This is a genomic window from Xanthomonas sp. A1809 (assembly GCF_017746015.1).
Classification (GTDB): domain Bacteria; phylum Pseudomonadota; class Gammaproteobacteria; order Xanthomonadales; family Xanthomonadaceae; genus Xanthomonas; species Xanthomonas euvesicatoria.
The window spans coordinates 1-56,100 of sequence record NZ_JAGHWZ010000003.1 but is presented as its reverse complement, the minus strand read 5'-3'; the positions used below and the strand labels follow the sequence as shown (position 1 = coordinate 56,100).

60 protein-coding genes and 1 pseudogene (1 of these 61 only partly in view) are annotated in these 56,100 nt (G+C 63.5%); 15 read left to right on the top strand and 46 right to left on the bottom strand.

The window, feature by feature from the left end:
* The 5 genes from J7396_RS01355 to J7396_RS01335 form a co-directional block, all read right to left on the bottom strand.
* Nucleotides 1-28: the start of an SPOR domain-containing protein gene (locus J7396_RS01355; RefSeq protein WP_011346570.1), read on the bottom strand. Its footprint begins 1,040 nt before the window's first position; only the first 28 of its 1,068 coding nucleotides appear in the window; the start codon lies at nt 26-28; its stop codon lies off the left edge, out of view.
* A 67-nt stretch (nt 29-95) separates the two neighbouring features.
* Nucleotides 96-1,394, bottom strand: coding sequence for a bifunctional tetrahydrofolate synthase/dihydrofolate synthase (gene folC, locus J7396_RS01350; protein WP_209260844.1), 1,299 nt, complete (start codon nt 1,392-1,394; stop codon nt 96-98).
* 327 nt (nt 1,395-1,721) lie between these two features.
* Entirely contained in the window at nt 1,722-2,366 is a 645-nt protein-coding gene (locus J7396_RS01345; RefSeq protein WP_008571633.1) for a histidine phosphatase family protein, read from the bottom strand.
* A gap of 90 nt (nt 2,367-2,456) precedes the next feature.
* Complete coding sequence (locus J7396_RS01340; RefSeq protein WP_209260999.1) at nt 2,457-4,541, bottom strand: S46 family peptidase; 2,085 nt, start codon at nt 4,539-4,541, stop codon at nt 2,457-2,459.
* A gap of 236 nt (nt 4,542-4,777) precedes the next feature.
* Complete coding sequence (locus J7396_RS01335; protein ID WP_209260843.1) at nt 4,778-6,865, bottom strand: phospholipase C, phosphocholine-specific; 2,088 nt, start codon at nt 6,863-6,865, stop codon at nt 4,778-4,780.
* Between the two features lie 106 nt (nt 6,866-6,971).
* Here J7396_RS01335 and J7396_RS01330 point away from each other — a divergent pair, with 106 nt between their 5' ends.
* Complete coding sequence (locus tag J7396_RS01330; protein ID WP_109291217.1) at nt 6,972-9,395, top strand: TonB-dependent receptor; 2,424 nt, start codon at nt 6,972-6,974, stop codon at nt 9,393-9,395.
* Between the two features lie 272 nt (nt 9,396-9,667).
* Entirely contained in the window at nt 9,668-10,702 is a 1,035-nt protein-coding gene (gene tdh / locus J7396_RS01325; RefSeq protein ID WP_008571638.1) for an L-threonine 3-dehydrogenase, read from the top strand.
* A 663-nt stretch (nt 10,703-11,365) separates the two neighbouring features.
* Here the strand turns inward: tdh and J7396_RS01320 are convergent.
* The 5 genes from J7396_RS01320 to J7396_RS01300 all read right to left on the bottom strand — a co-directional run bounded on the left by J7396_RS01320 (nt 11,366) and on the right by J7396_RS01300 (nt 16,312).
* Nucleotides 11,366-12,082: a TorF family putative porin gene (locus tag J7396_RS01320; protein WP_014089500.1), complete on the bottom strand. Its 717-nt coding sequence runs from the start codon at nt 12,080-12,082 to the stop codon at nt 11,366-11,368.
* Between the two features lie 279 nt (nt 12,083-12,361).
* A complete protein-coding gene (locus J7396_RS01315; protein ID WP_008571641.1) occupies nt 12,362-13,393 on the bottom strand; it encodes a sulfate/molybdate ABC transporter ATP-binding protein in 1,032 nt (343 codons plus the stop codon).
* Between the two features lie 7 nt (nt 13,394-13,400).
* Nucleotides 13,401-14,354, bottom strand: coding sequence for a sulfate ABC transporter permease subunit CysW (gene cysW, locus J7396_RS01310; RefSeq protein ID WP_011346560.1), 954 nt, complete (start codon nt 14,352-14,354; stop codon nt 13,401-13,403).
* On the bottom strand, nt 14,351-15,211 hold the full coding sequence (gene cysT / locus J7396_RS01305) for a sulfate ABC transporter permease subunit CysT (protein ID WP_209260842.1): 861 nt from the start codon (nt 15,209-15,211) through the stop codon (nt 14,351-14,353). The genes cysW and cysT overlap by 4 nt, the downstream gene beginning before the upstream one ends.
* 3 nt (nt 15,212-15,214) lie before the next feature.
* Nucleotides 15,215-16,312: a sulfate ABC transporter substrate-binding protein gene (locus tag J7396_RS01300; protein WP_014089499.1), complete on the bottom strand. Its 1,098-nt coding sequence runs from the start codon at nt 16,310-16,312 to the stop codon at nt 15,215-15,217.
* 90 nt (nt 16,313-16,402) lie between these two features.
* On the opposite strand from J7396_RS01300, the gene kbl reads away from it, so the two are divergent.
* Nucleotides 16,403-17,611, top strand: a complete 1,209-nt coding sequence (gene kbl / locus J7396_RS01295; RefSeq protein WP_209260841.1) for a glycine C-acetyltransferase — start codon at nt 16,403-16,405, stop codon at nt 17,609-17,611.
* Nucleotides 17,612-17,613: 2 nt separating this feature from the next.
* Nucleotides 17,614-18,006 (top strand): HNH endonuclease, encoded by a 393-nt coding sequence (locus J7396_RS01290; protein ID WP_031421295.1) that lies wholly within the window; start codon nt 17,614-17,616, stop codon nt 18,004-18,006.
* On the opposite strand, the gene J7396_RS01285 is transcribed toward J7396_RS01290, so the two are convergent.
* The 3 genes from J7396_RS01285 to J7396_RS01275 form a co-directional block, all read right to left on the bottom strand.
* Nucleotides 17,957-18,817, bottom strand: a complete 861-nt coding sequence (locus J7396_RS01285) for a pseudouridine synthase (RefSeq protein ID WP_209260840.1) — start codon at nt 18,815-18,817, stop codon at nt 17,957-17,959. The two genes, J7396_RS01290 and J7396_RS01285, sit on opposite strands and share 50 nt — an antisense overlap.
* A gap of 19 nt (nt 18,818-18,836) precedes the next feature.
* Nucleotides 18,837-19,352, bottom strand: a complete 516-nt coding sequence (locus J7396_RS01280; protein ID WP_209260839.1) for a hypothetical protein — start codon at nt 19,350-19,352, stop codon at nt 18,837-18,839.
* 192 nt (nt 19,353-19,544) lie between these two features.
* Entirely contained in the window at nt 19,545-20,642 is a 1,098-nt protein-coding gene (locus J7396_RS01275) for an OmpA family protein (protein ID WP_008571649.1), read from the bottom strand.
* A gap of 415 nt (nt 20,643-21,057) precedes the next feature.
* Here J7396_RS01275 and J7396_RS01270 point away from each other — a divergent pair, with 415 nt between their 5' ends.
* From J7396_RS01270 to J7396_RS01255, 4 genes are all read left to right on the top strand, one after another.
* Nucleotides 21,058-22,080 (top strand): zinc-binding alcohol dehydrogenase family protein, encoded by a 1,023-nt coding sequence (locus J7396_RS01270; RefSeq protein WP_014089494.1) that lies wholly within the window; start codon nt 21,058-21,060, stop codon nt 22,078-22,080.
* Between the two features lie 203 nt (nt 22,081-22,283).
* Entirely contained in the window at nt 22,284-24,323 is a 2,040-nt protein-coding gene (locus J7396_RS01265; RefSeq protein ID WP_209260838.1) for an NADPH-dependent 2,4-dienoyl-CoA reductase, read from the top strand.
* A gap of 1,354 nt (nt 24,324-25,677) precedes the next feature.
* Nucleotides 25,678-26,139, top strand: coding sequence for a cell wall hydrolase (locus tag J7396_RS01260; protein WP_005915848.1), 462 nt, complete (start codon nt 25,678-25,680; stop codon nt 26,137-26,139).
* Nucleotides 26,140-26,547: 408 nt separating this feature from the next.
* The gene (locus J7396_RS01255) at nt 26,548-27,162 is read left to right on the top strand and encodes a glutathione binding-like protein (protein WP_008571654.1); all 615 of its coding nucleotides are present in this window, start codon (nt 26,548-26,550) and stop codon (nt 27,160-27,162) included.
* An 83-nt stretch (nt 27,163-27,245) separates the two neighbouring features.
* Here J7396_RS01255 and J7396_RS01250 read toward each other — a convergent pair whose 3' ends face one another.
* Together J7396_RS01250 and J7396_RS01245 are read right to left on the bottom strand one after the other, a co-directional pair.
* Nucleotides 27,246-28,232, bottom strand: a complete 987-nt coding sequence (locus J7396_RS01250) for a malate dehydrogenase (protein WP_008571655.1) — start codon at nt 28,230-28,232, stop codon at nt 27,246-27,248.
* Nucleotides 28,233-28,350: 118 nt separating this feature from the next.
* Nucleotides 28,351-28,845 carry a peptidylprolyl isomerase gene (locus tag J7396_RS01245; protein WP_003486644.1) on the bottom strand — a complete coding sequence of 165 codons (495 nt, stop codon included), beginning with the start codon at nt 28,843-28,845 and terminating at the stop codon, nt 28,351-28,353.
* Nucleotides 28,846-29,086: 241 nt separating this feature from the next.
* Here J7396_RS01245 and typA point away from each other — a divergent pair, with 241 nt between their 5' ends.
* The 3 genes from typA (at nt 29,087) to J7396_RS01230 (ending at nt 33,157) form a co-directional block, all read left to right on the top strand.
* Complete coding sequence (gene typA, locus J7396_RS01240; protein WP_003486646.1) at nt 29,087-30,916, top strand: translational GTPase TypA; 1,830 nt, start codon at nt 29,087-29,089, stop codon at nt 30,914-30,916.
* A gap of 67 nt (nt 30,917-30,983) precedes the next feature.
* Nucleotides 30,984-31,403: a DUF2127 domain-containing protein gene (locus J7396_RS01235; RefSeq protein WP_008571656.1), complete on the top strand. Its 420-nt coding sequence runs from the start codon at nt 30,984-30,986 to the stop codon at nt 31,401-31,403.
* Nucleotides 31,404-31,507: 104 nt separating this feature from the next.
* The gene (locus tag J7396_RS01230) at nt 31,508-33,157 is read left to right on the top strand and encodes an amidase (protein ID WP_209260998.1); all 1,650 of its coding nucleotides are present in this window, start codon (nt 31,508-31,510) and stop codon (nt 33,155-33,157) included.
* 239 nt (nt 33,158-33,396) lie between these two features.
* Here J7396_RS01230 and J7396_RS01225 read toward each other — a convergent pair whose 3' ends face one another.
* Together J7396_RS01225 and J7396_RS01220 are read right to left on the bottom strand one after the other, a co-directional pair.
* A complete protein-coding gene (locus J7396_RS01225) occupies nt 33,397-34,524 on the bottom strand; it encodes a mechanosensitive ion channel domain-containing protein (RefSeq protein WP_008571659.1) in 1,128 nt (375 codons plus the stop codon).
* Nucleotides 34,525-34,624: 100 nt separating this feature from the next.
* On the bottom strand, nt 34,625-36,007 hold the full coding sequence (locus J7396_RS01220; protein WP_031421281.1) for a 3-deoxy-7-phosphoheptulonate synthase class II: 1,383 nt from the start codon (nt 36,005-36,007) through the stop codon (nt 34,625-34,627).
* Nucleotides 36,008-36,031: 24 nt separating this feature from the next.
* Between J7396_RS01220 and J7396_RS22770 the strand changes: the two genes are divergently transcribed.
* The 3 genes and pseudogenes from J7396_RS22770 (at nt 36,032) to J7396_RS01210 (ending at nt 38,736) form a co-directional block, all read left to right on the top strand.
* Nucleotides 36,032-36,217, top strand: coding sequence for a hypothetical protein (locus tag J7396_RS22770; protein WP_071118680.1), 186 nt, complete (start codon nt 36,032-36,034; stop codon nt 36,215-36,217).
* 35 nt (nt 36,218-36,252) lie between these two features.
* Nucleotides 36,253-38,376 carry a TonB-dependent receptor gene (locus J7396_RS01215; RefSeq protein ID WP_209260837.1) on the top strand — a complete coding sequence of 708 codons (2,124 nt, stop codon included), beginning with the start codon at nt 36,253-36,255 and terminating at the stop codon, nt 38,374-38,376.
* Nucleotides 38,377-38,435: 59 nt separating this feature from the next.
* Nucleotides 38,436-38,736, top strand: a pseudogene (locus J7396_RS01210) (hypothetical protein).
* Between the two features lie 145 nt (nt 38,737-38,881).
* On the opposite strand, the gene J7396_RS01205 reads toward J7396_RS01210, so the two are convergent.
* The 28 genes from J7396_RS01205 to rpsJ form a co-directional block, all read right to left on the bottom strand.
* Nucleotides 38,882-39,400: a disulfide bond formation protein B gene (locus J7396_RS01205; protein WP_011346545.1), complete on the bottom strand. Its 519-nt coding sequence runs from the start codon at nt 39,398-39,400 to the stop codon at nt 38,882-38,884.
* A 441-nt stretch (nt 39,401-39,841) separates the two neighbouring features.
* Nucleotides 39,842-40,225, bottom strand: coding sequence for a 50S ribosomal protein L17 (rplQ, locus tag J7396_RS01200; protein WP_003486665.1), 384 nt, complete (start codon nt 40,223-40,225; stop codon nt 39,842-39,844).
* A gap of 180 nt (nt 40,226-40,405) precedes the next feature.
* The gene (gene rpoA, locus J7396_RS01195; protein ID WP_002811635.1) at nt 40,406-41,404 is read right to left on the bottom strand and encodes a DNA-directed RNA polymerase subunit alpha; all 999 of its coding nucleotides are present in this window, start codon (nt 41,402-41,404) and stop codon (nt 40,406-40,408) included.
* Between the two features lie 53 nt (nt 41,405-41,457).
* On the bottom strand, nt 41,458-42,084 hold the full coding sequence (rpsD, locus tag J7396_RS01190) for a 30S ribosomal protein S4 (RefSeq protein ID WP_002811641.1): 627 nt from the start codon (nt 42,082-42,084) through the stop codon (nt 41,458-41,460).
* Between the two features lie 15 nt (nt 42,085-42,099).
* Entirely contained in the window at nt 42,100-42,492 is a 393-nt protein-coding gene (gene rpsK, locus J7396_RS01185; RefSeq protein ID WP_003486671.1) for a 30S ribosomal protein S11, read from the bottom strand.
* A 10-nt stretch (nt 42,493-42,502) separates the two neighbouring features.
* Complete coding sequence (rpsM, locus tag J7396_RS01180) at nt 42,503-42,859, bottom strand: 30S ribosomal protein S13 (RefSeq protein ID WP_003486672.1); 357 nt, start codon at nt 42,857-42,859, stop codon at nt 42,503-42,505.
* A 332-nt stretch (nt 42,860-43,191) separates the two neighbouring features.
* The gene (gene secY, locus J7396_RS01175) at nt 43,192-44,556 is read right to left on the bottom strand and encodes a preprotein translocase subunit SecY (protein ID WP_008571664.1); all 1,365 of its coding nucleotides are present in this window, start codon (nt 44,554-44,556) and stop codon (nt 43,192-43,194) included.
* A 7-nt stretch (nt 44,557-44,563) separates the two neighbouring features.
* Nucleotides 44,564-45,007, bottom strand: coding sequence for a 50S ribosomal protein L15 (gene rplO / locus J7396_RS01170; protein WP_011346542.1), 444 nt, complete (start codon nt 45,005-45,007; stop codon nt 44,564-44,566).
* A gap of 4 nt (nt 45,008-45,011) precedes the next feature.
* Entirely contained in the window at nt 45,012-45,203 is a 192-nt protein-coding gene (gene rpmD / locus J7396_RS01165) for a 50S ribosomal protein L30 (RefSeq protein WP_003486678.1), read from the bottom strand.
* Complete coding sequence (rpsE, locus tag J7396_RS01160) at nt 45,196-45,738, bottom strand: 30S ribosomal protein S5 (RefSeq protein WP_003486682.1); 543 nt, start codon at nt 45,736-45,738, stop codon at nt 45,196-45,198. Before rpsE ends, rpmD begins: the two co-directional genes overlap by 8 nt.
* 159 nt (nt 45,739-45,897) lie before the next feature.
* Nucleotides 45,898-46,257: a 50S ribosomal protein L18 gene (rplR, locus tag J7396_RS01155; protein ID WP_209260836.1), complete on the bottom strand. Its 360-nt coding sequence runs from the start codon at nt 46,255-46,257 to the stop codon at nt 45,898-45,900.
* 91 nt (nt 46,258-46,348) lie between these two features.
* Nucleotides 46,349-46,876 carry a 50S ribosomal protein L6 gene (gene rplF, locus J7396_RS01150; RefSeq protein WP_031421274.1) on the bottom strand — a complete coding sequence of 176 codons (528 nt, stop codon included), beginning with the start codon at nt 46,874-46,876 and terminating at the stop codon, nt 46,349-46,351.
* A gap of 15 nt (nt 46,877-46,891) precedes the next feature.
* Nucleotides 46,892-47,290 carry a 30S ribosomal protein S8 gene (gene rpsH / locus J7396_RS01145; protein ID WP_003486688.1) on the bottom strand — a complete coding sequence of 133 codons (399 nt, stop codon included), beginning with the start codon at nt 47,288-47,290 and terminating at the stop codon, nt 46,892-46,894.
* 205 nt (nt 47,291-47,495) lie between these two features.
* Nucleotides 47,496-47,801, bottom strand: a complete 306-nt coding sequence (gene rpsN, locus J7396_RS01140) for a 30S ribosomal protein S14 (protein WP_008571667.1) — start codon at nt 47,799-47,801, stop codon at nt 47,496-47,498.
* Between the two features lie 18 nt (nt 47,802-47,819).
* Nucleotides 47,820-48,362: a 50S ribosomal protein L5 gene (gene rplE / locus J7396_RS01135; RefSeq protein ID WP_008571668.1), complete on the bottom strand. Its 543-nt coding sequence runs from the start codon at nt 48,360-48,362 to the stop codon at nt 47,820-47,822.
* Nucleotides 48,363-48,373: 11 nt separating this feature from the next.
* Nucleotides 48,374-48,691, bottom strand: coding sequence for a 50S ribosomal protein L24 (gene rplX / locus J7396_RS01130; RefSeq protein ID WP_003486696.1), 318 nt, complete (start codon nt 48,689-48,691; stop codon nt 48,374-48,376).
* Between the two features lie 15 nt (nt 48,692-48,706).
* Nucleotides 48,707-49,075, bottom strand: coding sequence for a 50S ribosomal protein L14 (gene rplN / locus J7396_RS01125; protein ID WP_003486699.1), 369 nt, complete (start codon nt 49,073-49,075; stop codon nt 48,707-48,709).
* A gap of 14 nt (nt 49,076-49,089) precedes the next feature.
* Nucleotides 49,090-49,359, bottom strand: a complete 270-nt coding sequence (gene rpsQ / locus J7396_RS01120) for a 30S ribosomal protein S17 (RefSeq protein WP_003486701.1) — start codon at nt 49,357-49,359, stop codon at nt 49,090-49,092.
* An 11-nt stretch (nt 49,360-49,370) separates the two neighbouring features.
* Nucleotides 49,371-49,556 carry a 50S ribosomal protein L29 gene (rpmC, locus tag J7396_RS01115; protein ID WP_003486703.1) on the bottom strand — a complete coding sequence of 62 codons (186 nt, stop codon included), beginning with the start codon at nt 49,554-49,556 and terminating at the stop codon, nt 49,371-49,373.
* Entirely contained in the window at nt 49,556-49,969 is a 414-nt protein-coding gene (gene rplP / locus J7396_RS01110) for a 50S ribosomal protein L16 (protein ID WP_003486706.1), read from the bottom strand. Before rplP ends, rpmC begins: the two co-directional genes overlap by 1 nt.
* Nucleotides 49,970-49,974: 5 nt before the next feature.
* Nucleotides 49,975-50,709, bottom strand: a complete 735-nt coding sequence (gene rpsC / locus J7396_RS01105) for a 30S ribosomal protein S3 (RefSeq protein ID WP_008571670.1) — start codon at nt 50,707-50,709, stop codon at nt 49,975-49,977.
* Between the two features lie 17 nt (nt 50,710-50,726).
* Nucleotides 50,727-51,062 (bottom strand): 50S ribosomal protein L22, encoded by a 336-nt coding sequence (gene rplV, locus J7396_RS01100; RefSeq protein WP_003486710.1) that lies wholly within the window; start codon nt 51,060-51,062, stop codon nt 50,727-50,729.
* A gap of 12 nt (nt 51,063-51,074) precedes the next feature.
* A complete protein-coding gene (rpsS, locus tag J7396_RS01095; RefSeq protein ID WP_005917128.1) occupies nt 51,075-51,344 on the bottom strand; it encodes a 30S ribosomal protein S19 in 270 nt (89 codons plus the stop codon).
* Nucleotides 51,345-51,350: 6 nt separating this feature from the next.
* Complete coding sequence (gene rplB, locus J7396_RS01090; protein ID WP_209260835.1) at nt 51,351-52,178, bottom strand: 50S ribosomal protein L2; 828 nt, start codon at nt 52,176-52,178, stop codon at nt 51,351-51,353.
* 10 nt (nt 52,179-52,188) lie between these two features.
* Nucleotides 52,189-52,503 carry a 50S ribosomal protein L23 gene (gene rplW / locus J7396_RS01085; RefSeq protein ID WP_014089487.1) on the bottom strand — a complete coding sequence of 105 codons (315 nt, stop codon included), beginning with the start codon at nt 52,501-52,503 and terminating at the stop codon, nt 52,189-52,191.
* Entirely contained in the window at nt 52,500-53,105 is a 606-nt protein-coding gene (gene rplD, locus J7396_RS01080) for a 50S ribosomal protein L4 (protein ID WP_005917124.1), read from the bottom strand. The genes rplW and rplD overlap by 4 nt, the downstream gene beginning before the upstream one ends.
* 12 nt (nt 53,106-53,117) lie before the next feature.
* Nucleotides 53,118-53,768, bottom strand: coding sequence for a 50S ribosomal protein L3 (gene rplC / locus J7396_RS01075; RefSeq protein WP_005917121.1), 651 nt, complete (start codon nt 53,766-53,768; stop codon nt 53,118-53,120).
* Between the two features lie 11 nt (nt 53,769-53,779).
* Nucleotides 53,780-54,115, bottom strand: coding sequence for a 30S ribosomal protein S10 (gene rpsJ, locus J7396_RS01070; RefSeq protein ID WP_008571672.1), 336 nt, complete (start codon nt 54,113-54,115; stop codon nt 53,780-53,782).
* A gap of 1,009 nt (nt 54,116-55,124) precedes the next feature.
* Between rpsJ and J7396_RS01065 the strand changes: the two genes are divergently transcribed.
* Nucleotides 55,125-55,799 carry a hypothetical protein gene (locus tag J7396_RS01065; RefSeq protein ID WP_029818767.1) on the top strand — a complete coding sequence of 225 codons (675 nt, stop codon included), beginning with the start codon at nt 55,125-55,127 and terminating at the stop codon, nt 55,797-55,799.
* 35 nt (nt 55,800-55,834) lie between these two features.
* Here the strand turns inward: J7396_RS01065 and J7396_RS01060 are convergent.
* Nucleotides 55,835-56,100 (bottom strand): hypothetical protein (locus J7396_RS01060; protein WP_209260834.1); only part of this gene is annotated, 266 nt, incomplete at its 5' end.

The window sequence follows — 56,100 nt, the reverse complement described above, 5'->3', positions numbered from 1 at the left end:
TCAGTCGCTGTTTCAGAGCAGTATCCACGGAAGAGACGAGAGGCGGCGTGGCGGGGTGCCGCGGCGATTATAAGGCCGGCGCCACCCCGACGACCTCAGCGGGCTGAATGAAGTGCGTCGAGCGCGTCGGCCACGGTGTGAAACGAGCCGAACACCAGCACGCGGTCGCCGGGGCTGGCCGTGTCCAGGACCGCGCGCACTGCACTGGCAACATCGCGATGACACGGCGCCTGCGCGGCGGCACTGCCTTGCAGACGGGCCTGCAATGCCTGCGCCGATTGGCCGCGCGCGCCTTCCAGCCCCGCCAGCGCCCAGTGGTCGATCTGCCCAGCCACTGCCTCCACCACGCCCAGCACATCCTTGTCGGCCAATGCGGCGTAGATCGCATAGGTGCGGCAGGCATGCGCCTGCGTACCGAGCGCGGCGGCCAGCGCGCGTGCGGCCTGCGGGTTGTGTCCGACATCCAGCAGTACCTGTACGCCATTGACCTCAAGCCGCTGCAGTCGCCCGGCCACTTGCGCGTTGCCGATGCCCTGCGCCCAGGCCGCGCCGGGCACTTCCACCGGCAATGCCTGCAACGCGGCGATCGCGGCAGCGGCGTTGGCCAGCTGCACTGGCGCACGCAGTGCCGGCATCGGCAGTTCCAACGTCACTGCCACATCGCGCCAGCGCCAGCGCGGCGCGTCGGATTGCGGGCTCTCGGCGTGCCGTGTGTCGATCGGCTCGAAGAAATAATCGCTGCCGGCACGGATGGCATTGGCACCCAGCTGGTAGGCGCGACGCAGCACACTGGACGGCGGGTCGATCTCGCCCAGCACCACCGGCTTCCATGCGCGGATGATGCCGGCCTTCTCGGTGCCGATGGCCTCGCGGTCCTCGCCCAGCCAGTCGGTGTGGTCGAGATCGACCGTGGTGATCACCGCCACATCCGAATCGACGATGTTGACCGCATCCAGCCGTCCACCCAGGCCGATTTCCAGCACCGCCAACTCCAGCGCGGACTGCTGAAACAACCACAGCGCCGCCAGCGTACCGAACTCGAAATAGGTCAACGCGGTGTCGCCGCGTGCTGCTTCGACCGCTGCAAACGCGTCGACCAGCTGCGCGTCGCTGGCCTCTTCGCCATCGATGCGCACGCGCTCGTTGTAGCGCAGCAGATGCGGCGAGGTGTAGGCCCCCACCTTCCAGCCGGCAGCACGCCCGATCGCCTCGATGAAGGCCACCGTCGAGCCCTTGCCGTTGGTGCCGCCCACGACGATGACATGCGTGGCCGGCGCGGCGATCTGCAAGCGCGCCGCAACCGCGCGCACGCGCTCCAGGCCCATCGCAATGGCACTGGGATGCTGCTGCTCGATATAGGCGAGCCAGGCGGAGAGGGAGTCGGTTGCGTTCATGGGGAGGGCTGCGCAGAGAGGGGCACATTATCGCCATTTGCGCTTGCGCAACGCACGCCACTCGGTGTTGGATGTATCGCGCGTGCTTGGTTAGTACGACGCAGCTCGGTTGATCGCGCATGGTGCGAACGCCGTCACCAGCGCATCCCAGGACGTTGAGCGATCACCCCAAGACGCAGCCCCGACACGGAGCGTTGACTACGCAACCGCACCGAGGCCTGTTCCACCAACTCACCCAGACCTGCAAGCGTGTATCAACGACGTTCGGCATTTTGGCACCTGCAACGACATGGCGTGTCATTGGCGATCCAGCGTCCTTGCCTCGCCTTACAACGCCCGATGCTTTGCCTCACCAAAGAACGGTGTGTGATGCGCACAGTCGTTGAGGCGCACCACTTCGAGATGCTCCACGTCATCGCCTTCGAGCAGGTTCAGCGTGGTCGGGGCCTGGCGGAAGCTCCATAGCTTGGACAACGGCAGGCCCAGGATCTTGCACAGGATCACGCGATTGACCGCATCGTGCGCAACCACCAGCAAGGTGTCGTGCGCGCCCAGCCCATCGGTGGCACGCACCAGGCCGCGCCAACTGCGATCGAGCACCTGACGCAGCGATTCGCCACCCGGCATCAACACGGTATCGGGCTCTTCGCGCCAGGCGCGCAGACGTGCGGGATCCTTGTCGTTGATCTCGCTGGCCAGCAGGCCCTCCCACTCGCCGTGCGCAATTTCCTGCAGGTCGGCATCGGTCTGCAGCAGCGCTTGACGCGACGCGCCCAGCGCGGCCTTGGCAGTGGCCTGCGCACGCGACAACGGCGATGCCACCGCGCGGTCGATCTGCAGCGTGTGCAGCCGTTCGCCCAATGCGCGCGCCTGGCCTTCGCCAACCGGCGAAAGCGGAATATCGATCTGGCCCTGGTAACGGCCTTCGGCGTTCCACGGCGTCTCGCCGTGACGAGCAAGCAGGATGCGCATGCGCTGGGAGTTCCTTGGGGGAGGGGCCCGCTCGCCGCAGCGAAAACGGGACCGCATGATAACCCCTGCCGCCCCCGCACCGGCGCCGCGTCAGCGCACGCCTAGCTCCTTCAACAGCTGTGGCGCCGGAGCGACCTCGGTCATGATCCAGCGCAGATAGCGGCTGTCCACGGCAATCATGCGGGTCATTGCCGGATCGAAGATCCAGTTGCTGCTCACCGACTCCCAATTTCCGTCGAATGCCAGGCCGACCAGCTTGCCTTGCGCGTCCATCACCGGCGAACCGGAGTTACCGCCGGTGATGTCCAGGTCCGACAGGAAATTGACCGGCACCGAGCCCAGGCGTTTGTCCTCCAGCCCGGCGTAGCGCTTGGCCTTGACCGCATCCAGCAAGGCCTTGGGCGAATCGAACGGATCGGCGCCGGTCTCCTTGGCGACCACCCCTTCCACGGTGGTGAACGGTGTGTAGGCCACGCCATCTTTCGGGGCGTAGCCCTTGACGTTGCCGAAGGTGATGCGCAGCGACAGGTTGGCATCCGGATAGACCGATTCGCCCCGGCTCTTCCTGTAGTCGGCCAGGGCTTGCAGATACACCGGCCGCGCCTTGAGCTGTTCGCCGGTACGCAGTTTGTCCTCGCGCTCGATCTGCAACAGGGCCGGTGTCACCGCCACGGCGTACTGGATCGCCGGGTCGGTGCTGGCTTCGAAGGCGGCCCGGTCGGCGGTGAGCCACGTCAGCCGCGCTTGCGTGCTCCCCAACGCCGTGCCATCGAGCTTGCCCACGGCCGCCTGCACGGCCGCCGCATCGCGACCGCCCAACCACTGGTCCAGCGCGGCGATGCGCTGGTTGGCCGGCAGCTTCAGGTACTGGCTGAGCCAGTACTGCTGCAGCTGACGATCCATGGCCGGCACGTAACGGCGCTCCATCTGCTTCATCGTCGCTTCGATCGACGGCAGGTCGCGGTCCTGGTACCCGGATTCGCGTTGCGCATTGGGCTTGGCACGCTCCAGCGCCAGCCGGTACAGCGTCACCGCGGCACCCACCGTGCCGGTGGAGTCGAACTGGCGCAGCACGAAGTCGCGCTGTTGCGTGGCCTGGGTCTGCTTGAGCAGCTTGACCAAGGTGTCGTGCGCGGCAAGCGCATTACGCCCGCTCGCACCCCGCCCCTTGAGCCAGGCCAGCACGGCCGCTTCGTCGGCCTGCTTGGTGGCCTGCGCATTGATGCGCTTGAAACCTTCCAGTTGCCCGTCGAAGTTCTTGGCGGAGTTATTGAGGCTGGCGACGGTGCTGGCATATTTCACCTGGATGTCGGGATCCTGCTTGCCTGCCTGTTCGATCAGGCCGATCACGTCCTTCAATTGCTGGCCGACCACCGGGTAGGTCCAGCTGGCGGTGTTGTCGAATTCGGCAGCCAGCGCGTAGCGATTGGTGCGGCCCGGATAGCCGGCCACCATCACGAAGTCGCCAGCGCCCAGCGGCTGGTCGGCGAACTTCAGGAAGTGCTTGGGCTGATAGGGCACATTGTCCTTGGCGTAGGCAGCAGGCGTGCCGTCCTTGCCGACATAGGCGCGATAGAACGAGAAATCGCCGGTGTGGCGCGGCCACATCCAGTTGTCGATGTCGCCGCCGAACTTGCCCACGCTGCCGGGCGGTGCATAGACCAGGCGCACATCCTTGATCTCCAGGTTCTTGAACAACCGGTAGGCGTTGCCCCCGGCAAAACTGAAGAACTGGCAGCGGTAACCGGGCTGCGCTTCGCAGGACGCGATCTGTTGCTTGCTGAAATCCTCCAGGGCCAGCGTGCGCTTGAGCGCATCGTCGCCTGCAGTGGCCATCGCTGCCCTTGCAGGTGCCGTGACGTCGGTAATGGCATCGAGCACGTAGATACGCGCACTGGGACCTGCGCTGAGCTCGTCGGCGGGACGTGCAGCGTTGAACCCGTCCTTGATCAGGTTCTTTTGCGCGGTGGAGTTGAGTTGGATCGCGCCATAGGCACAGTGGTGGTTGGTGACGACCAGACCCTGCGGCGAGACGAAGCTGGCGGTGCAACCACCCAGGGCGACCACGGCGCCCATCGGATCGCCGGTCAGGTCGGCCAGCTGCTGCGGCGAAAGCCGCAAGCCTGCTTGCTGGAGGGGCCCGGCGATCTCGGGCAGCTGTTGTGGAACCCACATCCCCTCGCCCGCCTGTGCAGACGAAACGACAGCCAGCGTGGCCAGCACGGAAACAGCGAACAGGTTCGGACGCATCGACAGCCCCAAGGGTTATTGTCGTTACAGTGTAACGCCAACGTCTGCTGGCAAATCCACGACCGATGACAGGATCGGCGCGCGCCCTTTCCCCACGCACGCACGTATGCCGCGCAGCAGGCGCCCGCGGTTCGCCTGCAGCTCCGTGGCCGGGCGCCCGCCTAGACGCGGCCGAACGCGGGGTCGCTGCGGCTGGGCCTGCCGGTTTCCAGATGCCCGGCCAGCCGGCGGCGGAAAGCGCTGCCCGGCTGTTCCACCACCAGGTCGTACCAGTGATCGCTGGCGGCAAGCGCCAGGCGAATGGTCTCGCGCTGACCTGCGGCCAGCGGCAAGGTGCGCGCATCTGGGTCTGCGTAGTCCAGCGCACGCAGCTGCACGGTGCAGGCGCGCTGCCCGGCATTGCCGATTTCCAGCACCAAGGCGTCGCCCTCCTGCCGCGCCTCCACCCATGGCGCGGCCGATGGCGCAGAGGCACTTGGCACCTGCCCGGCGAACTCGCGCAAGAAGCCATTCGGCCCGTGCACGCGCAAGGCGTATGCACCCGCGTGCGTGGCCCCGACCGGCGCATCCTCCAGCTGCGTGCCGGGCAGCACCGTGTAATACCAGGGGCCGCCACTGGCCGCGCTGCTGTAGACATTGAACGCCGCGGCCGCCGCGCCGCTGTTGACGAACTGCAACTGCACGGGGGCGCCTTCTTGCACGCGTGCATGCACCTGCAAGGCATACGGCAATGCGCGCGCTGGCCGTTGCCCCGGTTCCTGCCGCGGCATCGCTGCGGCGGCAGGCACCGACGGTAGCGGTTTGTCGCGCACGGCAGCGGTACGTGCGCGATAGTCCTCGACCGACGGCAATGCGCTCAACGCCGAATCGTCCGGTTTGCGGAAGTCGAACACGCTGGTGAGATCGCCACTGACCGCACGCCGCCATGGGCTGATGTTCGGCTCGGCCACGCCGAAGCGGCGTTCCAGCAGACGCAGGACCGAGGTGTGATCGAACACCTGCGAGTTGACCCAGCCACCACGTGTCCACGGCGAGATCACCAGCATCGGCACGCGAATGCCCAGGCCGATCGGCACGCCATCGTAGACCTCGCCACGCGTGTCGACATTGCTGCGCCCCATGCGTGCGTCCACTGCCGGCAACGGCGCGGGCACGTGATCGAAGAAGCCGTCGTTCTCGTCGTAATTGATGATCAGTGCCGTCTTGGCCCACACCTCGGGATTGGCGGTGAGCGCATCGATCAGACGCGCCACCAGCGACTCGCCATAGGCAGGCGGCGCTTCGGGATGTTCGCAGTACGCGGTGGGCGGGATGACCCACGACACCTGCGGCAGGCGATTGGCCTGCACATCGGCAGCGATCGCGGCGACCAGATGCTCGGCCTGGGTGGTGGCGGCATTGTCCGCGGTGGACCCGGGCACGCACGCACGTGCACGCCGGTACCGTTCGTCGTCGGTGCGTAGATCGCGATAGTGCGAGAAGTATGCCAGCGAGTTGCAGCCGAAGTTGTCGTATTCCTGATACACGCGCCAGTCCACGCCGGCAGCCTGCAAACGCTGCGCGTACGTGGTCCACTGCAGTGCAGCGTAGCCGGGCTTGTCGCGCGCCATGTCGGCGGTCCAGTTGCCATCGTCGGCATTGGTCACCGCCTGCGCGCCGACGTTGCCCACGCTTGGGCCGCTGGTACCGGTGAACAGATACATGCGATTGGGATTGGTCGGCCCGTGCAGCGAGCAGTAATAGCCGTCGCAGATGGTGAACGCGTCGGCCAGCGCGTGGTAGTACGGGATGTCGTGACGCTGGAAGTATCCCATCGTCAATTCCCCCTTGTACGGCACCCACGCATCGTATTCGGCCCAGCGTGCCGGCTCCTGCCCGTGACCGGCCTTCCAGGAATGATCCAGGCTCTTGATCAAGGGCGCGCAGGTATTTTGCGAATCGAACGCGAACGGCAGCAAGCGTCGTCCATCGGACGTGGGTTGACTCCATACCGGATGGCCATCGCGCAGTTGCAGCGCGCGCGGATCGCCAAAGCCACGCACGCCACGTAGCGCGCCGAAATAATGATCGAACGAGCGGTTTTCCTGCATCAGGATCACCACATGTTCGAGATCGCGCAACGTGCCGGTCCGCGCGTTGGCCGGCAGCGCGAGCGCACGGCCGATCGAAGACGGCAAGGCGCCGGCAGCAGTGAGCGCAGCGACGCGCTTGAGGAAATCGCGACGCGAAGAGGAAGAGGAAGAGGTCATGGCGGCAGAACCTGCAAAAAATGGTGCTTTTTTCACCGCGCAGCGCGGTTGGACACGACACGTATAGCGGGCGAGCGCGACAGTTTTGCGACAGCGATCGTCATCAATGTTTCATGAGCCGTTGACACCCTGCGTCGCGAAACGCCGGCTTTGCACCGTGCGTCCGCCCTCAGCCGTGGCCGAACAGGACTCCCCCATGACTTCCGCTCGTCGCTTTCATGTCACACCGCTGGCGCTTGCCCTGGCAACGCTGCTTCCCGTCGTTTCGCAGGCCGCGTCGCCGGCTGAGCCGGTTGCCGTTGCTCCGGCAGCGGAGGCAGCGACACCTGTGGCCGACGCCGCCAATGCAACGCAACTGGATGCAATCAATGTGGTGTCGCAAGGCAGCACGCGCCAGGTGCAACGCATCAGCCAGCAGGACATCGAGCAGCTGACGCCCGGCAGCAGCGCATTCAAGGCAGTGGAAAAACTGCCTGGCGTGCAGTTCCAGTCCGCCGATCCATTCGGCACCTACGAATGGTCCACGCAGGTGACCCTGCATGGCTTCGACCAAAGCCGCCTGGGTTACACGCTCGACGGCATTCCACTGGGCAACATGAGCTATGGCGTGACCAATGGCCTGCACATTACGCGCGCCATCATTTCGGAAAACCTCGGTTCGGTGGAAATTGCGCAAGGCGCCGGTGCACTAGGCACTGCGTCCAACACCAATCTCGGCGGCACCATGCAGTTCTACTCGGCCGACCCGCAGACCACGCCTGGCGCACGGTTGGTGCAGACGGTGGGCAGCGATGCAACGCGCCGCACCTTTGTGCGCGCCGACACCGGCGATCGCGATGGGTTGTCGGCGTATCTGTCGTATGCCAATGCCAGCACCGACAAATGGAAGGGCTATGGCGATCAGACATCCGAACAGGCCAATCTCAAGACGGTGTACCAATGGGGCGACGGCAACCGCCTGAGCCTGTTCGTCGATACCTCGCGGCGCAAGGAATACGACTACATGGATCTGTCGTTGACCAGCCAGCGCGCGCTCGGCTGGGACTACGATTACCTGCAGCCGGATTGGGCCACCGCCGTGCAGATGGCGCGCGCCTACCAGAACACCGGGGCCACCAGCGGCGTGGCCAACGGCTACCCGCAATCGCTGGCCGGTCTGCCCAGCGACTACAGCTGGCTCGACGCCAGCTATTACGCTGGCGGCGGACTGCGTCGCGACAACCTGGCAGGCCTGTCGGGCACGTTTGTCTTCGGCGGTGCCACGCTCGATGCCAGCGGCTATTACCACGGCAATCGTGGCGAAGGCCAATGGGTGACACCGTATGTGCCCACCTCCGCACAGATGCCGCTGTCGATGCGCACCACCGACTACGGCCTGGACCGCTTCGGCGGTACCAGCGCATTGAAATGGTCGTGGGGCAACCACGACCTGGAAGTGGGCGCATGGGCAGAAAACGCGCGCACCACGCAGGGCCGCAATTACTTCGCGCTTGGTAACGAAGGTTACACCTCGCTGTACAACGTATACGAGGCACAGACCCCGTTCCGTCGCGACTTCCTGCAGCGCTACACCACCCAGACCCGCATGCTGTATCTACAGGACACCGTGCGCTTGCTCGACGACCGTCTGACCCTCAACTACGGCGCAAAGGCGCTCAGCACCACCACGCGCGCACAATCGCTGGTGCCGACCACCGCACTGGCGCAAGGCCGCATTCGCGCCGAAGATAATTTCCTGCCGCAGGTGGGCATCAACTACAAGCTCGACGAACGCCAGGACCTGTACGCGTCCTACAGCAAGAACATCGCGGCGTTCGGCTTCACCCCGTTCGCCACCTCGCAGGCGGCGTTCGACCGCAGCCGCTCCACGCTGGAACCGGAACAATCGCAGACCGTGCAGGTGGGTTACCGCGTGCAGGATGCGCAGTTCCAGCTCTCGGCCGACGCCTATTTCACCAAGTTCTCCAACCGCTTGCTGACCACCTCGCCGTGCACCGCGGTGCAGACCTGCGCTTCGATCCTGAGCAACGTCGGTGCGGTGCACAGCGCCGGCGCGGATCTGGCACTGATGTGGCGCCCGACCGAAGGAGTGAGCTGGTTGAACTCGTTGTCGTGGAATCGCTCGCGTTACCAGGACGATTACCTCAACAACGGCGTGGTCGCCACCTCCGGCAAGGACGTGGTGGGCATCCCGGCGTTGATGTTCTCTTCCAGCGCCAGCTACCAGATCGGCAACCTGCGCCTGGATCTGGACGGCAAGTACGTGGACAAGCGCTACATCACCTTCCTCAACGATTCGCAGGTGCCGTCCTACTGGCTGTTCAATGCCGGGGCACGTTACGACTTCGGCCGTGTCGGCGGGGTGGCCGATGTGGCGCTGGCGCTCAACATCAGCAATCTCACCGACAAGCGCTACTTCGCCAGCACCGGCACCAACGGCTATGTCGCCTCCGATCCGGATGGCTACAACCAGACCATGGTGGTCGGCGCACCGCGGCAGTACTTCATGAGCCTGGATGTGAAGTTCTAGGCGCGGCTGACAAGCATTGGAGCGGTGCTGGCGCCGATGACGCACGCCTGCCGTTTGGCCAACGCGCTAGCCCTGGCAGGCGGCGGCAGGTCTGGAGCGTGGTTCCCATCCTGGGCCGAGGCGCCAGCTTCGTCGCAACGGGCACGGGCCGGACCGGCCCTGCCCCACCGTGGATCCAGGGCCGCATCACGTCCATTCCCGCACCGCCGCATGGCATACAGGCCGCGACGCCTATAATCGCCGGCTTACTTTCCCTCAGCAGGTTCCGCCAGATGGCGCAGACGATGAAGGCGCTGGTCAAGCGCGAAGCGAACAAGGGCATCTGGCTGGAACAGGTGCCAGTGCCGACGCCCGGCCCCAACGAGGTGCTGATCAAGCTGGAAAAGACCGCCATTTGCGGCACCGACCTGCACATCTACCTGTGGGACGAATGGAGCCAGCGCACGATCAGGCCGGGCTTGACCATCGGTCATGAATTCGTCGGCCGCGTGGCCGAGCTCGGTTCGGCCGTGACCGGCTATCAGGTCGGCCAGCGGGTGTCGGCCGAAGGCCACATCGTGTGCGGCCATTGCCGCAACTGCCGTGGCGGCCGTCCGCACCTGTGCCCCAACACGGTCGGGATCGGTGTCAACGTCAACGGCGCTTTCGCCGAATACATGGTGATGCCGGCCAGCAACCTGTGGCCGATCCCGGACCAGATTCCGTCCGAGCTTGCCGCGTTCTTCGACCCCTACGGCAACGCCGCGCACTGCGCGCTGGAATTCGACGTCATCGGCGAGGACGTGCTGATCACCGGCGCCGGCCCGATCGGCATCATTGCCGCCGGCATCTGCAAGCACATCGGTGCGCGCAATGTGGTGGTCACCGACGTCAACGATTTCCGCCTCAAGCTGGCTGCCGACATGGGGGCCACGCGCGTAGTCAACGTCTCCAAGACCTCGCTCAAGGACGTCATGGCCGACCTGCACATGGAAGGCTTCGACGTGGGCCTGGAAATGAGCGGCAACCCACGTGCGTTCAACGACATGCTCGATTGCATGTACCACGGCGGCAAGATCGCCATGCTCGGCATCATGCCGCGTGGCGCCGGTTGCGATTGGGACAAGATCATCTTCAAGGGCCTCACCGTGCAGGGCATCTACGGCCGCAAGATGTACGAGACCTGGTACAAGATGACGCAGCTGGTGCTGTCGGGTTTTCCGCTGCACAAGGTGCTGACCCATCAGCTGCCGATCGACGATTTCCAGAAGGGCTTCGACCTGATGGAAGAAGGCAAGGCCGGCAAGGTCGTGCTGAGCTGGAATTGATCGGCTGACACTGCAGATCTGCGAAAGGCGCCGCGAGGCGCCTTTTGCGTTTTTAAGACATGCGCTTGCTGACAAATGCTGCGAGCGATTTTCAGGAGCTGGCGAAGCGTCTCAAGCAACGCGGGGTCGGCTAGGGTCTGGATAAACGCCTAGTGGGCCGATTGCGCGGTGCCCTCGCCGCTCGCGGGACACGCCGCAAGTACGTCCATGTAGGCGCGATGGCGGCATCCATGCCGCCAACGGTCCCGCAATCGGCAAGGACACCGCGCCGGATAGTTGCTGGTGGATTCATTGAAGAACGAACACACCGCGGCAGATCGTCTACTGAATGCCTCCTTGGAACTCGACGCACCGACCAGCTCAACTGGTCCTTGCCCGCTCACCGTCGCGGGACCCGTGGCGGCATGGACAACGCCACGGAGCTTGCACGGACGCACGTGCCGCGTGCTGCGCGATGGTGGGCGGGCAAGGACCCTGCAGACGGTCCGCCGATCAGCAGTTCCGCAAGTGATCGATCCACAAGCTGCAGTCATTCAAGAATCGAACCAGCCAAGCCACGAGTCTTGACCTGATTTGGACGCAGAGGCAGACAACCCAGTGCGTCGATGCTTCCCGCATGACGAGGACTCTGCACGTTGTCAGAGTCGCTTCAATCAGTCGCCATCACGGCCAGGTGACGGTCGCCGTTGCCACCAGATGGTTCTGCGAATTCTGACGACCGAAGCCGAATTCGGCGGCTTTGCTGGTGTCGTAATAACCCACGCTCAAACCCAGCGGGCCGAACGTCTTGCCGACGTTGACGCCGAAATCGTTGTAGTCGTGGTCCACCTGACTCAGCGACGAGGTGTAGACGCTGTGCCCTGCGTGCGCGCCGAGCGTAAAGTCGTACGGCAACGTCCAGTTGGCATCGAAGGCGTAGTAATAGCCATCGGTCTTGCTGCCGTACAGATCGTCGGTGTAGGCGACCGTCACGCTATAGGTCTTCAGGAACGTGGTCTTGGTGATCAACTCGGCGTAGTTGGATGCGCCCGCTCCCAGATACTGGTAACGGTTGATCATGACGTCGAAGTTCCAGTGGGTGCCCAGGTCGGTGTTGTAGCCGACGAAACCATCCACTTCCCAATCCGGGTCGCCGGCGCCGAAATCGACGTTGGACGACCAAGTCCCCAGGTACAACCCGAATGGCGTCTTGTAGGTCAAACCGGCCTGAAACGCAGGCTCTTCATTTGTCTGCGAAATACCGCGGAACAGGTAATCGCTGGTCACCGCGAAGGTGCCACTGAACGGCGATGTAGACGCATCTTCGTCCTGCGCCTGCGCAAGCGGTGCAACACCCAACAGGAGTAACGACAGACAACGAGCGAGCGGGGACGACTTCATGGGCATCTCCTGGAGCGATGAACGGTGGGATGGCGCGAAGCGAGGCTGCAAGGACTTATTAGTCCAACTGTCATTGCAGCGCAACATGAAAGTCGCGTTCGCTTGATCCAGCGCACACACTCAAGAGCCCATGCGCGAATCAGGTGTCGATGTCATCGACCGCTTGCGCCGAATCTTGATGTTCGGGGTTGAAATCGGGCAGCGGGAATTGGTCGCAGCAAAGGCGAAACGCGCCTCGCACATCCATTCCCGCGCCCTGCGATCTCAGCCGGCGCCCGCTTACGCGGGAAATATCCCGTACTGCCGTGCTGCCAAGCGCACTTGCTGCCCTGGCTGAAAGCTACCGGCAGAGGCCGGCAGTTCCACCTCCACTTCGTTGCCCGCCGGTTCCAGCGTTGCGCGCAGGCGCAGGCGTGGGCCGCTGCGCTGCGACCACGCCACCGTCGCCGGCCAGCCCGCCTCGTCGGGCACCAGATCTTCCGGCCGCACATACACCTCCACCGGCCCTGCAGCCAGCGCGGCATTGGGCAGGGGAAGTGCGTGCCCAGCCACCTGGATCTGCCCCTGCGCCAGCACTCCGGGGATACGGTTCACCGCACCCACGAACGAATACACGAATGGCGAGGCCGGCTTGTCGTAGATCATGGCCGGCGTGTCGAGTTGCTCGATGCGGCCGCGGTTGAGGATGGCCACGCGGTCGGCCAGTTCCAGGGCTTCTTCCTGGTCATGGGTGACGAAGACCGTGGTCAGGCCGGTACGTTCGTGCAACTCGCGCAGCCAACGGCGCAGGTCGCGGCGCACCTGCGCATCCAGCGCCCCGAATGGCTCGTCCAGCAACAGCACGCGCGGTTCGATCGCCAGCGCGCGCGCCAGCGCCACGCGCTGCCGCTGGCCGCCGGAGAGCTGGGTGGGATAACGCTGTTCCAGGCCCTGCAGCTGCACCAGCGCCAGCAGTTCCTCCACGCGCGCACGGATGCGTGCTTCGGCCCAACGCGCGTTGCCGCGGCGCACGCGCAAGCCGAACGCGATGTTCTCGAACACGTCCATATGCTTGAACAATGCGTAGTGCTGGAACACGAAGCCGACCCGGCGCGATTGCACGCTCATGCGGGTGGCATCTTCATCGCCGAACAGCACCTGGCCGCCATCGGCATGCTCCAGCCCGGCCATGATCCGCAGCAGCGTGGTCTTGCCCGAGCCGGAGGGCCCAAGCAAGGCCAGCAACTCGCCCTGGCGCACTTCCAGATTGATGTCGTCCAGCGCGGTAAAGGTCTCGAACTGCTTGCGCAGGCGATGAATGCGGATGCCCATGGTCACCTCAATGGCGGTGGTTGGCGGCCAGCGAATCGCCGTGTCGCCATTCCAGATACGTCTTCAGCGCCAACGTCAGCAGCGCGGTCAATGCCAGCAGCGACGCGCAGGCAAATGCGGCGCTGTAGGCATATTCGTTGTAGAGAATTTCCACATGCAGCGGCAGCGTATTGGTGCGTCCACGGATATGCCCGGACACCACCGACACCGCCCCGAATTCGCCCATCGCGCGCGCCGCGCACAGCAGCACGCCGTACAGCAGGCCCCAACGGATATTGGGCAACGTCACCCGCCAGAACATCTGCCAGCCGTTCGCGCCCAGGCTCAGTGCCGCCAGTTCCTCGTCGCTGCCCTGCTGCTCCATCAGCGGCATCAGTTCGCGCGCGATGAAGGGGAATGTCACGAACGTGGTCGCCAGCACGATGCCCGGCAACGCGAACACGATCCGCGGCAGCTGAATCACCAACTCGCCCAGCACCGGCAGCTGCACATGCCAGCCTTCGTCGATCAGCGGCCAGGCCCAGCCGCTGCGGCCGAAGATGAGTACGAAGATCAAGCCCGCCACCACCGGCGACACCGAAAACGGCAGGTCGATCAGGCTGACCAGCAGACGTTTGCCCCAGAACTGATGCTTGCTGATGGCCCACGCCGCGGCCACGCCGAATACCAGATTCAACGGCAGCACGATCGCCGTCACCAGCAAGGTCAGCTTGATCGCCGACAACGCGTCCGGGTCGACCACCGCACGCAGGAAGGTTTCCCAACCGCCACGCAATGCCTCGGCGAACACCAGCACCAGCGGCAGCAGCAAGAACGCCAGCAGAAAGAGCACGGCCCCCAGGATCATCAGCCATTGCACCCAGCGCGGCTCATTGGTGGCCGAATCGCTGATGCGGCGCGCCTGCTTGGTCATGGCGTGGGTAGGCAACATGGAAGGCAGCGATGAAACGGCATCGTTCATACGGGCCTCCGTTGATAGCGCAGCAGCCGTGCCTGTAGCGTATTGACCGCCAGCAGGATCACGAACGACAGCAACAACATGGCCGCGGCAATGGCAGTGGCGCCGGCGTAGTCGAATTCTTCCAGCCGGATGGTGATCAGTAGCGGGGCGATCTCGGTGGAATTGGGCAGGTTGCCGGCAATGAAGATCACCGAGCCGTACTCCCCCACGCCGCGCGCAAATGCCAGCGCAAACCCGGTCAGGACCGCTGGCCACAGCCCCGGCAGCACCACCCGCCATACCGTCTGCCAGCGCGAGGCACCCAGCGTGGCGGCGGCAGCCTCCATTTCACGATCGCTCTCTGCCAGTACCGGCTGCACCACCCGCACCACGAAAGGCAGGCCCACAAAGACCAACGCCAGCACGATTCCCAGCTGCGTGTAAGCCACCTTGATCCCGATCGCCTCCAGCCAGCGCCCCACCCACCCGTTGCCGCCGTACAGCGCGGTCAGCGCAATGCCGGCCACCGCGGTGGGCAACGCGAACGGCAGATCGATCACCGCATCGAAAAAGCGCTTGCCCGGGAACCTGTAACGCACGAAGACCCAGGCCACCCAGGTGCCCATCACCGCGTTGAAGGCACCGGCCGCAAACGCGGTGCCGAAGCTCACCCGCAGCGCCGACAGCACGCGCGGCTCGCTCCATACCCGCCACAGGCCCTCCCAGCCCAGACCGCTGGTCTTGATGAAGATGCCCAGCAGCGGGATCAGCACGATCAGGCCAAGCCAGGTCAGGGTGATGCCCAGACTCAGGCCCAGCCCCGGCATCATGCGTCGGCGCGATGACGGCGCTGGGTGGGGTGCAACCGACATCGACATCGCCTACTTGTTGGCCTGGATCTGGTCGAACACGCCACCGTCGGCGAAGTGCTCCTGCTGCGCCTTCTCCCATGAGCCGAACGCCTGCTGGATGGTCACCAGCTTGATGTCCGGAAACCGCGCCATGTCGGCCGGGTCGGCAAATTCGGGATGCCGCGGGCGATAGAAATGCTTGGCTGCCAGCTTCTGCCCTTCAGGCGCATACAGATCGCGCAGGTAGGCTTCGGCCACCTCGCGGGTGCCATGCTTGTCGACGTTTTTGTCCACCAGCGCCACCGACGGCTCGGCCAGGATCGACAACTTCGGCACCACGATCTCGAACTTGTCCTTGCCCAGTTCCTCGCGCGCCAGCAGCGCTTCGTTTTCCCAGGCCAGCAGCACATCGCCGATGCCGCGCTGCACGAACGTCGTGGTGGCACCGCGTGCGCCGGTATCCAGCACCGGCACGTTGCGGAACAGCGCCTGCATGTAGCGCAGGATGCGCTGGCGGTCGCCCTTGAAGATGTGGTCGGCATACGCCCAGGCGGCCAGATAGTTCCAGCGCGCGCCTCCGGAGGTCTTCGGGTTAGGCGTCACCACCGCCACGCCAGACCGCAGCAGGTCCGGCCAGTCGTGGATGTTCTTCGGGTTGCCCTTGCGCACCAGGAACACGATGGTCGAGGTATACGGCGCACTGTTGTCGGGCAGGCGCTTTTCCCAATCGGCATCGATCAGCTTGGCCTTCTGCGCGATGGCATCCACGTCGTAGGCCAGCGCCAGGGTCACCACGTCGGCCTCGATGCCATCGATCACCGCGCGCGCCTGCTTGCCAGAGCCGCCGTGCGAGGTTTCCACGGTCACCGTGTCCTGCGGGTGCTGCTGTTTCCACTGCGCGGCGAAGGCGGCGTTGTAGTCACGGTAGAACTCGCGGGTGGGGTCGTAGCTCACGTTGAGCAGCCCGATCTCGCGCGCGCCAGCCGGCCCGGCCAGGACCAGCAAGGCGCAAAGAAGGGAGGCAAAACGGAAACGGGGGTATGTCACGACGATCTCCTGGCCGGTTGAGCACAGCTGAACAGCAAGCATGCCATGCTGCGCAGCGGCACGCAGGCGGTGAAATGACATCAGCGCCGCCTCTTATGTCGATTTTGCATGACGTAGTGGTATGCCACCGTGATCGTTAAAATTGCGCTTCTTTCTGCCACTGCGACCGCCATGACCACCGCTCCCGCCGCGCTGACTGCCCATTACGCCGCCGAACTGGATGCCATCCAGGCCCAAGGCCTGTTCAAGTCCGAGCGCATCATCACCGGTCCGCAGTCGGCCGAGATCACCCTGGCCGATGGCCGCCGCGTGCTGAACTTCTGTGCCAACAACTATCTGGGCCTGGCCGACCACCCGGACATCATCCAGGCCGCCAAGGACGCGCTGGACAGCCACGGCTTCGGCATGGCCTCGGTACGCTTCATCTGCGGCACCCAGGACCTGCACAAGCAACTGGAACGCAGCATCGCCGAGTTCTTCGGCACCGAAGACACCATCCTCTACGCGGCCTGTTTCGATGCCAATGGCGGCCTGTTCGAACCGCTGCTGGGCGAGCACGACGCCATCATTTCCGACGCGCTCAACCATGCCTCCATCATCGATGGTGTGCGCCTGTGCAAGGCCAAGCGCTTCCGCTACGCCAACTGCGACATGGCCGATCTGGAGGCGCAGCTGCAGGCCGCCGACGCCGCCGGTTGCAAGACCAAGCTGATCACCAGCGACGGCGTGTTCTCGATGGACGGCTTCATCGCCCCGCTCGACGAAATCACTGCCCTGGCCCGCAGGTACAACGCGCTGGTGCATATCGACGAATGCCACGCCACCGGCTTCCTCGGCGCCACCGGCCGCGGCTCGGCCGAAGTCAAGGGCGTACTGGACCAGATCGATATTTTCACCGGCACCCTGGGCAAGGCCATGGGCGGCGCACTCGGCGGCTTCACCACCGCAAAGCGCGAAGTGATCGAGTTGCTGCGCCAGCGTTCGCGCCCCTACCTGTTCTCCAATTCATTGCCGCCGCACGTGGTGGCTGCCGGCATCAAGGCCTTCGACATGCTGGATGCCGCGGGCGAGCTGCGCACGCAGCTGGTCGAAAACACCACCTATTTCCGCGCCCGCATGACCGCCGCCGGTTTCGACGTCAAGCCGGGCGTGCATCCGATCAGCCCGGTGATGCTGTACGACGCACCGCTGGCGCAAAAATTCGCCGAGCGCTTGCTGGAAGAAGGCATCTACGCCATCGGCTTTTTCTTCCCGGTGGTTCCGAAAGGCCAGGCGCGCATTCGCACCCAGATCAGCGCAGCGCATACGCGCGAGCACCTGGATCAAGCGATCGAAGCGTTCATCAAGATCGGGCGCGAACTCAAGGTCATCGACGCCTGAGCATGCGCACGGTGCTGCGCCAACGGCTGCTGCTGGCGGCGCAGACCGATGCGCAGGCGCAGCTGCGCGACGGTCATTGGGAGACACGCTGCCTGCATTGCCGTCGGCATCTGCAAGTGCGCGCCGACGGCGAACCGCTTGGCCACACCACGCTGGAACACGTGGTGCCGCAGGCCTGGTTCGGTCGTCGCGCGGCGGCGGCGCTGTGCGCGCTGGTGGGCGGCGATGCCAACGATGCGCGCAATCTGGCGCTGGCCTGTGCCGGCTGCAATCACGCCAAGGGTCGCCGCCACGATGCCAACGGCGCCGGCGACGCACGCGCTTACGAAGTGGTGAGCGCCCTGCTCAGCGCGCGTCTGGCGCGCTGGCGCGCGCCGCCGGCACCAACGCCCTGACTTCCTCGGCGCTCAGCATCCGCCACGCGCCTTTGCCGAGCTCCCCCATCGCCAGCGGGCCGATCGCCACCCGCACCAGCCGCAGTACGCCGATATCGACTGCGGCCAACAGCCGGCGGATCTGCCGATTACGGCCTTCGTCCAGCACGATTTCCAGCCAGGCATTGCGCTCGCCTTCGCGCAGCACGCTGACCTGTTTGGCACGCAACAGCACACCCTCGCCCTCAGGGTCGGCATCTGCCACACCGGCCTGCAGCTGCGCCAGTTGCGCGGCACTGGGGCGGCAATCGATCTGCACGTGGTACGTCTTGTCCGGCCCTCTCGCCGGGTCGGTCACCGTCGCCGCCCATTGGGGGTCGTTGCTGAAAAGCAGCAGGCCTTCGCTGGCCTTGTCCAGGCGCCCCACCGGCGCGATCCACGGTAGGCCGGCGCCATCGAAGCAACGGTAGACAGTGTCCCTGCCCTGCTCGTCGCGCACGGTGGTGACCACGCCACGCGGCTTGTTGAGCATCAGATAGCAACGCGCCGGCCCCGCGAGCGGCTGCCCATCGACAGTGATGGACGATTGCTGATCGCCGCGGATCGGAAATTCTGGGTCGCGCACCACACGCGCCGACACGCTGACGCGGCCATCGGCAATCCAGCGCGCTGCCTCGGTGCGCGAACACACGCCAAGCTTGGACAGCACACGCGCCAGCCCATGGCGTGGCGCGGCATTGGCGGATGCGGCAGCGGAGGTGCGCACTGCACCGGCCGCTCCCGGACCACGCTGACGCTGCCGGGACGTTGCCGGCACAGGTCGCCGGGGCATGCCGTCCCGACCGCAGGGCTTACTTGTTTTCGACCGACTTGGCGTCGGCCGCAGGTGCTGCGGGCGCTGCCGCGGCAGGTACCGCGCCAGCGGCCGGGCGTGCCTTGACCACGCGCACACCGCGGGCCTTCATCCAGGCATCGAATTCTTCTGCCGTCATGCGCTTGCCGTTCTGGCTCATGTCGAAGCGCCACGGGGTGTTGTCGAACGCGGTGGTCGCCTTGTAGGCCGCCGGGTCGTTCGGGTTGACGGTGCCGCCAGGCGGAATGACCTTGGCCAGATCCTGGCAGCCTTCCACGCGCAGGCGCAGCAGCACGCGATCCACCGACTGGTCGCTGCTATAGGGCTGTGCCAGCACGCCAGTGGGCATGCCCAGCTGCACGCTGCGGGTGTAGAACTCGGCAGCCGCCGGTGCAACCACGGTGGCGGGCAACGGCAGTGGCTGGGACACCATGCTGCCGGCGCAGTTCGGAGCGGCGTAGGCGGCGGGGATCAGAGCGAGACAGAGCAGTCCTGCCGTAGCGGTACGCAGCATCGGGTTCTTCCAAGTATGAGTGTGGTATTGACGCGGCGAGTGTAGGCAGCGATGAACGCTGTTTCAACAGGAACCGTGCCTGGATGGCAACACAGACAGGATCGGCAGCGCCTGAGCGCGCTTTTCCAGGGCCTGCATAGACAAAACCCGGCGCAAGGCCGGGTTTTGTATGCAGCAAAGCTAGCGGTCCAATTAGTTCTGGACGTTCAGCTCGGTACGACGGTTCTTCGCACGACCTTCCGGATTGTCCGAACCATCCGGGTTGGTGTTCGGAGCAATCGGACGGCTCTCGCCGTAGCCGATCGGGCCGACCAGACGCGACGCATCGACGCCGTTCTTGGTCAGGTAGTCGTACACGGTGGTCGCACGACGCTCGGACAGCTTCTGGTTGTACGCGTCGGTACCCTTCGAGTCGGTGTGACCGGCAACCTCGACCTTCAGGTCGGGGTAACGCTTCAGGATTTCGGTCGCTTCGCTCAGGATCGAGACGGCATCCGGACGCAGGGTCGACTTGTTGAAGTCGAAGTTCACGCCCTTCAGGTCGATCGAGACAGGAACCGGGCAACCGTCCGGACCGATGGTCTGGCCAGGCTGCGAGTTCGGGCACTTGTCGTCGCAGTTGTTGACGCCGTCACCGTCGTCATCCAGATCGGCGCAGCTCGGAGCAACCGGAGCCGGAGCCGGCGGCGGAGCGGTCGACGGAGCCGGTCCCAACGGGATCACGACGCCGACCGAAGCCAGCACGTCACCGAACCAGTCTTCGCGCGGAGCGGCGACGCTCTGGTCGTTGAAGTCAGCGCGGTAGGCCAACTCGGCACGCACGGCGACGCGCTTGTCGAAGGTGGTCTGCAGACCGACACCAGCCTTGGCGGCAAAGTTGCCGTCCTTCTGCTGGCCCGGCGAAACCGGGTTCGGGGTCGCGTCGAATTCTTCTTCCGAACGCTGGTAGCCCAGGCCGAACAGCAGGTAGGGGTTCCAGCCGCGGCCTTCCTGGATGAAGTGGCGACGCAGGTCGAACGAGATGCCGTACTGGCTCCAGTTCAGATCCTGGTTGGCATCGAAGTTCGGGTTCTGATAGTTCAGCTCACCGTCGATCGACCAGTTCGGGCTGACGAACTTGCCCAGACCCAGGGTGACGAACGGGGCATCATTGGTCAGGCGATCGCTGTCCTGGAAGTTGAAGCCAGCGCTACCGGTCAGGTACCAACGGTCGTCGAACTCCTGCGCGGAAGCAGCCTGGGCAACTGCCAGACCGCCGAGCAACGCGGCAGTGAGAATTTTCTTGTTCATTTATACAGCTCCTTCTTTGGGAGATAAAACCGATAGAGGCGTTGTGCTTGGTAAAGATGCTCGTCACATCCAGAGCCATCGGGGCGCAGATTAAGCCGGCCTCGGTGAAGATCGCGTTAACGGTCATATAACATGTGAAAGCAATCACCAGGTCCCGCAACGCCAAGCAATACTACGTATACAGCTTCATGAAGGAAAGGACCGCGCGCTCAATTCGGATAACGCACCTGCATGAACCGCAGCCCAATTAAGTCACTTGAATACGCTTTCAGGCTGACTGGTTTTTAGCGTTCCAGGCGGCCTCGAAAACTACATTGGTGAACGCCAGGCCCCGTCCGAGCTGAATTGTGGGGTCGGTGGTTGCGGGCGACTTGCTCCACAACGCACCCTGAACCTCCCGCTCTGGAGCGCTCCAATGAAAGCTGTCGCCCTCACCCGCCATCTTCCGATCGACGATCCCGAATCGCTGCTTGATATGGAACTTCCGACACCTGCGGCGCCGTCGGGGTATGACTTATTGGTGCGGGTGGAAGCGATCTCGGTGAACCCGGTCGATACGAAGGTGCGCGCGCCCAAGCCGCAACCGCTGCACGCGCCGAAGATCCTGGGTTACGACGCCGCCGGGGTGATCGAGGCGGTCGGCCCGGAGGTCACCGCCTTTGCGGTCGGCGACGAGGTCTACTACGCCGGCGATATCGGGCGGCCGGGCAGCAATGCGCAGTACCAGCTGGTGGACGCCCGCATTGCCGGATGCAAACCGACCTCGCTCAGCTTCGCGCAGGCGGCCGCGTTGCCGCTGACCACCCTGACGGCATGGGAGCTGCTGTTCCAGCGCATGCCCTTTTCGTTCGACGGTGCACGCAATCGCGGCAGGCATCTGCTGATCATCGGCGGCGCTGGTGGCGTGGGCTCCATCGCGATCCAGCTGGCGCGGCATGCCGGATTCACGGTGATTGCCACCGCCTCGCGCCCGGAGAGCATCGAGTGGGTTCGCCAAATGGGCGCGCATCACGTGATCGATCATCACCAACCGCTGCAGCCGCAACTGCAGGCGCTGGGACTGGACACGGTGGACGCGGCGCTCAATCTGGCCGACACCGACCGCTACTGGCAGCCACTGGGCGAAGTGCTGGCGCCGCAGGGCCATGTGGGCCTGATCGTGGAGCCGCGCGGGCCGTTGTCGATCGGCGACCCCTACAAATCCAAGTGCATCGGCATCCATTGGGAGCTGATGTTCACGCGCGCGCGCTACGCGACCGAGGACATGGTCGAGCAGCACCGTATCCTCAACCGGGCAGCCAGCCTGATCGATGCCGGCGAACTGCGCACCACGCATACCGAGACGCTGTCGCCGATCAATGCGCAGCAGCTGCGCGAGGCGCACCGTCGGCTGGAAAGCGGCAGCACGATCGGCAAGCTGGTGCTGGCCGGCTGGTAAGGCGGCCGGCGGGCCAAGGTCGCTGCCCTGATGCCCTGGTGCGAAAGGCGCCTGCGCATCGGGGCGCGCCTGTGCGGACGGCAGCACAGGCGTGGTGCCGAACGGGCGTCTGCAGCATCGGCGCGCCGCTGCATGCACCAGGACTTGCCGCCAGACCGGTTTGCCGGCATCGTGCGCAATCCGTACGCCAGCGTATCCACATCATGTCGCCCGCCACCGGCCCCTCCGCCTTGTCTTTCCCGCACCTGTTCACCCCGCTCGATCTGGGCTTCACGCAATTGCGTAATCGGGTCCTGATGGGCTCGATGCACACGGGCCTGGAAGACCGTGCGCGCGACTTCCCCAAGTTGGCGGCGTATTTCGCCGAGCGCGCCGCCGGTGGCGTGGGCCTGATCGTGACCGGTGGGTTTTCGCCCAATGTGGTGGGCTGGCTCAAGCCATTCGGCGGCAAGTTATCGTGGCCGTGGGAAGTACGCCCGCATCGCCAGGTCACCCGCGCAGTCCACGAACACGGCGCCAAGATCTGCCTGCAGCTGCTGCACGCCGGGCGCTATGCGTACCACCCGCTGTCGGTTGCGCCGTCCAGGCTCAAGGCACCGATCAACCCGTTCACTCCGCGTGCGTTGTCGGCCGGCGCGGTGGACCGGCAGATCGCCGCGTATGCGCGTGCCGCGCGGCTGGCGCGCGAGGCAGGCTACGACGGCGTCGAGGTCATGGGCTCGGAAGGCTATCTGATCAACGAATTCACCGCCGCGCGCACCAATCGGCGCAGCGACGCCTGGGGCGGCGATGCCAGCAAGCGCATGCGCTTTGCGGTGGAGATCGTGCGGCGCATCCGCGAGGCCTGCGGGCCGGACTTCATCATCATCTACCGGCTGTCGCTGGTGGATCTGGTCGAAGACGGCAACCAATGGCAGGAAATCCTGGCGCAGGCACAGGCGATCGAAGCGGCCGGCGCGACCATCATCAATTCCGGTATCGGCTGGCACGAAGCGCGCATTCCCACCATCGCCACCTCGGTGCCGCGCGCCGCGTTTGTCGGGGTCACCGCCAAGCTCAAACCGTATCTGCGCATTCCGGTGGTGGCCACCAACCGCATCAACATGCCGGAGGTGGCCGAGGGCATCCTGGCCGACGGTGCCGCAGACATGGTGTCGCTGGCGCGGCCGCTGCTGGCCGACCCGCAGTGGACCAATAAAGCGCGCGCCGGGCAGTCGCACACCATCAATACGTGTATCGCCTGTAATCAGGCCTGCCTGGATCATGTTTTCGACAACAAGCTGGCCAGCTGCCTGGTCAACCCACGTGCCGCACACGAGACCGAACTCAACTACACCCCGACTGCCACGCCCAAGCGCATCGCCGTGGTCGGGGCCGGCCCGGCCGGTCTGGCCTGCGCGACAGTGGCGGCAGAACGCGGGCACCGGGTGACCTTGTTCGATGCTAGCGATGCGATCGGGGGGCAATTCAATGTCGCCAGGCGCATTCCGGGCAAGGAAGAATTCAACGAGACCTTGCGTTACTTCGGCCATCGCATCGAAGCGACCGGCGTGCAGCTGCGTCTGAACACCCCGGTACAGGCGGCCGATCTGAAAGACTTTGACGAAGTCGTGCTGGCAACCGGCATCGAGCCGCGCAAGGTGGATTTCCCCGGTGCCGATCATCCGATGGTGGTGAGCTATCTCGACGTGGTGCTGGGCCGCCACGTGGCCGCCGACAAGGTGGCGATCATCGGTGCCGGCGGCATTGGCTTTGATGTCGGTGAGTTTCTGGTGCACACCGGCCAATCGCCTGCGCTGGATCCGCAGCGCTGGATGGCCGAATGGGGCGTAGACCCGAACTTCGAAGCGCGCGGTGCGTTGACCAAACCGCAACCCGAGCGCGCCGCCCGCCAGGTCTGGTTGTTGCAGCGCAGCTCCGGTAAGCCTGGTGCACGCCTGGGCAAGACCACCGGCTGGATCCACCGCGCGACGCTCAAGGCCAAGGGCGTCAAGATGCTCGGCGGCGTGGAATATCTGGGCGTGGACGATGCCGGCCTGCGCATTCGCGTGGAAGGCAGCGAACAGCTGCTGGATGTCGGTACGGTGGTGGTGTGCGCCGGGCAGGAGCCGCGTCGCGAGTTGCTGGCTGCGCTGCAGGCCAATGGCCAGCAGCCGCATTTGATCGGTGGCGCGGACGTGGCGGCCGAACTGGATGCCAAGCGCGCGATCAACCAGGCAAGTCGGCTGGCCGCGACTCTGTAAGGGGTTTTCGAAGACGGCGTCACCACGACGCCGTCGTTGTGTTCGCGTCCTGGCTGCACGACTGACGTGCATGCGGCGCGACCGACGCCGACATGCACGCGGATGTGGCGGTCTGCAACGCCCATTCCCTCTTTTTGTCGTGCGGCTCGGCGATAAGTGCCGCATGCATCGTCACCGCGCGCACTGCCGCCTGCCATATTGCGTGCCTGCCCCGCAGCGCATTTTCGACAAGCACCTGCCTGGTAGACGGGTGGGCACTTCGCGCACCTGAAACGCGCTCGGGTCGATGCTTGTTTCTTGCGCTGTCGATTCGCAGTTACTGCGAGAGCATCAACGCGGTTATGGGATGCGAATACACCGCACGCTTTGTCACTTGGATAAAGATTTTCGAAAGCTGCATGCACGCGATGCCGACAGTGCATGCTGCACTGACTGCAGCACCTGGCGCCTCATCGCCTCCTTCGCTTTGGCGTCCATTCGTTTTGAAACTTATGTGCCTGGCACTTCTGCACTTGAGCATCTTCGTGCTCTTGCGCGCATAAGCAGGCGACCTCGGAACGCATCGCAACGCAGTAGGGCGCACCCCTGGCGCACCGAATGATCGACAAGCTGTCGAAACATGGTCACGCATCCTCCGAACGTCATGCAGTGACGGAGATCGCGTCGTAAGGGCAGATAGCTTTCTCTGCAACGGATGGCGTCTGTGCTGCTTCCGATGGCGTTATCAGCAAGATGCGTCGAGACCGCGCATCTGTACGCATCCAAGATGATGGTTAAATCGCCAAGACTGCAGCACGACGATGTATCTCGGACACATGGCACGTCCGCCATCGCTGGCGTCACCGCAACGCTCTTTTTTCTCGCGCATCCGTGGTCGATGTACGAAACCCAATTGCGCAACTCCACTGGACAACACAACAACACGTGACGAGCGCGTGTAAGAAAAATTCGCTTATGCGGAGGGTGCTTTTTTGGCCGCCAGGCGATCTTCCCAAACCAACGCGCAATGCCGCAGCGTGCGCGATGTGGCTAAGAATCCAGGCAACACAACAGTCGCTGCAACCATGCGACGCAGATGCGATGTTGCGATGCACGCGACGCGGGTGCGCAGCGCCATGCGCTGCGGGCAGTTGCAATCGTCAACCCCTCTCATTCAGCCGCGATTGTGTGATCGACGCCTACCTTGCGCCAACTTTTTGACCCACCGCATTTGGTGGGCGCCTTCGGCAGATGGTCTTTCGCCGAAGTATTTGGCGACCGGTGGCAGGTCGCCTCCCCATGACGCCAAGCCTTCTGCACTGGTGCATCCACATTGGATGCTCTGCGGACCGGCCCATACGGAGCAAGGAGTTCTATGAAACTTGTTTGGATACTCTGGCTGTCGCATGTGTTGCCGCAGCCAGCCGCAGATTCGCTGTGTTTGAGCACGACCGTCTATCTGGAAGCGCGCGACCAGACCTTGCGTGGCCAGCAGGCCGTTGCAGAAGTTGCATTGCGTCGCCTGGATAGTGGTTTGTGGGGCGACTCGATGTGTCAGGTGGTCACTGCACGCAAGCAGTTCGCGCCGACGATCGTCGCGCCAGGCACGCAGCTGAAGAACGACGATGCCTGGAACAAGGCATTGGGCGTGGCACTGGCGGCGCAGCGCAACTGGGCATTGCCGGTTGGCCAACGCAAGGAGATCGTGCCGGGCGCCAGCCACTTTGCCGCAAGCGCAATTGCGAGCCCCAGCTGGCGTAATGCCTATCAGGTGGCCACCATCGGCGACCACACGTTCTATCGCGTGCAATCGCTGCGCCCGCGCAACGCGTCCTAAGCGCGGACTGTCGCGGTACCTCTGAGCGTCATACGTCGCTGGGATCGTTGATCATCGAGACGCAGTGCCGCTGCGTTTGACGTGTTTCAAGCGCCTATCTCAAGACGCTCATGCGTCGCATACAACGGACACACTGCACGCATGGCGATCGACCGGCGCGGCAGCAAGCCTTATCAGGCACCGACTCGCTTCCCGCGCCCGGACAGATTGCAAAGAAGAGCCTGACCAGGCCGGAGCCGCCACGTGCGCGCTGCCAGTTCGGTGATGCCGTTCATATCGGCGCGACACCAGCGCGAGCGAGCCATGGGCCAATGAGCGGCGCCCTGCTGAAGCCCAATTCCCGCTGCGCGCTCCACACGGCATCGTCTGCCCGCTAAGCTTGGGTCTTCATTCCCGCGTGGATCGTCCATGAAGCTGTATACCAAGCCCGGCGCTTGTTCGCTGGCAGATCACATCGTGTTGCGTTGGTCGGGGCTGCCGTTCGACCTGAGTGTGGTCGATGCGGCAACGATGAAATCTCCAGAGTATCTGCGTCTGAATCCGGCAGGCTCGGTGCCATTGCTGATGGTCGACGATTGGGCACTGACCCAGAATGCAGCCATTCTCAATTACATCGCCGACATCGCACCACTCACCGGCCTATCCGGCGATGGCACCGCGCGCAGCCGTGCCGAGATCAATCGGTGGATCGCCTTCGTCAATGCCGACGTGCACCCCACCTTCAAGCCGATCTTCGGCAGCACCGCGTATCTGCAGGACCCGGCGCTGATTGCGCGCAGCCAGGACGATGCGCGCAGCAAATTGCGCACGCTGTACGAGCGCGTCGATGCGCATCTGCAAGGCCGCACCTGGCTCGCCAGCGACAGCCACACCGGTGCCGATGCGTATTTGTTCGTCACCTTGCTGTGGGCGCAGAAAGTTGCGGTGAATCTGGATGGATTGAATGCGCTGCAGGCGTTCGTGCAACGCATGCTGGCCGATGCCGATGTGCAGGCTGCACTCAAGGCCGAAGGCCTGGCCTGACCGCGCAGTCTCTGCCACGCGAGGCGCAATAAAAAAACGCCGGGCAATGCCCGGCGTTTTCATGACAGCAGTGACCGAATAACTCAGCCCAGCAGGTGCGCCACGCCGCTGCGCTCTTCTTCCAGCTCGGCCAGGGTCTTGTCGATGTACTTCTGGCTGAAGTCGTCGATCGGCAGATCCTTGACGATGGTGTACTTGCCATTTTCGGTGGTGACCGGGAAGCCGAACATCACGCCTTCCGGAATGCCGTAGGAGCCGTCCGACGGCACGCCCATCGTCACCCACTTGCCGTTGGTGCCCAGCACCCAGTCACGGATGTGGTCGATGGCGGCATTGGCGGCGGAGGCGGCCGAGGACAGGCCACGCGCTTCGATGATCGCTGCGCCGCGCTTGCCCACGGTCGGGATGAAGGTGGAAGCGTTCCACTCCTGGTCGTTGATCGCATCACCGACGGAGGCGCCATCGGCGGTGGCGAAACGATAATCCGGGTACATGGTCGGGCTGTGGTTACCCCACACCGCCAGCTTCTCGATGCCGGCCACCGGCTTGCCGAGCTTGGCCGAGAGCTGGCTCAGCGCGCGGTTGTGGTCCAGGCGCAGCATGGCGGTGAAATTCTTCGGGTCCAGGTCCGGCGCCGACTTCATGGCGATGTAGGCGTTGGTGTTGGCCGGGTTGCCGACCACCAGCACCTTCACGTCGCGCTTGGCGACCTTGTTCAGGGCCGCGCCCTGTGCGGTGAAGATCTCCGCATTGGCCAGCAGCAGGTCCTTGCGCTCCATGCCCGGGCCGCGCGGACGCGAACCGACCAGCAGGGCGATATCAACGTCCTTGAAGGCCACTTCGGCGTCGTCGGTACCGACCATGCCGGCCAGCAGCGGAAACGCGCAGTCTTCCAGTTCCATCATCACGCCCTTGAGGGCGGCCTGGGCCTTCTCAATCGGCAGTTCAAGCAACTGCAGAATGACCGGCTGGTCCTTGCCCAGCATTTCGCCGGAAGCGATGCGGAACAGCAGGGCATAGCCGATCTGGCCGGCAGCGCCGGTCACAGCAACACGAACAGGTGCTTTCATGGGGTGTTTCCTCTGCTAAAAAACGTTGGTGGGGGTCGCACGCTGGCGGGGCGCAGGGCCTGGCGGCGCGCGTTGACAAGCGAACGGCCGCACATGGCGGCCGTTCGACGGGATGCGATCAGGCGGCGAGGATCTTGTTCCACTCCGCAACGCGGTCGGCCTTGGCGGCCAGCACGGCGTCGGTGTCGCCTTCGATGGTGAGCGTGTTGATGGTGTCGCCCTGGGCAACGCTATCGACCACGTCCAGGCCCTGGGTGACCTTGCCGAACACGGTGTGCTTGCCGTCCAGCCACGGGGTGGCGGTGTGGGTGATGAAGAACTGGCTGCCGTTGGTGTTCGGGCCGGCATTGGCCATGGACAGCACGCCGCGCTCATGGCCGACGCCATTGTTGGTCTCGTCTTCGAAACGGTAGCCCGGGCCGCCGCGGCCGGAACCTTCCGGGCAACCGCCCTGGATCATGAAGTCGGCGATGACGCGATGGAAGCTCAGGCCGTTGTAGAAGCCGCGCTTGGCCAGGTTCACGAAGTTGGCAACCGTCAGCGGGGCCTTGTCCGGGTACAGCTCGACGACGATCGGGCCGCGGGAGGTGTCGAAAGTGGCGATCAGGGACATAGAAATCCTTGCAGGTTCTGGGGTGATCAATAGCCCGCTAGGATACACCCGGGTGCGTGGCCGGCCGCATGGGTACGACCATCGTTCAACGCTCCCGCCCGCCCGGCGCGCGGCCCGTCACGCTGGCTGAATGGGCGATCTGAATCGACTCCGGGCAATCGGCAACGGCAGCGCAACGAAACCGCTATAATGTCGGGCTTACCTCATCTCAAGACTGGCGCCAGACAGGGGCCCTTTCCGCATGTCTATCGAAAAACTCCGCAATATCGCCATCGTCGCGCACGTCGACCATGGCAAGACCACCCTCGTCGACTGCCTGCTGAAGCAGTCCGGCACCCTGTCCGAACGCACCGTGTTGGCTGAACGCGTGATGGACAGTAACGACCAGGAAAAGGAACGTGGCATCACGATCCTGGCCAAGAACACCGCCATCACCTGGCAGGGCAACCGCATCAACATCGTCGACACCCCCGGACACGCCGACTTCGGTGGCGAAGTCGAGCGCGTGCTGTCGATGGTGGACTCGGTGCTGATCCTGGTCGACGCGATGGACGGCCCGATGCCGCAGACCCGCTTCGTGACCCAGAAGGCCTTTGCGATGGGCTTCAAGCCGATCGTGGTGGTCAACAAGATCGACCGTCCCGGCGCACGCCCTGACTGGGTGATCGATCAGGTGTTCGACCTGTTCGACAAGCTCGGCGCCACCGACGAGCAGCTGGATTTCCCGATCGTCTACACCTCCGCACTGAACGGCTACGCCAGCCTGGATTCGGACGTGCGCGAAGGCGACATGACCCCGCTGTACGAAGCGATCATGCAGCACGTCTCGGCCCCGGACGTGGACCCGGACGGCCCGTTCCAGATGCGCATCAGCCAGCTGGACTACAACAACTTCGTCGGCGTGATCGGCATCGGCCGCATCCAGCGCGGCACGTTGAAGAAGAACATGCCGGTCAGCGTGATCGACCGCGAAGGCAAGAAGCGCCAGGGCAAGGTGCTGCAGGTGCTGGGCTTCCTGGGCCTGGAGCGTATCGAGCAGGACACCGCCGAGGCCGGCGACATCGTGGCCATCTCCGGCATCCAGGAACTGACCATCTCCGACACCGTGTGCGCGCTCGATCATCCCGAAGCGCTGCCGGCGCTGACCGTGGACGAACCGACCATCTCGATGACCTTCCAGGTCAACAACTCGCCGTTCGCCGGCAACAAGGACCTTTCCGGCGGCAAGTTCCTGACCAGCCGCCAGCTGCGCGACCGTCTGGACCGCGAGAAAGTGCACAACGTGGCGCTGAAGGTCGAGGAAGGCTCGGACGCCGACAAGTTCCTGGTCTCCGGCCGTGGCGAGCTGCACCTGTCGGTGCTGATCGAAAACATGCGTCGTGAAGGCTACGAGCTGGCCGTATCGCGCCCGGAAGTGATCATCAAGGAAATCGACGGCAAGTTGATGGAGCCGATCGAGCAGCTGGTGGTGGACATCGAAGAACAGCACCAGGGCGGCGTGATGGAAAAGCTGGGCACCCGCAAGGGCCAGCTGAAGAACATGGAGCCCGACGGCAAGGGCCGCGTGCGCCTGGATTACATGATCCCGGCGCGTGGCCTGATCGGCTTCCAGAATGAATTCCGCACCCTGACCCAGGGCTCGGGCCTGCTGTTCCACGTATTCGACCACTACGGTCCGAAGGAACAGGGCGCCATCGCCAAGCGCCAGAACGGCGTGATGATTGCCAATGCACCGGGTGCGACCCCGGCATATGCCTTGGGGCCGCTGGAAGAGCGTGGCCGCCTGTTCGCCGCCGAAGGCGACAACGTGTACGAAGGCCAGCTGGTGGGTATCCACTCCAAGGACAACGACCTGACCGTCAACGCGATCAAGACCAAGCCGCTGACCAACATGCGCGCCTCGGGCAAGGACGATGCGATCAAGCTGACCCCAGCGATCAAGTACACGCTGGAACAGGCGCTGGACTTCATCGAGGACGACGAGCTGGTGGAAGTCACCCCGAAGGAAATCCGCCTGCGCAAGAAATTCCTGACCGAAAGCGACCGCAAGCGCGCTGGCCGTTCGGGCTGAGTTGTTGAGCTGACGCGTGAGTAACAAACCCTATAGCCCGGATCCGCGCGCGCATCCGGGACTGCATGTGATCGCCTTGCTTGAGGCGGTCAAGGGGACGCTTGCGCTGTTGGCGGCGACGGGCCTGGAAATTCTGGGCCCGCTCCCGCTGCAAAACGCGGTCATCACCCTGATCCGCCGCTTCAACCTGGACCCCGACCACGGCGCACTGCCGTCGTTGCTCAAGACCATCAGCCCCGATGCGGTGCATCTGGCCGCTGCCGCCATGCTGGCCTATGGCCTGCTGCATGTGGTGGAAGCCTGGGGTCTGTGGCGTGCCAAGGCCTGGGCCTCGGTGCTGGGCTGCCTGTCGGCGGCCATCTATCTGCCTTTCGATATCTACGCCATCGTGCGGCATCCCGGCTGGACCGCCTGGGGTGTGCTGGCGATCAACCTGCTGGTGGTCGGCGTGCTGGCACGCGACCTGGTGCGACGCCGCCGTCGCTGAGCCTGCCTGCCCGTTGGCGGGCACGTCCTTACGTTGTCACCCCGACGCAGCGCCGTTAGCCTGCGACTTCTCCCCGGGGACGACCATCCATGCGATCCACCCTTTTGTCCTTCGCGCTGCTTGCCGCGCTGTGCGGCTGTGTGCATGCCGATGTTCCGTCGCGTTCTGCGGCAGGCGCTGCCGACGCGTCCACCGCCCACCCTCTCAATCTGAGCGAGGCCGACGTGGCCGGCCTGCAGGCGCGCATGGCCAGCGGCCAGAGCAGCAGCCTGCAACTGACGCGCGCGTATCTGCAGCGTATTGCCGGCATCGATCGCGCCGGCCCCAGGCTCAACGCGGTGATCGAACTCAATCCACAGGCCGAAGCCGACGCACGCGCCCTGGATGCCGAACGCAAAGCCGGCCACGTGCGTGGGCCGCTGCACGGCATCCCGGTGCTGCTCAAGGACAATATCGACGCGCTGCCGATGGTCAACAGCGCCGGCTCCCTCGCCCTGGCCGAGTTCCGCCCCGCTCGCGATGCGTTTGTGGTGCAGCGCCTGCGCACCGCCGGCGCGGTGATCCTGGGCAAGACCAACCTCAGCGAATGGGCCAATTTCCGCTCCACCCAATCCAGTTCCGGCTGGAGCGGACGCGGGGGGCTCACGCGCAATCCATATGCGCTGGATCGTAATCCCTGCGGCTCCAGTGCCGGCACCGGTGCGGCCATCGCGGCCAGCCTGGCCACCGTCGGCATCGGGACCGAAACCGACGGCAGCATCACCTGTCCGGCATCGGTCAACGGCCTGGTCGGGCTCAAGCCGACCGTTGGCCTGGTCAGTCGCGACGGCATCATCCCGATTTCCGCCAGCCAGGACACCGCCGGCCCGATGACCCGCAGCGTCGCCGATGCGGCTGCAGTGCTGCAGGCCATTGCCGCACCCGACCCGCAGGACCCCGCCACCGCCAAGGCGCCGGCGACCAGTGTCGATTATCTCGCCCACCTGAAACCCGACAGCCTGCGTGGCGCGCGCCTGGGCCTGTTGCGCAACCCGCTGCGCGAGGATCCGGCAATCGCTGCGGTGCTCGACCGCGCCGTGCGCACCCTGCGTGACGCAGGCGCCACCGTGGTCGAGACCGCCCTGGCCACGGATGGCAAGTGGGATGCTGCAGAGCAGATGGTCTTATTGGTCGAATTCAAGGCCGGCTTGAACGCGTATCTGCAGAACCACCACGCGCCTGTGGCGAACCTGGAGCAGTTGATTGCGTTCAATCGCAAGCACGCGCAGCGCGAAATGCCGTACTTCGGGCAGGAATTGTTCGAACAGGCGCAGGCAGCGCCCGGTCTCGACGATGCGGGGTATCTGAGCGCGCGCGCCAACGCCAAGCGATTGGCGGGGCCGGAAGGCATCGACGCAGCCTTGAAGGCAGATCGCCTGGATGCCTTGATCGTGCCCACGACGGGCGCGGCGTGGATCACCACACTCGGCAAGGGCGATACCTTCCCCGGCGCCGGCTATGGTGCCGCGGCGGTGGCCGGCTATCCAAGCCTGAGCGTACCGATGGGACAGACCCAGGGCTTGCCACTGGGCCTGTTGTTCATGGGCACGGCCTGGAGCGAGCAGCGCCTGATCGAGCTGGCGTATGCATACGAGCAACGCAGCCATGCGCGCTTTACGCCTGGCTATGCGCCGAGTGCGCCGGCTGCGCCAGGTGGGGCCACGTCAGGCACGATACCCGTCGCGCCTGCGCCCGGTTCGCACCAGCATGATTGACCGCCGTTATACCTGGCGCCCAAGAAGGATGCCCCGGCGGGTGCTTGTGCAACTGCCTGCCGAACACATTCGATGCCGGCAGTTGCGCAATACCACCCGATAAAAGCAGTCCCACAAACGCAACGAGCGTCGCCAGGCGGCGTGGGCGGCGCGCAAGAACCGCCTGTCCGCGGAATACATGCCGGTTTCGGGCACCGGCCGCACGCGCCTGGCAGGGATGCCGTCGTTTTCTTGGCGCGCTAGATGCTGGCCGCAGGCTCGCCGTCTTCTGCGCCCGGCGAGCGCACGCTCTCCTGTGCAATCGGCTCGGCAGGGCGTGATGGCGTTCTTTCCTGCGTTGCGATTTCGGCGCGCAGCCTCGGCAAGGCATACGCATGCTCGCGGGTCAGGAAATCGATCATGCGTTCGCGCACCAGGCAGCGCAGATCAAAGGCATCGCCGGAATTGCGCGCGCTCACCAGCAGTCGCACCTGGATGGTGTTGTCGCTGGTGTCGGTAATCTGGGTCACGCACACGCGGCCGTCCCATAGCGGTTCGCTGTGGCAGATACGCTCCAGTTCCGCACGTACCGCTGCAATCGGCGTACGGTAATCCAGCCACAGGAACGCGGTGCCGAGCAGATCGGCACTGCTGCGCGTCCAGTTCTGAAATGGGTTTTCAATCCACCAGGTCAGCGGCACCACCATGCGGCGCTCGTCCCAGATCCGCACCACCACGTACGAGCTGCCGATCTCTTCGATGCGGCCCCACTCGCCTTCCACGATCACTACATCATCCAGGCGAATCGGCTGGGTCAGTGCAATCTGCAAACCGGCGATCAGGTTGCCGAACACCGGCTTGGCCGCGATACCGGCCACCAGCCCGATGATGCCGGCCGACGCCAGCAAGGTCTTGCCGATCTGGCGTACCTGCGGGAAGGTCAGCAGCACCACCGAAATGCCGAGCAAGATCACCGTGCCCATCAGCACGCGGCTCAGCACCCGCGTCTGGGTCTGGATGCGCCGCGCGGTGAGGTTGTCCGACACCTCGATCGGATTGCTGCGCAAGATCGCCGCCTCGCCGGCGGCCACCGCGCGTACCAGCAACCAGGTGACGCAGCCGACGATTCCCAGGTGCAGCAGATGCTGCACCGCTGCCAGCGCCTTGCCGGCCAACGGGGTCGCTTCGGTGGCAACCCCCAGAAACAACAGCGGCAAGATAAACGCCGCCGGTAGCGTGATCACGCGAATGATGCGCGCACGGCGGTAGTCGCGACCCTGCATGCGGCGAAACAGCCACAGCATCAACGACCAGGTGACGATGCCCGCCAGCAGCGAGGCACCGAGCGGAATTGCATATTCGCGGATGACGTTCCAATCGGCAGTCAAACCGTTCCTCCTGTGGGGGGAAAGAGGGATGGCTGCCAGAGCATGCCGCACGCGGCATGAGCATCACGTCATGCGCACACGTTGATCATCCGCCCAGCGGCTACGAAGCCACCTGTTGTTGCTTGCGCACGATCGCCATCGCAATTTCCAGCGACTGTTCGTAGTTCAGCCGCGGATCCACGCTGGAGCGATACGCCCGTTCCAGATCGCGCTCGGTGAGCTCGCGCGCACCGCCGGTGCATTCGGTGACATCTTCGCCGGTAAGTTCCAGATGCACGCCGCCCAGCCGCGTGCCGGCGGCCGCGTGCAGGTCGAAGGAGGTCTCCACTTCGTTGCGGATATTGTCGAAACGCCGCGTTTTATAGCCATTTCCGGTGCTTTCGGTATTGCCATGCATCGCATCGCACACCCACAGCACCCGCCGCCCGTCGCGCTTTACCGCATCCAGCAACGGCGGCAACTTGTCGGCGATCTGCGCCGCGCCCATGCGATGGATGAAGCTCAAACGCCCTGGCTCGTCCTCGGGATTGAGCACATCGATCAGGCGCAGCAGCTGGTCCGGCTGCACCGACGGCCCCACCTTGATCGCAATCGGGTTACGCACGCCACGCAGGTATTCCACGTGCGCGCCATCCAGCGCGGCCGTCCGCATCCCGATCCACGGGTAGTGCGTGCTGAGATTGAACCAGCCCCACTGCCGCGGCACCTGACGGGTCAGGCCTTCTTCGTACGGCAGCAACAACGCCTCGTGCGAGGTGTAGAAATCGATGCGATTGAGGTTGTACACCTCTGCCCCGGACAGCGTTTCCATGAAGCGCACGGCGTCGCCGATCGAGGCAACCATCTTCTGGTAGTCCGCCGCCAGCGGCGAATAGCCCACCCAGTCCAGATTCCAGTATTCGGGGTGATGCAGGTCGGCGAAGCCGCCGTCGATCAACGCGCGCACGAAGTTCATCGTCATCGCCGAGCGCGAATGTGCGGTGATCATGCGGCGCGGGTCGGGCACGCGCGCGGCCTCGGTGAAGGCCGGCGCATTGATCACATCGCCGCGATAGCTCGGCAAGGTCACGCCATCGCGCGTTTCGGTGTCGGCCGAGCGCGGCTTGGCGTATTGCCCGGCAAAGCGACCCACCCGCACCACTGGCAAATGCAGGCCGTGCACCAGCACCAGGCTCATTTGCAGCAGCACCTTCAAACGGTTGGAGATGGTGCCCGATTCGCAATCGCTGAAATTTTCGGCGCAATCGCCACCCTGCAGCAGGAAGCGCTTGCCTTCCTGCGCTTCGGCCAGCTGGCGCTTGAGCGCAAAGATTTCCCACGAGGTCACCAGCGGCGGCAGCCGCCCCAACTCGTGCATGGCCGCCTGCAGCGCGTTCTCATCCGGGTACACCGGCAGCTGCAATGCAGGTTTGCCGCGCCAGCTGTCCGGCGCCCACGCTGCGGCGGCCGAATCGGTAGCGGAAGTGGCAGCGGAAAGATTCATGAAAGGACTCCTAGGCAGCCTGCGATGTTCGCAGAGCCGGAACGCTACGCAAAGCGCCTGGAGGCCAATGGCACCGAATTGCCGCCGCGTCCGTCCGACGTGCGGTCGCGCGCCGGCCCTTTCGACCTGAACAGCAAACAACATCGCTCGTCGAGCCATGACTTTCGACCTACGCTAGCGCTCGCCAAAGCGCTCAACGTTACAAAATAACAACACCCTCCCCTCACCCGCCTCGCGAAACTGCCATGACTCCTCGTCTTCTGTCTGCTGCCATCACCGCCGCCCTGCTGGCCGCCCCCATCGGTGCGGCGTTTGCCGCCGATGCCGACTCCGAACGCACGACCGATCTGGACACGGTCAACGTGATCGCCAAGCTCGAGGCGGCGCGCAATGCCCTGTCACCGGACATCGGCAGCAGCCAATTTGCCATCACCGCTGACGATATCGATCGCCTGCCGCTCGGCGCGGCGACTCCACTCAATCAGGTCCTGCTGCAGGCGCCGGGCGTGGTACAGGATTCCTATGGCGGCATTCACGTCCGCGGCGACCACGCCAACCTGCAGTACCGCATCAACGGGGTGATGATTCCCGAATCCATCTCCGGTTTCGGCCAGAGTCTGGAGCCGCGCATCATCAAGAACCTCAAGCTGCTCGATGGTGCGTTGCCCGCGCAGTTCGGCGACCGCACCGCAGCCGTGGTCGACATCACCACCAAGAGCGGTGCCGAACTCGGCAATGGCGGCAGCGTCGGCATCACCGCCGGCTCATTCGGCACCATCAACCCCAACGCCTCGCTGTGGGGCAGCAGCGGGCGTTGGAGCTGGTTCCTCAGCGGCGATTACGACCAGAACAAGAATGGCCTGGAAAACCCGGTCGACAGCCTCAACCCCATCCACGACAAAACCCATCAGGGCAAGGGCTTCGCCGATCTGACCTACCTGGTCAACGAGAACACCCGTCTCAGCCTGCTGGTCGGCTACGCGAACAACCGCTTCCAGATCCCCAACAATCCGGGGCAGACGCCAGCCTTCGATTACCTGGGTACCACCGATTTCGACTCCTCGCGCCTGGACGAGAACCAGCGCGAAAACACCCGTTTCGGCACCCTGGCCCTGCAAGGCACGCTCGGCGACACCAACTATCAGCTCTCCGCCGGCCAGCGTTACAGCAGCGTCGCCTTCTCCCCCGACGTTGCCGGCGACCTGATCTTCAACGGCATCGCCTCGCAGGTGGACCGCAGCAACCGCGCCAATACCCTGCAGGCGGACTTCGCAACGCCATGGGGCGGCTCGCATACGCTGCGCTACGGCGTATACGGCAATTTCGAACACGCCATCGCCAGCAACAATTCGTCTGTCTTCCCCGCCAACGACGACGGCAGCCAGAGCAGCAACGTGCCGCTGTTCATTCCCGACGGCAGCCGTTTCCATGCCAGCACCTACGCGCTCTACCTGCAGGACGAGTGGAAGATCGGCGAAGATTGGACCGTCAATTACGGGTTGCGCGGCGACAAGTACAAGGCCTTCGGCACGACCGAAGGTCAGCTCAGCCCGCGCCTGGGCGTCATCTGGCGCGCCACCGACAGCACCACCGTGCATGCCGGATACGCGCGTTACTTCACCCCGCCGGCCAGCGAGCTGATCTCCACCAGCGACATCGCGCTCTACGACGGCACCACCAACCAGCAGTCGGCCGGTGACGGTCCGACCACGCCACTGAGCGAACGTAGCGACTACTACGACCTGGGCATCTCGCAAGTGGTCACCGACCATCTGACGCTTGGCCTGGACACCTATTACCGCAAGGCCGACCGGCTGCAGGACGAAGGCCAGTTCGGTGCCGCCTATATCTATTCCACCTTCAATTACCGCTATGGCCGCATCCGCGGCGCCGAATTCAGCGCCGACTACACCAACGGGCCAGTGACGGCATATTTCAACCTCGCCTACAGCAAAGCCATGGGCAAGCGGGTCATGACCAGCCTGTACAACTTCGATCCGGATGCGCTGGCCTACACCTACGACAACTGGATCCACCTGGATCACGACCAGAAGCTGACCTCGTCCGGCGGCATCAACTACGCCTTCAGCGAAGGCAGCAAGGTCGGCCTCAACTATCTGTTCGGCAGCGGCTTGCGCACCGATACCGACACCGTGCCCAACGGCGCCTCGCTTCCGTCGTACTTCCAGTTGAATGCCAGCGTCGGCCACGACTTCGACGTCAATACGCATCCGCTGCATGTGCAACTGGCCGCGGTCAATGTCCTCAACCGCAGCTACCAGTTGCGCGATGGCGGCGGTATCGGCGTCTTCGCGCCGCAGTGGGCGCCGCGCCGCGGCGTCTATGTGAGCCTGCAGCAGGACTTCTGACGCGGTGCAAGGCAGCGAATGGACCGGAACAATACCGGCCCATTCGTTGCCGAAGTCCGATGACCAAGCCTGCAGCACGGCTGGCCACGCTGCGGACCGCCTGCATGGCTGATGCGCATCGTTTGGCAGACACGTAAATATCGGCTTATCGATTGAAGCAATGCCGCGATCCACCAGCGCTAGCCAGCGGAAAGAGCCAGGAATCAGTCACGTCTTCAATGTCGTTCTTGGCGCTCGCGGTCGACACGCCGCAGACGCATGCAAGCGGCAGCAACGGCATCCAGTATCAATGCCAGGAAGCAGACGCGTCGAGCAAGCGCAGCGCAGGGCGGGCGCCTTGCGACGAATCAAGCCGCCTGACCTGCAGCGGATCAGGCGGCCCTTCAACCGCAAACCGCGCAGCAGCCTCGCCTGAGCAGCGCACAGCGCCCGTTGCCCATCACGATCCCACTGCACGCCTACAAGGCTGCCGCAGGGCTTTGCGAGCCGCTAGACCTGTCATGCGTCAGTGATGAACCGAGCTACGCCGCGCCTTGAAGCCCGCGTACAGCGCCCACAGCGCCAACCCCACAAACCACACCATGCTCCACATGGGCATGCTCAACCCGAGGAAGCGCCAATCGATATTGCCGCAATCGCCGGTGCCGGTCAGCACGGTGCGGAACACCTCGAAGGGCCCCATGGTCTCGCTCAGAAAGCTCAACGGCGGCCCGCACGAAGACATCATGTCCTTGGGCCGGATCTGCACCCACACATGCCGCGCAGCGATGCCCATGCCCACGCCCGCGGCGATGAAACTCAAGACCCCATAGACCTTGCGCCCGGCGGCGGCACGCGGCCCATGCAGCGCGCCGAGCAGAAAAAACATGGCCAGCGCCGCGAAGGCGATCCGTTGGAAGATGCACAGCGGGCAAGGCTCCAGACCCAGATGCAACTGCACATAGATCGCGTAAGCCAGCAATCCTGCGCATGCAAGAAAGCCCAGCAGAAACTGCGCCCGGAAACTCCAGCGAAATGGATTCATCGTCACTGCTTGCCTTGGGTCAAGTCGTCGATTATCAGCCATCGCCACGGCCGTGACCACGCATGACTGAGCGAGCGGTCTAATCGCGCGGCGTCTGCTGCTTGTGCGCTGCAGCGCCGCGGCGACACGGGGTGACACGCATGCGATGTCCGAAAGACCAGGGGCCACCGCACGTCCACCCGCGAGCGGCAATCCAAAGCCCGCAAGCCATCGTCGACCAAGCGGAAGGAGGATTCCAATTGGCCGAGCAAGCAGCAGTAGCTGCACTGGCACATAGGCTTTGGCGGCGTCGCCCTGCTTGCTGCGTAACGCACACATCCACGCGCACGCACGCGTGCCCGTGCAGTCGACAGCCGTCGGCAGACAGGCAGTTTCGAGCAGCCAACAAAAAAGCCCGGCGTCAGCCGGGCTTCTTCGAGAATCTATGCAGCAGCGATCCGATTACTCGGCCACTTCTTCGGCGACGACCGGACGGTCGACCAGCTCGACATACGCCATCGGCGCATTGTCGCCGGCACGGAAGCCGGCCTTCAGGATGCGCAGGTAGCCGCCGGGACGGGTCGCGTAACGCGGGCCCAGTTCGACGAACAGCTTGCCCACGGCTTCCTTGTCGCGCAGGCGAGCGAACGCCAAACGACGATTGGCAACGCCATCGACCTTGCCGATGGTGATCAGCGGCTCGGCGACGCGACGCAGTTCCTTGGCCTTCGGCAAGGTGGTCTTGATCAGCTCGTGCTTGAACAGCGAGGCGGCCATATTGCGGAACATGGCTTCGCGATGCGCGCTGGTGCGGTTGAACTTACGGCCGGATTTCTGGTGACGCATGAGTATGGTTTCCTAGGGAATGTTGAGACTGCTTGAGAAACGTTGTCGCCATCCTGGCGCTGTTGAATGGACTGCGGTTGGTCCGAGCCGGCCGTCCTTGAACCGGATGTCATCGCAGGCTTTAACCCGTCGATGTAGAAAACAAACATGGGCGCCCGAAGACGCCCATGCCTTGATGCATTAACCAAGCATGCCGTGCTGGGCGACACCGGCCGGCGGCCAGTTCTCCAGCTTCATGCCCAGCGCAAGGCCGCGCTGTGCCAGCACTTCCTTGATTTCTGTCAGCGACTTCTTGCCCAGATTCGGGGTCTTGAGCAGCTCGACTTCGGTCTTCTGGATCAGATCGCCGATGTAGTAGATGCTCTCGGCCTTGAGGCAGTTGGCCGAACGCACGGTCAGCTCGAGGTCGTCGATCGGACGCAGCAGCACCGGATCCACGCCGCTGGCAGCCGGCTTGGCCGCACCGCGATCGCGGTGGGTGAAATCGCCGAACACCGACAGCTGATCGCTGAGGATGTCGGCGGCGGTGCGCACAGCTTCCTCGGCATCGATCGTGCCGTTGGTTTCGATATCGATGACCAGCTTGTCGAGGTCGGTACGCTGTTCGACGCGCGCAGCTTCCACGGCGTAGGCAACGCGACGCACCGGCGAGAACGACGCATCCAGCATCAGACGACCAATGGTGCGGGTCTCTTCATCCGGGCGACGACGCGCAGCAGCCGGCTGGTAGCCAAAGCCACGCTCGATCTTCAGGCGCATGTTCAATGCGGTGTCTTTGGTCAGGTGGCAGATCACGTGGTCGCCGTTGATGATCTCAACGTTGTGATCGGTCCTGATGTCTGCCGCAGTGACCGTACCCGGACCCTGCTTGGACAACGACAGCGTGGCGCTGTCGCCACTGTGCATACGAATCGCCACGTCTTTCAGGTTCAGCAGGACGTCAAGCACGTCTTCCTGCAAACCTTCCACCGTGGTGTACTCGTGCAGCACGCCGTCGATCTCGACCTCGGTGATCGCAAAACCGGGGATCGACGACAACAACACACGACGCAGGGCATTGCCCAGCGTGTGCCCGTAACCGCGCTCCAAGGGTTCGATCACGACCTTGGCGCGGTTGTCGGTAAGACGTTCGATCTGCGGACCACGGGGGCGCAGAACCTGGTTGGCGGTAACCGTCATGTTGCGGGGTCTCCTGCGAACCTCCGGCAGTACCGGAGGTTCTCCAATGTGAATTACTTCGAATACAACTCGACGATCAGCGCTTCGTTGATATCCGAAGGCAGGTCAGCGCGATCCGGAACGGCCTTGAACACGCCGCTGAACTTCTTCGAATCGACTTCAACCCACGACGGCGTCATGTCGTGCTGCTCAGCCACGGTCAGGGCTTCCTGCACGCGGAGCTGCTTCTGTGCCTTTTCCGACAGCGTGATCGCATCGCCAGCCTTGATCTGGTACGAGGCCAGATTCACCGACTTGCCGTTGACCAGCACGCCACGGTGCGACACCAGCTGGCGCGCGGCCGGACGGGTGACGGCAAAGCCCATGCGGTAGCAGACGTTGTCCAGACGGGTTTCCAGCAACTGCAGCAGGTTCTCGCCGGTGTTGCCCTTCTTGGTCGAGGCCTTCTTGTAGTAGTTGCGGAACTGACGTTCCAGCAGACCGTAGATACGCTTGACCTTCTGCTTTTCGCGCAGCTGGGTGGCGTAGTCGGAGAGTTTGCCCTTGCGAGCAGCACCGTGCTGGCCGGGCTTCTGCTCAAGCTTGCACTTGGAGTCCAGCGCACGCGCCGGGCTCTTGAGGGAAAGGTCGGCGCCTTCGCGACGCGCGAGCTTACAGGTAGGACCGATATAACGAGCCATTTCTTATCGCTCCCTTTAGACGCGACGCTTCTTCGGCGGACGGCACCCGTTGTGCGGGATTGGCGTCACGTCGATGATGTTGGTGATCTTGTAGCCCACGTTGTTCAACGAACGCACGGCCGACTCACGGCCCGGACCCGGACCCTTGATACGCACTTCCAGCGACTTCACGCCGTAATCGAGCGCAGCGCGGCCAGCCTTCTCGGCGGCAACCTGGGCAGCGAACGGGGTCGACTTGCGCGAACCACGGAAACCGGCGCCGCCGGACGTAGCCCACGACAGCGCGTTGCCCTGGCGATCGGTGATGGTGACGATGGTGTTGTTGAACGAAGCGTGGACGTGAGCGACGCCGTCAGTGATGACGCGCTTGATCTTCTTCTTCGTTTTCTTTTCTGCTGGCTTGGCCATGATCTATCCCTTACTTCCTGATCGCCTTGCGCGGACCCTTACGGGTGCGGGCGTTGGTACGGGTGCGCTGACCACGCAGCGGGAGACCACGGCGATGACGCAGACCGCGATAGCAGCCCAGGTCCATCAGTCGCTTGATCGCGATACCGATTTCGCGGCGCAGGTCGCCTTCGACGACATACTTGCCGACTTCGGCGCGCAGGCGCTCGATTTCGGGTTCGGACAGATCACGAATCTTCGTGGTCGAGGTAACGCCTGCGGATTCGCAGAGCTTCTTCGAACGGGTACGGCCGATGCCGTAGATGCTTTGCAACCCGACCCAGACGTGCTTCTGGGCTGGCAGGTTGACGCCTGCAATACGCGCCATGACGCGATTCTCCAACTGAGTGATGGCCCGACAGCGCCCAGGCGCCATCCGGCAGGATGGATCAAAAGTGAACTCGGAATTATAGCAAGGCCTCGGATTGCTTTGAAGCCCGTGGAACCAGAGGTTCCATGGACCCGGCGTGGGGAGTGTGCCCTCGCTCCGGCGCCGGACGGTGTTGATCCAGAAAACTACTCCGAATCGCCTGTGCTACTCCCGCACAGGACCACCCCGTCACACCCGCGCGCGAGACGTCGCGCGAGCCGCCCTTCTGATCGGAAGATCGTGGCCCGGGAACCAGGCCGTCTTCACGCAATGAAGATCTAGTGTACCACTTAACCGCGCGCAAGACCGCCGCGCGAGCCGCCCTTGAGGTTGGCCTTCTTCAGCAAGCTCTCATACTGGTGCGACATCAGATGCGCCTGAATCTGCGCAATGAAGTCCATCACTACGACCACTGCGATCAACAGCGAGGTGCCGCCGAAGTGGAACGAGGTGCCGAGCTGCGTGCGCATGATTTCCGGCAACAGGCACACGATCACCAGGTACAGCGAACCGGCCGCGGTCAGACGCGTCAGCACGCCATCGACGTAGTCGGCGGTGGCCTTGCCAGGACGGATGCCCGGAATCAGCGCGCCCGACTTCTTGAGGTTGTCGGCGGTTTCCTGCGAGTTGAACACCAGCGCAGTGTAGAAGAACGCAAAACCGATGATCAGCGCAGCGAAGACCAGCATGTGCACCGGCTCACCGGGCCCAAGCGCGTTGGCGATCTTCTGCAGCCAAGACCCCACCCCACCCGACGCCGCCTGGCCCGACCACATCGACAGCGTCGCCGGGAAAGCGAGGATGCTGGACGCAAAGATCGGCGGAATCACGCCGGCCATGTTGAGCTTGAGCGGCAGGAACGAGGTCTGGTTCATGTACGCATTGCGACCGCCCTGGCGGCGCGCGTAGTTGACCGTGATCCGGCGCTGCCCCCGTTCGACAAATACGACGAACAGCGTGAACGCCAGGATCGTGATGACGATCAACAGCAGCGAAATGAAGCTCAGATTGCCTTCGCGGAAGGCTTCGACCGTCTGGATGGCCGCCGACGGCAGGCCAGCCACGATGCCGGCAAAGATGATCAGCGATACGCCGTTACCGATGCCGCGCTCGGTGACCTGCTCGCCTACCCACATCAGGAAGATGGTGCCAGCGGTCAATGCGATCACCGCGGTGAGCACGAAGCCCATGCCCGGCGCATACACCACCGGAGCGCCACCGGGCGCGGTCTGGTTCTGCAGTGCCAGCGCGATACTGCCGCCCTGCACCACAGCCAGCAACACCGCACCGATGCGCGAATACTGGGTGATCTTGCGTCGACCCGACTCGCCTTCCTTCTGCATCGCCTTGAGGGCGGGAAAGATATGCGTGGCCAACTGGATCACGATCGACGCCGAGATGTACGGCATCACGTTCAACGCAAAAATACTGAAACGGTGCAGGGCGCCACCCGAGAACATGTTGAACATGTCCACGATGCCGCCGCCCTGCGCCTGCATCAACGAAAGCATGGCATCGGGATTCACGCCCGGCACCGGCACATAGCAGCCGATGCGATAGACGATCAATGCCCCGAGGACGAACAGTAGCCGCTGGCGAAGTTCCGTGAACTTGCCGAGCCCGCCACCGAGGTTACCAATGCCAGCCTGCGCCATCTGCCGATTACTCCTCTACGCTGCCGCCGGCAGCTTCGATTGCCGCCTTGGCGCCTGCGGTTGCCGCAACGCCCTTCAGCACGAACTTCTTGCTCAGCTCGCCCTTCAGCACGACCTTCGCCTTCTTGGCGCGGCTCGGGACCAGATTGGCCGCACGCAGCGCTGCGAAGTCGACATCGCCGGCATCCAGCTTGTCCAGCTGGTAGGACAACACTTCTGCGGTATCGCGCGCCATCTTGGAGCGGAAACCGATCTTCGGCAGACGGCGCTGCATCGGGGTCTGGCCGCCTTCGAAGCCGGCCTTGATCTTGCCGCCGCCCTTACGAGCGAACGAACCCTTGTGACCGCGACCAGCGGTCTTGCCGAGGCCCGAACCGATACCACGACCGACGCGGGTGCGCTCGGTACGGGCGCCGTCGGCCGGCTTGAGGTCATTAAGACGCAGAGTCATGGGATTACTCCTCAACCTTGACGAGGTAATGAACCGTATTGATCAGGCCACGCACCTGCGGGCTGTCCTTCAGTTCACGCACATCGTTCAGCTTATTCAGGCCCAACGCACGCACCGACAGGCGGTGACGCGACTGGGTTCCACGCAGGCCACGCACCAGGCGCACCTTCACGGTCTTGTTGGTGTCCTTAGCCATGGTTGAGCTCCTCCACCTTCTTGCCGCGCTTGGCCGCAACGCGTGCCGGCGACTGCACTTCCGACAGACCCTTCAGGGTCGCACGGACCAGGTTGATCGGATTACGCGAACCGACAGCCTTGGCCAGCACGTTCTTGACGCCAACCGCTTCCAGCACAGCGCGCATGGCGCCGCCTGCGATGACGCCCGTACCTTCCGAAGCCGGCTGCATGTAGACGCGTGCTGCGCCATGGCCGGACTTGACGGCATGCCACAAGGTGCCGTTGTTCAGATCGACAGTGGCCAGATTCTTGCGCGCCTGTTCCATCGACTTCTGGATGGCAACCGGCACTTCGCGCGCCTTGCCGTAACCGAAACCGACCTTACCCAGACCATCGCCGACCACGGTCAGCGCGGTGAAGGTGAACTGGCGACCGCCCTTGACCGTCTTGCTGACGCGATTGACCGCGACCAGCTTTTCGATCATGCCATCGTCGACTTTCTCTTCGCGGTTACGGTCGCGATCACGACCCCGCGGTGCACGTTCTTCTGCCATCTTGATTCCTTGATTGATTGAGTATGTACGGCTCGAAGCCGCTTATGGTTGTGAAGTGAAGCGGTGTTCCCGGCACCGTTGCAAAAGAACGGGACGGTCCGGCATCTCCCTGCCGGCGGTATCGCGAAGGTGGTCGATGACCACCTCCGCAGCAGTGCTTTAGAACTGCAGGCCGCCTTCGCGCGCAGCGTCGGCAAGCGCCTTGATGCGGCCGTGGTAGCGGTAGCCCGAGCGGTCGAATGCGACCTTCTCGATGCCTGCAGCCCTGGCGCGCTCGGCGATCAGCTTGCCGACCTTGGCGGCCGCATCGCTGTTCTTGCCGTTCTTCAAGCCATCCTTGACGTCGGCCTGCAGGGTATTCGCAGCAGCGATCACCTTGGAGCCGTCGGCAGTGAAGACCTGCGCATACAGATGTTGACCGGTGCGCAGCACCGACAGACGGGCAACGCCGAGCTCACGGATGTGCGCACGGGTGGACTTGGCGCGACGCAGACGGGCGATGTTCTTGTTGATGCTCATGATATTTATCCTACGAAAGCTGAAGGAAAACAGGCTTGTACATTGAAAAGTCCGGCCATGGATGGCCAGGCTCCTCGCAGAGGGACCTGCCTTACGCCTTCTTGGCTTCCTTGCGAATGATGACTTCACCGGCGTACTTCACACCCTTGCCCTTGTAGGGCTCCGGCGGACGGAAGCCGCGAATCTTGGCGGCAACTTCGCCGACGCGCTGCTTGTCGGCGCCCTGGACCACAATTTCGGTCTGGGTAGGAGTCGACAGCGTGATGCCTTCCGGCGCCACGAACACCAGCGGGTGCGAGAAACCGAGCGCCAGGCTCAGGTCCTTGCCCTGCATGGCAGCACGGTAACCGACGCCGACCAGCTCGAGCTTGCGCTCGAAGCCTTCGGAGACGCCCTTGACCATGTTGGCCAGGATGGCGCGCACGGTGCCGGTGAGGGCGATCTGCGACGGATCGTTAGCCGACAGCGTGGCAACGTCGCCATCGATGGCGATTTCGACACCAGCCGGCTTGGGCAGGGTCAACGTGCCCTTCGGGCCCTTGACGCTGACCAGCTCAGGCTGGACCTTGAGTTCAACACCCTTCGGGAGGGAGACAGGCTTCTTGGCTACACGGGACATGTTCGATTCCTTCCCTTAGGCCACGAAGCACAGAACTTCACCACCAACGCCGGCTTCGCGAGCCTGCGCATCGGTCATGATGCCCTTCGACGTGGAGATGATGGCGATACCCAGGCCACCGAGGACCTTGGGCAGCTCGGTCTTGCCGCGGTACTGGCGCAGACCCGAGCGCGAAAAACGCTTCAGGGTCTCGATGACCGGGCGGCCTTCGAAATACTTCAGCACGATTTCCAGTTCCGCCTTGTTGTTTTCGGTCTGGGTCACGCGCAGGTCGGTGATGTAACCCTCGTCCTTCAGGACCTGGGCGATCGCAACCTTAATCTTGGACGACGGCAATTTCACCGTCTGCTTACCAACCGCGGCCGCATTCTTGATGCGAACCAGCAGGTCGGCGATGGGATCAGTCATGCTCATGTGAGTACCTTTGAGTGCACCGATATCCGCTTTCGCGAAAATCTTGTGTTTTCCTGGGGACGGGCCAGGACCCTTGACGCCATGCCAAGCCCGAACGGGCAAGACAGAAGCGGAAGTATACGACAAAAGAGCCCGACTTGCGTCGGACTCTCTTGTTGAACAGAACCATCCTGTTCAAATCCGGCCGCGAACGGCCGAAATGCTGTTACCAGCTCGCCTTACGCAGGCCCGGAACGTCGCCGTTCATCGTGGCCTTGCGCAGCATGTTGCGACCCAGACCGAACTTGCGGTAGACACCGCGCGGACGACCGGACAGCTCGCAACGGTTGCGATAGCGGCTCGGCGACGAATCGCGCGGCAGCTTCTGCAACTTGGTCGACGCTTCGATCTTCTCTTCGTAGGACGCATCCTGACTGGAGAGGATCTTCTTCAGCGCATCACGCTTGCCGGCGAATTTCTTCGCCAGCTTTGCACGCTTGATGTCGCGGTGGATCATGGAGGTCTTTGCCATTTCGGATGTCCTCGACGGTCAGTTACGGAACGGGAACTTGAACGCTGCCAGCAGCGCCTTCGCTTCCGCATCCGTCTTGGCGGTGGTGGTGATGGCGATATCCATACCGCGAATCGCGTCGACGGCGTCGAAGTCGATTTCCGGGAAGATGATCTGCTCCTTCACACCCATGTTGAAGTTGCCACGACCGTCGAAGGAGCGACCGGACACACCACGGAAGTCGCGCACGCGCGGCAACGAGATGTTGATCAGGCGATCCAGGAACTCGTACATCTTGGCGCGACGCAAGGTGGTCTTGCAGCCGATCGGCCAACCGTCACGGATCTTGAAGGATGCGACCGAAACGCGCGACTTGGTGACCACCGGCTTTTGGCCGGAAATCTTGGCCATGTCGGCGACCGCATTTTCCAGGATCTTCTTGTTGGTAGCGGCTTCGCCCACGCCCATGTTGAGCGTGACCTTGACCAGCTTCGGCACTTCCATCGGATTGGTGTAGCCGAATTCCTTCATCAGGGCCGGCACCACGTTTTCCTTGTAAAACTTTTCGAGACGAGTGTTCATGATCTCATTCCTCAGGCGTCGAGCGCCTCACCGCTGGAGCGGAACACACGCAGTTTGCGTCCATCCTCCAGCACCTTGAAGCCAACGCGCTCGCCCTTGCCCGTTGCCGGGTTGACGATATTGACGTTGGAGATATGGATCGACGCTTCACGCTCGACCACGCCGCCGGCAACGCCTGCCTGCGGGTTCGGCTTGGTGTGGCGCTTGATGACGTTGGCGTTGGAGACGATCACGCGATCGCCGTCCACACGCACCACTTCACCCTGCTTACCCTTGTCCTTGCCGGTGTTGATGACGACCTGGTCGCCCTTCTTGATACGGTTAGCCATGTGTATGTCCTCCGCTCACAGCACTTCGGGAGCGAGCGAGACGATCTTCATGAACTTCTCGGAACGCAGCTCGCGCGTCACCGGCCCGAAGATGCGGGTCCCGATCGGCTCCTGCTTATTGTTCAACAGCACAGCGGCGTTGCCATCGAAGCGGATCAGCGAACCGTCGGGACGGCGCACACCCTTGCGGGTACGCACCACGACGGCGTCGTAGACTTCGCCCTTCTTGACCTTGCCACGCGGAATGGCGTCCTTGACGGTCACCTTGATGATGTCGCCAATGTGTGCGTAACGGCGCTTGGAGCCGCCCAGCACCTTGATGCACATCACTTCCTTGGCACCCGAATTGTCGGCGACATCGAGGTAGCTCTGCATCTGGATCATGATTCAGATCTCCCTTATTCGGCCGAACGGGTGACGATTTCCACCACCCGCCAGTTCTTGGTCTTGGACATCGGAGCAATCTCGGTCACACGCACGACGTCGCCTTCGTTGCAGGCATTGTCGGCGTCGTGTGCGTGCAGCTTGGTCGAGCGCTTGATGTACTTGCCGTACAGCGCATGCTTGACCTGGCGCTCCACCAACACGGTGACCGTCTTGTCCATCTTGTTGCTGACGACACGGCCTTCGACCGTGCGCAGCGTTTGCTTTTCGTTATTGTCGCTCATCGCGGCCGTCCTTACTTGGTGCTGCCGAGCAGGTGCTTGACGCGAGCAATCTCGCGGCGCACCCGGCGGGTTTCGTGGGTCTTCGGCAGCTGGCCGGTGACCTGCTGCATACGGAGCGAGAACTGCTCCTTACGCAGATCGGTCAGGTGGGCCTTCAATTCGTCAGCCGACTTTTCGCGGAGTTGTTTGATATCCATCAGCGCACCGTCCGGGTCACGAAAGTGGTGGTCACCGAGAGCTTGGCAGCGGCAAGGCGAAACGCCTCACGTGCGGTCTCTTCGGGGATTCCCTCGATTTCATAGATCATGCGGCCCGGCTGAATCTGCGCGACCCAGTACTCCACGTTGCCCTTACCGGAGCCCATGCGGACTTCGATCGGCTTCTTGGTGATCGGCTTGTCGGGGAACACACGGATCCACATCTTGCCGCCCTTCTTGACGTGGCGGCTGATCGTGCGGCGTGCTGCTTCAATCTGGCGTGCGGTCAGCTGACCGTGCGCCGTGGCCTTGAGGCCGTACTCGCCGAAGCTGACGGCGTTTCCGCTCCATGCCAGGCCGTCGTTACGGCCCTTGTGCATCTTGCGATATTTGGTTCGCTTGGGTTGCAACATTGCCGTTACCTCGCTTCACGAGCCGGGCGCGACGGGCGGTCACCACGGTCGCCGCGATCGTTACGATCGTTGCGCGGGCTGTCGTCCTGCTTTTCCTGGCCAACCTGAGAGAAGTCGAAGACTTCGCCCTTATAGATCCAGACCTTGATGCCGATGATGCCGTACGTCGTGGACGCCTCGGCAAAACCGTAATCAATGTCGGCACGTAGCGTGTGCAGCGGCACGCGGCCTTCGCGGTACCACTCCGAACGGGCAATTTCTGCACCGTTGAGGCGGCCAGCCACATTGACCTTGATGCCCAAGGCACCCAGGCGCATCGCGTTACCGACCGAGCGCTTCATTGCACGGCGGAACATGATGCGACGCTCAAGCTGCTGCGCGATCGACTCGGCGACCAGCTGCGCATCCAGCTCCGGCTTGCGCACTTCGGTGACGTTGATGTGCGCCGGAACGCCCATCAGCTGGCTCACTTCCTTGCGCAGCTTTTCGATGTCCTCGCCACGCTTGCCGATCACCACACCCGGACGGGCGGTGTGAATGGTCACGCGGGCGGTTTTGGCAGGGCGCTCGATCAAGATCTTGCTGACACCTGCCTGCGCGAGCTTCTTGCGCAGCATTTCACGCACTTTCAGGTCGGCTGCCAGATAGGAGGCGAACTCGGCCTTGTTTGCGTACCACTTGGAATTCCAGTCCTTGGCGATGCCGAGGCGGATTCCAGTCGGATGAACTTTATGACCCATGGTCTTTTCCTTTCCGCTTACTTGGCGGCGCCCACAACCACAGTGATGTGGCTGGTGCGCTTGAGGATGCGGGTACCGCGGCCTTTCGCCCGCGCCATGAAACGCTTCAGGGAGGGACCTTCATCAACCATGATGGTCTTGACCTTCAGCTCGTCGACATCCGCGCCCTGATTGTTCTCGGCATTGGCGATCGCCGACTCCACCACCTTTTTGATCAGGTGTGCAGCCTTCTTGTCCGAGAACTTCAGCAGATTGACCGCACGTTCGGCGGACAAACCACGCACCTGGTCAGCGACCAGGCGGGCCTTCTGCGGGGAGATGCGCGCGGTGCGCAGGATTGCTTTCGCTTCCATCGTCATCTCTCCTTACCTGCCCGACTTCTTGTCGCCACCGTGACCCTTGAAGGTCCGGGTGACGGCAAATTCGCCGAGCTTGTGGCCGACCATATTCTCGTTGACGAGCACCGGAATGTGGTTCTTGCCGTTATGCACGGCGATGGTGATGCCTACCATTTCAGGCAGGATCATCGAACGGCGCGACCAGGTCTTGATCGGCTTCTTGCTACCCGCAGCGGACTCCACCTTCTTTGCAAGGTGGTGATCGACGAACGGGCCCTTCTTAAGTGAACGTGCCATGGTCGATTAGCCCCTACGATCGCGGACGATGAACTGCTGGGTGCGCTTGTTCTTGCGCGTCTTGTAACCCTTGGTCGGAACACCCCACGGGGTGACCGGATGCGGATTACCCTGACCAGCCTTCGCTTCACCACCACCGTGCGGGTGATCGACCGGGTTCATGGCCGCACCGCGAACGGTCGGACGAACACCGCGCCAACGCTTGGCGCCGGCCTTGCCCAGCTTCTCAAGGTTGTGCTCGTCGTTGCCGACTTCGCCGATGGTGGCGCGGCACTCGACCGGCACCTTGCGCATTTCGCCCGAGCGCAGACGCAGCGTGGCATAGATGCCTTCGCGAGCGACCAGCTGGACGGCTGCACCGGCGGCACGTGCGATCTGAGCGCCCTTACCCGGCTTCAGCTCGATACCGTGAACCGTCGTACCGACCGGGATGTTGCGCAGCGGCAGCGTGTTGCCGGTCTTGATCGGTGCGTTGGCACCGGCAATGACCTGGTCGCCGGCCTTCAGGCCCTTGGGGGCGATGATGTAGCGGCGCTCGCCGTCGACGTAGCACAGCAGGGCGATATGAGCGGTACGGTTCGGATCGTATTCGATCCGCTCCACACGCGCCAGAATGCCTTCCTTGTTGCGCTTGAAGTCGATGATGCGGTAGTGCTGCTTGTGGCCACCACCGACGTGACGCACGGTGATGCGGCCGTGGTGGTTACGACCACCGGACTTGCTCTGCGAGTCGAGCAGCGCCGCGTGCGGTGCGCCCTTGTGCAGATCGGGAGTAACCACGCGCACGGCGGAACGACGGCCGGGAGAGGTGGGTTTGAACTTCATCAATGGCATGGGATGGACCTCAGGCCTTGGCCGTTACGTCGATGGACTGACCATCAACCAGGCGGACGTACGCCTTGCGCCAATTGCCGCGGCTGCCAGCACGGTTACGGAAGGACTTGCTCTTGCCCTTGACGTTGACCACGTTGACTGCCTTGACCTTGACGTCGAACAGCTGCTCAACCGCGGCCTTTACATCGGCCTTGGTGGCTTCGTTCGAAACTTCGAAGACATACTGGTTGGAAATTTCCTGCAGGCGCGCGGTCTTTTCGGAGACTCGCGGAGCACGCAGCACGCTGAAGATTTTTTCGTTGCTGCTTTTTTCGTTGCTGCTCATGCCAGCCACTCCTCGACCTTCTTGACCGCGTCGGCGGTGATCACGACCGTATCGGCCCCGACCAGAGCGACCGGATCCAGACCCTGCACGTCACGCACCTGCACATACGGCAGATTGCGAGCGGACAGATACAGGTGCTCGGAAGCCTCTTCGGTAACGATCAGCGGGCGCTTGCCCACTTCCAGCCCCTTGAGCTTTTCGATCAAGCCCTTGGTCTTGGTCGCTTCGAGGTCGAACGCGTCGACGATCATCAGACGACCCTGACGGTTCAGCTCGGAGAAGATCGCGCAGATGGCCGCACGGTACATCTTGCGGTTGACCTTCTGCTCGAAGCTGCGCGGCTTGGCCGCGAAGGTCACGCCACCGCCGACGAAGATCGGAGCCGTCAGCGCGCCATGACGCGCACCGCCGCCCTTCTGCTTTTTCGACTTCTTGGTCGTGCCCGCAACTTCCGAACGCGTCTTCTGTGCCTTGGTACCGGCGCGACCGGCATTGCGATAAGCGACAACGACCTGGTGAACCAGATCTTCGCTGAATTCGCGACCGAACACGGCATCGGAGACCGAGACCTTGTTGTTGCTACCCGTGATAACGAGTTCCATCGTCATCTCTCCTTATGCCTTGCTCGCCGGACGGACGATCACATCGCCACCAGCTGCGCCAGGCACGGCGCCGCGGATAGCAATCAGACCACGCTCGACGTCGACCTTGACCACTTCCAGGTTCTGCGTGCTTTGCTGCACTGCGCCCATGTGGCCCGACATCTTCTTGCCCGGGAAAACGCGACCCGGGGTCTGGCGCTGACCCAGCGAACCCGGCGCGCGATGCGACAGCGAGTTACCGTGGGTTGCATCGCCCATACGGAAGTTGTAGCGCTTGATGGTGCCCTGGAAACCCTTACCCTTGGTGACGCCCTGGACGTCGACCTTCTGGCCGACCTCGAAGATGTCCGCCTTGATTTCGCCACCGACGGCGAAATCGCCGAGCTGGGCATCTTCAACACGGAATTCCCACAGGCCGCGACCCGCTTCCACCTTCGCCTTGGCGAAGTGGCCTGCAGCCGGCTTGTTGACCAGCGCGGCACGACGGGCGCCAACGGTGACCTGCACGGCGCTGTAGCCGTCAACTTCGACGGTCTTGATCTGCGCGATGCGGTTCGGAGTTGCTTCGATCAGCGTGACCGGTACCGAGCGGCCATCTTCAGTGAAGACGCGGCTCATACCAGCCTTGCGGCCCACGAAGCCCAACGAATATTTCTTCGTCATGGTCGTAGTCCTCAGGTCAACTTGATCTGGACGTCGACGCCAGCCGCGAGCTCGAGCTTCATCAGCGCGTCCACGGTCTTGTCGTTCGGGTCGATGATATCGAGCACACGCTTGTGCGTGCGGGTTTCGTATTGGTCACGAGCATCTTTGTCAGCATGCGGGGATACGAGGATGGTGTAACGTTCGATCTTGGTCGGCAACGGGATCGGGCCACGCACTTGCGCGCCAGTCCGCTTAGCCGTTTCGACGATCTCGCTGGCCGAACGGTCAATCAAGCGATGATCGAACGCCTTCAGCCGGATACGGATCTTCTGATCCGCCTTCTGACCGGTCTTTTGCTCCGCCATGACGGTGGGTTCCTTCGTTAAAAGAGCGACGGGCAAGGCCTCTGGGATACCTGCCCCGATATTCCTGACGTTGATGAAATCGCCGCGCATCCTGCTGGCGAGGGCATTTCCTCCGCCCAAAAACTGAGGCAGCCCGGTGACCCGGCCTGCCCAGACGGAAAAGTATAATGCGCAACAAGAGCACGGTCAACAACGTGAGAGTTGTTGAGTGCTCCATGCAACGCGACCTTCCCGGTCTGGCGAACACGAGCGGCATCCTGCCGTTCTTTTCGCTGTAACTCAGCGCCCTACCCAGGGACACCGTAGCCGCGCATTCTAGCGGCTCACCTCCGCTCCTGCAAGCGCGCTACCCTGATCCGGAGTTAGCCCGGTAGCAGCTGTGACGCATAAATCCGCCCCGGACACCACCTTTGTCGGGGCGCTAGTCCGGACTGACCAGACTCAGGGCCGGGAATCAAACACGGCGGGCATGGACAACGGCTGGAGTATAGCGACCCTGGTTCCAGGCAATATCGGACCCCAGCGGCGTTGCCGGGATACTGCAGTGATCGTTGCAGGGCTCTACTTTGCCAACGCGTTTGCATCACCGGTCTGCTGGTGCAGGCAAAGCCTGCCACGACTGCAGCAATGCGGCTTCCGAAGATGGCCCTGCAGATAACACCTAAGCAGCACGCCCCCGATCCGCCCGGTGGCAGGGTGTCGACCACCGGCAAGAATCCGCCCACTACACTGGGAACGCCATCCATATCGAACTCACCAAAGACGTCCGTATCCGCGCAAGCGGCGCGCCATTTGACGGCGCTGATGCTAGACCGTATCGCGGTGGACGCTTCCGGTCTCAGCGACATCGACGGCCCCACCGGCGCTTATCGGGTCGACCTCCGTCGCGGACCGGATTACCGACAGCTGCAAAGGCGGCATAAGGTAGACGTATCAGCCAATACAAGTAACCAACCTTTCTTTCCCACCCGGCCTCGTCCTTGCAGGATTTCCCCACCGGACACCTCCTATGCCCCGGCACCCCCTCTTGTTTTGCGGCCTGCTACTCTTCGGACTCGTCGCCCCGCCTTCCCGCGCTGCCGGCAACGATGGCAAGGCCTGCTCGCGTGCGTTGCACCAGACGTTTACTACCTCCGCCAGCGCGACCACGTTGCCGGTGGCATGCGCGCACATCGGTCCGCTCGCACTTGGAATGCGCAAGCAACAGGTACTGGCCGCGCTAGGGCAGCCTGACGTTACCCACACCGATGCGGTGGATCCGAACAGACTCAGCCTGCTGTATCTATACCCGCGCGACATCAAAGCACAGCTGGCGCAGCATCCGCGTCGAGCTGGCACCCTCGTGCAAGGCGAGCTGGCGGTGGGATTGCGCAATGACCGTGTCAGCAACCTGATCGCCTTCGCCGATCAGAGGGCGCACCTGCCCTTCCATCTACTCGGCCATCCGGTCGGCACCCAGATCAACCGCATCCTCCAAACCATCGGCGGCAGCCCGCAATGGAATGCCAGCCGCGATTACGTCCAGTTCTCCGCCATGCCACTGGGCATTGACGTGGACCCGGACACTTTGGCCATCGTCGGGCTGAATATCGCAACCACCAAACAGGAGCTGGACAATTTCGACCTGCCCGGCCTGAATCTGCTCAAGAACCCGACAAGCGGCTTGATCAACGGCATTCGCTGACTGTCACCGGCATCTGCGCGCCATGCCTCCTTACGTCATGACAGCCGGTTCACCAATCCGCAATCATGCCGCCGATGCGACTTGCGCACGCACCCACCGGATGCAGCGTTATGAGTGGGGCAGGCGCCTGTTTTCTTCATCTCTCTCTTTGCATCGGCAAGCGCATTCTCGCGCCAGGCAGGGTCCCCGCCAACACGTGTACAAAGAAAAAGGCCGGCTCTCGCCGACCTTTTCTTTTCCAGCGACACGGCAGCCGAAGCTGCCGTGCTGCAGGTGTTGCTTACTTGATGATCTTGGCAAC

Coding starts and splice junctions, on each gene's coding strand:
- rpsJ (WP_008571672.1), bottom strand. CDS start 54,115: ATGGCGGAGCAAAAGACCGGTCAGAAGGCGGATCAGAAGATCCGTATC.
- J7396_RS01065 (WP_029818767.1), top strand. CDS start 55,125: ATGCCCCGGCACCCCCTCTTGTTTTGCGGCCTGCTACTCTTCGGACTC.
- rplV (WP_003486710.1), bottom strand. CDS start 51,062: ATGGAAGCGAAAGCAATCCTGCGCACCGCGCGCATCTCCCCGCAGAAG.
- J7396_RS01335 (WP_209260843.1), bottom strand. CDS start 6,865: ATGACCTCTTCCTCTTCCTCTTCGCGTCGCGATTTCCTCAAGCGCGTC.
- cysT (WP_209260842.1), bottom strand. CDS start 15,211: ATGTCGATGTCGGTTGCACCCCACCCAGCGCCGTCATCGCGCCGACGC.
- J7396_RS01340 (WP_209260999.1), bottom strand. CDS start 4,541: ATGTGGGTTCCACAACAGCTGCCCGAGATCGCCGGGCCCCTCCAGCAA.
- J7396_RS01250 (WP_008571655.1), bottom strand. CDS start 28,232: ATGAAAGCACCTGTTCGTGTTGCTGTGACCGGCGCTGCCGGCCAGATC.
- J7396_RS01345 (WP_008571633.1), bottom strand. CDS start 2,366: ATGCGCATCCTGCTTGCTCGTCACGGCGAGACGCCGTGGAACGCCGAA.
- J7396_RS01260 (WP_005915848.1), top strand. CDS start 25,678: ATGAAACTTGTTTGGATACTCTGGCTGTCGCATGTGTTGCCGCAGCCA.
- rpsE (WP_003486682.1), bottom strand. CDS start 45,738: ATGGCAGAAGAACGTGCACCGCGGGGTCGTGATCGCGACCGTAACCGC.
- J7396_RS01220 (WP_031421281.1), bottom strand. CDS start 36,007: ATGAATCTTTCCGCTGCCACTTCCGCTACCGATTCGGCCGCCGCAGCG.
- secY (WP_008571664.1), bottom strand. CDS start 44,556: ATGGCGCAGGCTGGCATTGGTAACCTCGGTGGCGGGCTCGGCAAGTTC.
- rpsM (WP_003486672.1), bottom strand. CDS start 42,859: ATGGCGCGTATTGCAGGCGTCAACCTGCCAGCCCAGAAGCACGTCTGG.
- J7396_RS01245 (WP_003486644.1), bottom strand. CDS start 28,845: ATGTCCCTGATCGCCACTTTCGACACCTCCCGCGGCCCGATCGTCGTC.
- rpsC (WP_008571670.1), bottom strand. CDS start 50,709: ATGGGTCATAAAGTTCATCCGACTGGAATCCGCCTCGGCATCGCCAAG.
- J7396_RS01280 (WP_209260839.1), bottom strand. CDS start 19,352: ATGCTGCGTACCGCTACGGCAGGACTGCTCTGTCTCGCTCTGATCCCC.
- rplX (WP_003486696.1), bottom strand. CDS start 48,691: ATGGCTAACCGTATCAAGAAGGGCGACCAGGTCGTCATCAACACCGGC.
- rplP (WP_003486706.1), bottom strand. CDS start 49,969: ATGTTGCAACCCAAGCGAACCAAATATCGCAAGATGCACAAGGGCCGT.
- J7396_RS01270 (WP_014089494.1), top strand. CDS start 21,058: ATGAAAGCTGTCGCCCTCACCCGCCATCTTCCGATCGACGATCCCGAA.
- J7396_RS01320 (WP_014089500.1), bottom strand. CDS start 12,082: ATGAAGTCGTCCCCGCTCGCTCGTTGTCTGTCGTTACTCCTGTTGGGT.
- rpsN (WP_008571667.1), bottom strand. CDS start 47,801: ATGGCAAAGACCTCCATGATCCACCGCGACATCAAGCGTGCAAAGCTG.
- rplN (WP_003486699.1), bottom strand. CDS start 49,075: ATGATCCAGATGCAGAGCTACCTCGATGTCGCCGACAATTCGGGTGCC.
- cysW (WP_011346560.1), bottom strand. CDS start 14,354: ATGAACGATGCCGTTTCATCGCTGCCTTCCATGTTGCCTACCCACGCC.
- rplQ (WP_003486665.1), bottom strand. CDS start 40,225: ATGCGTCACCAGAAATCCGGCCGTAAGTTCAACCGCACCAGCGCGCAT.
- rplB (WP_209260835.1), bottom strand. CDS start 52,178: ATGCCATTGATGAAGTTCAAACCCACCTCTCCCGGCCGTCGTTCCGCC.
- J7396_RS01315 (WP_008571641.1), bottom strand. CDS start 13,393: ATGGGCATCCGCATTCATCGCCTGCGCAAGCAGTTCGAGACCTTTACC.
- rplW (WP_014089487.1), bottom strand. CDS start 52,503: ATGAGCAGCAACGAAAAAAGCAGCAACGAAAAAATCTTCAGCGTGCTG.
- folC (WP_209260844.1), bottom strand. CDS start 1,394: ATGAACGCAACCGACTCCCTCTCCGCCTGGCTCGCCTATATCGAGCAG.
- rpsS (WP_005917128.1), bottom strand. CDS start 51,344: ATGGCACGTTCACTTAAGAAGGGCCCGTTCGTCGATCACCACCTTGCA.
- rpmC (WP_003486703.1), bottom strand. CDS start 49,556: ATGGATATCAAACAACTCCGCGAAAAGTCGGCTGACGAATTGAAGGCC.
- J7396_RS01215 (WP_209260837.1), top strand. CDS start 36,253: ATGACTCCTCGTCTTCTGTCTGCTGCCATCACCGCCGCCCTGCTGGCC.
- J7396_RS01265 (WP_209260838.1), top strand. CDS start 22,284: ATGTCGCCCGCCACCGGCCCCTCCGCCTTGTCTTTCCCGCACCTGTTC.
- rpsQ (WP_003486701.1), bottom strand. CDS start 49,359: ATGAGCGACAATAACGAAAAGCAAACGCTGCGCACGGTCGAAGGCCGT.
- rpsK (WP_003486671.1), bottom strand. CDS start 42,492: ATGGCCAAGCCAGCAGAAAAGAAAACGAAGAAGAAGATCAAGCGCGTC.
- rplE (WP_008571668.1), bottom strand. CDS start 48,362: ATGAACACTCGTCTCGAAAAGTTTTACAAGGAAAACGTGGTGCCGGCC.
- J7396_RS01205 (WP_011346545.1), bottom strand. CDS start 39,400: ATGAATCCATTTCGCTGGAGTTTCCGGGCGCAGTTTCTGCTGGGCTTT.
- rpmD (WP_003486678.1), bottom strand. CDS start 45,203: ATGGCTAAGGACACCAACAAGACCGTGAAGGTGCGCCTGGTGCGTGGC.
- rplC (WP_005917121.1), bottom strand. CDS start 53,768: ATGACGAAGAAATATTCGTTGGGCTTCGTGGGCCGCAAGGCTGGTATG.
- J7396_RS01330 (WP_109291217.1), top strand. CDS start 6,972: ATGTTTCATGAGCCGTTGACACCCTGCGTCGCGAAACGCCGGCTTTGC.
- tdh (WP_008571638.1), top strand. CDS start 9,668: ATGGCGCAGACGATGAAGGCGCTGGTCAAGCGCGAAGCGAACAAGGGC.
- rpsH (WP_003486688.1), bottom strand. CDS start 47,290: ATGAGCATGACTGATCCCATCGCCGACCTGCTGGTTCGCATCAAGAAT.
- J7396_RS01290 (WP_031421295.1), top strand. CDS start 17,614: ATGCGCACGGTGCTGCGCCAACGGCTGCTGCTGGCGGCGCAGACCGAT.
- J7396_RS01255 (WP_008571654.1), top strand. CDS start 26,548: ATGAAGCTGTATACCAAGCCCGGCGCTTGTTCGCTGGCAGATCACATC.
- J7396_RS01285 (WP_209260840.1), bottom strand. CDS start 18,817: ATGCCCCGGCGACCTGTGCCGGCAACGTCCCGGCAGCGTCAGCGTGGT.
- J7396_RS22770 (WP_071118680.1), top strand. CDS start 36,032: ATGTTCGCAGAGCCGGAACGCTACGCAAAGCGCCTGGAGGCCAATGGC.
- J7396_RS01300 (WP_014089499.1), bottom strand. CDS start 16,312: ATGTCATTTCACCGCCTGCGTGCCGCTGCGCAGCATGGCATGCTTGCT.
- rpoA (WP_002811635.1), bottom strand. CDS start 41,404: ATGACGGTTACCGCCAACCAGGTTCTGCGCCCCCGTGGTCCGCAGATC.
- rplD (WP_005917124.1), bottom strand. CDS start 53,105: ATGGAACTCGTTATCACGGGTAGCAACAACAAGGTCTCGGTCTCCGAT.
- J7396_RS01275 (WP_008571649.1), bottom strand. CDS start 20,642: ATGAACAAGAAAATTCTCACTGCCGCGTTGCTCGGCGGTCTGGCAGTT.
- rpsD (WP_002811641.1), bottom strand. CDS start 42,084: ATGGCTCGTTATATCGGTCCTACCTGTAAGCTCGCGCGTCGCGAAGGC.
- rplR (WP_209260836.1), bottom strand. CDS start 46,257: ATGAGCATCAACAAGAACATCGCCCGTCTGCGTCGCGCCAAGTCCACC.
- kbl (WP_209260841.1), top strand. CDS start 16,403: ATGACCACCGCTCCCGCCGCGCTGACTGCCCATTACGCCGCCGAACTG.
- typA (WP_003486646.1), top strand. CDS start 29,087: ATGTCTATCGAAAAACTCCGCAATATCGCCATCGTCGCGCACGTCGAC.
- rplF (WP_031421274.1), bottom strand. CDS start 46,876: ATGTCCCGTGTAGCCAAGAAGCCTGTCTCCCTCCCGAAGGGTGTTGAA.
- rplO (WP_011346542.1), bottom strand. CDS start 45,007: ATGACTCTGCGTCTTAATGACCTCAAGCCGGCCGACGGCGCCCGTACC.